Consider the following 57,671-nt stretch of genomic DNA (forward strand, 5'->3'; position numbering starts at 1 on the left):
AAATATAGAACCTATAAAACAAAAAACAGTAGCAACTTAATAGCTACTACTGTTTAATTTATGTATTTTTAATCACTGAAAATCTGTATCTATTTATCAGGACTAGTCAAAGGTTTTCTTAAATCGTAGTCAAACGAACGGTATTGGTCATACCTTTTTCGAATACTGGCATTGCATTTAGATTGATGACATAATCGCCGTAATTCACAAATCCGTTTTCCAACGCAATTTTATTTACTTCAATTACAGTTTCATCTGTGCTTCTATTTCCAGCATCATAATACATCGCTTTTACACCCCAAAGTAAGTTTAAACGACGTACGATGTTTTTATTGGGCGTATAAACCAAAATATGAGCAATAGGTCGATACGATGAAATTTGAAAGGCTGTATAACCTGAATAAGTCAAAGTTGATATTGCTTTTGCTCCTGTTAACTTTACCATTTCGGCAGCATTGTAACAAACAATTTTCGTAACGAAACGATCGTTTTTATTGTTTGGTTTTAACTTTGGAACATTGATTAAATCTGAATCTTCTACACGTTGAAGAATTTTGGTCATCGTCTCAATTACTTGAACCGGATATTTCCCAACAGAAGTTTCACCACTCAACATTACAGCATCGACACCATCAAAAACGGCATTGGCAACGTCATTCACTTCAGCTCTCGTCGGAGTTAAGCTAGAGATCATGCTTTCCATCATTTGAGTAGCCACAATCACAGGGATTCTCGCCAATTTCGCTTTTGCCACAATCATTTTCTGACTTTGCGGAACCACCTCCATTGGCAATTCAACACCTAAATCTCCACGAGCAACCATTAAACCATCTACTGAAGCAATGATTTCATCTATGTTATCAAGTGCTTCTGGCTTTTCAATTTTGGCAATGATTGGAATTTTATGGTCAGAATTTTCTTTGATCAATTTTTTCAAGTCTTCTACATCTTGTGCAGTTCGTACAAATGACAAAGCAATCCAATCTACTCCTTGACTGATGGCAAATTTCGCATCTTCAATGTCTTTTGGCGTTAAAGCTGGAAGAGAAATTTTGGTATTGGGTAGATTAACTCCCTTTTTTGACGAAAGTGGTCCACCTTGAATGACTTCTGCTTTAACTTCATCAATTTTATTGGTACTGATAACTTTCAAAATTAACTTCCCATCATCGATCAAGATATTTTCACCTACTTGAACGTCCTTCGGAAATAATTTATAGGTCATGAATACCTTTTCTTTGGTCCCTTTTAAGTTTTCATTGGTAAACGACAAAATATCTCCAGGTTCCAAAAATACCGTTTCTTCCATTTCTCCGATTCGAAGTTTAGGTCCTTGCAAATCGGCTAAAACAGCAGTGTTATATCCGTATTCTTCATTTAATCGATGAATTTGTTTGATTTTTTCCTCCACAATGGCATAATCCGCATGGGAAAAATTCACTCGGAAAACATCAACTCCACGATCCATCATCAAACGTAGCGTTTCTTCGGGTTCTGTAGATGGTCCCAAAGTTGCAACGATTTTGGTTTTCTTTAAATATTTAGGATTATAATATAACATGTACTTCGTATTTTAAAATATTAATCGATTGATTGTTTTGATATGATCTATTTCAAGCGGAACAATTTTCTGAATATAAGCTCCTTCTTGCATCGGCAATTGCACATCATCTAAATCCATCACTTTCAACAAATAATTGTATTGTTTAAATTGTGGAATGATGGGAGGCGCTACATCAAATAATCCTGACAAAGTTCGTTCATTTTCAGAAGAATTCAAGGAATATGCAGCATTCTTAATGATATAATAAAGTATTCCCGATTGGCAATCTTCCCACTCAAATGTAGGATAATAGGAAACCTCACCTTCAATTTTCACATCCAAATCCTGGCAACGACTAAATTGAGTTTCGTAGACACGATTGAGATGAAAGACAAATTGAGCTGGATCTGAAAAATTAGAAGCAATACCAAAAAGCTGAAAATCTAAGAAATCAGCTTCGTCCATCATTAAGGTTTTCATGATCATTGAAATAGGTTTTCCATCTTTTTTTGCAGAAAATAATAGGCTCTTTTGGAGGCATTTTCTTCTGCTTTTTTCTTGGAAGTTCCGCGACCTTTCGCAACCACTTTTTCATTTAAACGCACGACTGACACAAAAACGATTAGGTCTTCTGCATTATCCTCCTCAAAGGTATTGAAGGTTATTTTATTTTTTGTTTTTTGGGCCCATTCCAAAATTAAACTTTTATAACTAGAAATTGTTTTTTCTAATTTTTGAATATCAATATGATTATCAATAATTCGTTTAAAAATGAAATTTGCCGAAAAATCAAATCCCTTATCCAAATAAATGGCACCAATTAAGGCTTCAACCAAATCTCCGTTGATGTCTTCTCCTAAATTGGGATTACCACCAGGGTGCAAACGTTTGGCAAGTTTTAATTCTTTTCCAATTTCGTTTAATTGACTTCTTGAAACCATTTTGGATCTCATTTTGGTCAAATATCCTTCTTGTTTATCGGGAGCTTGCTCATAAATAAATACGGCAATAATCAATCCTAAAACTGCATCTCCTAAAAATTCGAGACGTTCAAAATTGACATCTTTCCCGTTTTCATCTTTGACTTGGGCAGATCTATGTACAAATGCTTCTTTGTAAATCTCAATATTGGAAGGTGTAAAGCCCAAAATATGAGACAAAAAAACCATCAATTCATCTTCATCAGCTGAATGATTGGGTTTGACGTCTTTGGAAAATCTTCCTTTAATTTTTTCCCAAAAAAGCATAAGGAAATATTAGATTTTTTTGAACACAACACAAGCATTGTGACCTCCAAATCCAAAAGTATTACTCATCGCAACACGAATTTCCTTTTCAACCGGTTTATTAAATGTGAAATTCAATCGGCGATCTAAATTTTCATCATCTGTAAAGTGATTGATTGTTGGAGGAACAAGATTGTGCATTATTGCACCTACAACCGAAACTGATTCAACCGCACCCGCAGCTCCCAAAAGGTGACCTGTCATGGATTTGGTAGAATTGATCTGAATATTGTAGGCGTGATCACCAAAAAGTTTTTGTACAGCTTTGGATTCTGCAATGTCTCCAAGTGGCGTTGAAGTACCATGCATATTGATATGGTCAACTTCTTCCAAGGAAACTTTTGCATCTTTCAAGGCATTTTTCATCACATTGTAAGCACCCAAACCTTCAGGATGTGGGGCAGTTAAATGATGAGCGTCCGCCGACAAACCACCGCCGACCAATTCCGCATAAATTTTGGCACCTCTTGCTTTTGCGTGTTCGTATTCTTCAAGGATAATGGAAGCACCACCTTCTCCCATAACAAATCCATCACGATCTTTGTCAAAAGGGCGTGATGCTGTTTTAGGATCGTCATTTCTGACCGATAATGCATGCATGGCATTGAATCCACCAATACTTGAAGCCGTAACTGCAGCTTCTGAACCACCTGATACGATCACATCAGCTTTTCCTAATTGGATAAGCATCAAAGAATCAATCAAGGCATTGGTCGAAGAAGCACAAGCTGAAACCGTGGTATAATTTGGTCCCATAAAACCAAATTCCATCGATATATGACCTGGCGTGATATCGGCAATCATTTTGGGTATAAAGAAAGGATTGAAACGAGGAATACCATTCCCAGTTGCAAACCCTGAAACTTCTTCTTCAAAAGTTTTGATCCCACCGATACCAGAACCCCAAATAACCCCAACACGTTCTTTGTTGACGTTGGATTCTAAAATACCGCTATGGGCAACAGCTTCGCGAGCTGCAACGATACCAAGCTGACCGCATCTGTCTAATTTTCTAGCTTCTTTACGATCAAAGTGATCTTCGGCATTAAAGTTTTTGACTTCGCAAGCAAATTGCGTCTTGAACTGGCTGGCATCAAACAGGGTTATTGGTGCAGCTCCACTAACGCCATTAATCAATGCATTCCAATAGTCTTGGAAGTTATTACCAATGGGTGTGAGCGCACCTATACCTGTTACTACAACTCTTTTTAATTCCATAAAAGGAAAATGAATGAGAGAATTACTTATTTAAATCTTCAATGTATTGAACAGCTTGTCCTACTGTTGAAATTTTTTCAGCTTGATCGTCTGGGATTTGAATGTCGAATTCTTTTTCAAACTCCATAATCAACTCTACTGTATCCAAAGAATCAGCACCTAAATCGTTTGTAAAGCTTGCTTCTAAGGTTACTTCACTTTCATCAACGCCTAATTTATCTACGATGATTGCTTTTACTCTTGATGTAATGTCAGACATAATTATTGTTTTAATTGTTTTTTTGATTTGGCAAAAATAAAAAACTTTAACCAATGTTCCACATAAAATGTAATGCAAACATAGTTATCGTTCAAACCTTACAAATATATAGAAATATTTGAATGAATCTAAAATGATAAAAATCAAACGATTCAACGCTAAATTGTTTTAAATTTGCCACTTTACCTAGTATTAATAATTCACGCAACAACAACACAAATGGATGCAAAACTTGCAAATTATGGAATTTCAGCGGATAACGTAAAATGGAATTTATCTCCAGAAGAGCTTATCCAAATTGCATTAGATAAAAAACAAGTTGAAAAAGCTTCTTCAGGAGCAATCAACGTATTAACAGGAAAATTTACCGGAAGATCTCCACAAGACCGTTTCATTGTAAAAGATGAAATTACTGAAAATACAGTATGGTGGGATGGGAAAACAAACTTGCCTTTTGATTCTGACAAATTTGATGCTTTATACGATAAAGTAACCAAGCATTTAAGTGGAAAAGAATTATTTGTCCGTGATGTTTTTGCATGTGCAGACGACCGTTACAAATTAAAAATTAGAGCCATCAACGAAATGCCATGGGCTAATTTATTTGTATACAATATGTTTATCAATCCAACCGCTTCAGAATTGGAAAGCTTCGGTGATCCAGAATGGTTGATTGTTTCAGCTCCAAGCTTCGAAGCAGATCCAGAAGTTGATGGAACAAGACAAGGAAACTTTGCAATCTTGAACTTTTCTCGTAAAATCGCTTTGATTGGAGGAACAGGATATACTGGGGAAATGAAAAAAGGTATTTTCTCTGCCTTGAACTTCATTTTGCCTACTTATAAAAATACATTGCCAATGCACTGTTCTGCCAATATGGGAGAAGATGGTGATACAGCAATGTTCTTTGGTTTGTCTGGAACCGGTAAAACAACTTTGTCTGCTGACAAAAACCGTAAATTAATCGGTGATGATGAGCACGGATGGACCGATGACAACACAATCTTCAACTTTGAAGGTGGATGTTACGCAAAAGTCATCAACCTTTCTGCTGAAGGTGAGCCAGAAATCTTTGGAGCAATCAAAGAAGGTTCATTGTTGGAAAACTGTGTTTTTAAACCAGGAACTAATGAAGTTGATTTCGAAGACAAATCCATTACTGAAAATACGCGTGTAAGTTATCCAATTGATTATATTGAAAATATTGCGGTTCCTTCTTTAGGGAAAAACCCAAAAAATATTTTCTTTTTGTCATTTGATGCTTTTGGGGTTTTCCCTCCAATTGCGAAATTGAATCCAAATCAAGCAGCTTACTTATTCATTTCTGGATATACATCAAAGGTAGCAGGAACAGAGGCTGGTGTAACAGAACCACAAACGACATTCTCCACTTGTTTTGGAGCTCCTTTCATGCCATTGCACCCAACAAAATATGCTTCTTTGTTAAGCGATAAAGTTGCGAAAACAGGTGTAAACGTTTGGTTGTTGAACACAGGATGGAATGGACAAGGAAAACGTATGAGCTTAAAAGACACACGCGCGGTGATCAATGCAGCTTTACGTGGAGATTTGGACAATGTAGAATTCAAACAAGATCCTTATTTCGGATTTGAAATTCCTCAAACTTGCCCAGGTGTTTCTTCTGACGAAATCTTGAAAGTAGAATCTTCTTGGACAGATATGGCTGCTTATGATGAGAAAGCGAAATCTTTGGCAAGCAAATTCAAAGAAAACTTCAAGAAATTTGAATCATTCGCTGACGCTGATTTGTTAAGCGGAGGACCTTTGGTTTAAGATTCTTTAAAATTATATACTAAAAAAACCTTCTCAATGAGAAGGTTTTTTTATGAGTTGAATTGAAATTTATCCTTTAATTCCTGCTTTGTGTGCAAAGTTTTCAGCAAATTCAATGATATAATCCGACACTTCATCTTCACTTGTTGCACGCAAATACGAATTCGCCATCGAAATAAAAATCTGGTGATAGAATCGTTTCATATCATCCATCGGCATTTCTTTGGTCCATAAATCAATACGCAATGCTTCTTTTTCTTTATCGTCCCATACAGAAATCATAGCCGCTTTGGTTTCTTGGTTATCAATCCCGCCATCTTGCGCATTCCAAGACATTTTCTCTGGCACATGATTTTCATCTAATTCTATATCAACGGTAATTTGGGTCTTTCTCATTTTGTCTTTTTTATTGGAATAATTAATCTTCGTATTGTTTTACTTCGTCTTTAGACGCTTGTTTTGTTGGCGTATAATCTCCATCTTTCGCTTTTGGTTTGTATTTGGATTCTTTGAAGATGGTTTGAGTATCGGTTTGGATGAATTGTTCCAACGTCAAATCCGAATTTCTATCCAAATATTCACGACAAATCTGCCAACCTACAAATGCACCAATTCTTCCTGGAGAATCGGCTTCAATTTCGTTTAAGAATTTCGAAAAGGGTCCTGGATTTAAAAATCGTTCTTTCAAGGCACGATCTGTTTCAAACAACATATTTTGTTCGACGAAATAATTCCAGATATTCCCTTCATTGGCAATTGCCCAATTCAATTCATCTTCGGTATACCCAATTTTCAAATAGTCTGGAGTTTTCGGAATCAAAGCATCGGCCAAAATCAAACTTTTCCCCTCATTGACCATCAAATCAACGAAAGATTGTTGACGCGGATTGAAAGGAATGATTTCGCGACCAATTGCCTGAACAGTTCCAGCTGCAACATGATTGGGTGTCATATTTTTCGCCATGTACGGATATACTCTTTCTCGCCCATACAAAGCTGACTTACTTCCCAAAAATCCATCCAATGCAATGAACATCATGCCTTCTTTACGTCCGTACAAAATTGGTTCGTAAATATTTTGCAATCCCGACGAATAAACATAAATCTGCGGAATGATTTCATTGGGGAAATAGTATTTGTAATGTGCAAACAAGGATTTCAATTCTTCTTGATAATTGGGTTTCGCAAACACTTTATTAACCGAATCAAAAACGGTTAATTCCAACGTATCTCTTCTCATTTTTTCCCAAACAACTCCTTCGGTCGTATTGTCAAAGAAAAAAGGATATTTTGTCTGAATTTCGAGTAAAGGTTTGTTCAGATCAAAGAAATCTTTGCTGATGTCGGTAAACTTCAATTCGACTTTTTCTTCGGGTAATTTCACGTCCCAACGGTCCTTTTTACCACAAGAAATCATCCAAAAAGAAAAGACTAAAATTAAAAGAGGTATGTTTTTCATGTTGTTAGATTCTATTTTGTTTTGGTTCACACTAAGCTTTCAATTGATTATCTTTGAAGTTTAATTTGAATCCCCAAATTTAATCATATAATGCAGACCGAAAAAATCATCCATCATATTGTTAACTGGTTAACGAATTATTTAGAAACTTCCCATCAAAAAGGATTTGTAATCGGAATTTCTGGAGGAATTGATTCAGCGGTTACATCGACACTTTGCGCCATGACGGGATATCCTGTTTTGTGTTTGGAAATGCCCATTCATCAAGCAGAAAATCAAGTTTCACGCGCTCAAAACCATATCAAGTGGTTAAAAGAAAATTTTCCGAAAACCCAAGATAAACGAGTGGATTTAACGCCGGTTTATGATCAATTTGTGGAAAGTGTTGAAAAATCAGAAAACGAATATTCCTATCATCTTTCCCTTGCCAATACGCGCGCACGTTTGCGCATGACGAGCTTGTATTATTATGCGGGAATCAACAGTTACATTGTGGCTGGAACAGGAAACAAAGTGGAAGATTTCGGAGTGGGATTTTTTACCAAATACGGTGATGGCGGAGTTGACATAAGTCCGATTGCTGATTTGATGAAATCGGAAGTTTATGAAATTGCGGAATTTTTAGGTATCAATCAAGACATTCAAACTGCCGCGCCTACCGACGGACTTTTTGGCGATAACCGAACCGATGAAGATCAAATCGGAGCGAGTTATGATGAATTGGAAATAGCCATGAAAGCTTTTGAACAAGGAAAATCTACAGATGATTTTCAAGGAAGAGAAAAAGAAGTCTTTGAAATTTTCGTCAAACGTCATAAAGCCAATTTGCACAAAATGGTTCCAATTCCCGTTTGTGAAATTCCGAAGGAGTGGAAATCATAAAGATCATATATCAAAAATAATTTCCTATCTTCAGGTCAAATAATTTGACTTCATGAAAACCTATTTGCTTCTTTTTTCATTTTTGCTCTTATTAAATTGCCGAAATGTAGAATCCAATTCAATCGAATCTTCATCCAATACAACTGAATCAACCTCTAATTCCGCCGTAGAAAATCAAAAAGATTCTCTAAAAATTCAAACATATAAATTTGAAGAAATCAATAATTCGGGAATCTTAATTTTCCCTTTGGAAATGGCTGAGTCGGACAATAAAAGAAAAACAGATTATAAAGATGTTGGGAATTTCGGTCATTGGAATATGGTTTTTTACAACACGCATACAAAGAACTATCATCTTTTGAGTGAGCAAAAAATGATTATCGAAAGATATTTCACTCCAGAGTTAGACAAATCGAAGAAAGAAGAACAATTGCCTTTTCTATTTTTTGAAATAAAAGTTGACGACTACAATCAAGACAAACTATTGGACCTTAAAGACCCAACTTATTTGTTCGTGACCGATTTAGAAGGGAAAAATTTGAAACAAATTTCTCCTAAAAATATGGATTTGACAAAATGGAATTACATCTCAAGCTCAAAACAATTCTTGATCAGTTCCAAAGTTGATTCCGATAAAAATAAAAAATTTGATCACTACGATGAAATCAGAACATATTTAGTTCCAATTGATTCTCTAGAAAGTCCAAAAGAAATTTTCAGTGAAGAATTCAAAACAGAATTAAAAGAATTGTTCAAAAGAGACTGGAAAAAGATTAAATAATCCTTAATGATTATGTCCCTCTACTCCTACTTCTAAATTTTCAGATGCAGGTGAAATAAATGGAATATCTAAATTAAGTCCACGGAGGATAAATAGAATTCCCAAAATCACCATGACATAAGGAAGAATTTTGAGAATTTTCTCCCTCGTTTGAACGCTGATTGCATTACCCATCAAAACGGTCGTATACATCAACGGAATCGTCCCTAACCCAAATAAAAACATAAACAATGTACCACCTTGAATGCTTCCCATCGCCAATGAACCCGTAAGCGCTGCGTAAACCGCACCACAAGGAAGCAATCCATTCAACAATCCGGTAATAAATAAAGATGAATACTTTTTTTGGCGAAGGTATTTTCCCAATCCCATTTTGATTTGGTACATCAATTTAGAAAAAGGTTTGAACCCCAATTGATCAGATCCTAAATTTTTGGGTAAAATCGCCATCGCGATCATCAAGATTCCAATGGCAATACTTAAAGGTTGTTGAATCCCCGCAAAGGATGCTCCCAAACCAAAAATACCTAAAATTCCACCCATCAAAGTATAGGTTGTAACTCGCCCGAATTGATAGGTTAAGTTACGGGTAGTAAAATCGATGGGATTGGAAGGATTAAGTCCCAAAGACAAAGCAATAGGTCCGCACATTCCCACACAATGTAGGCTGGATGTTAAACCAAGTGTTAAAGCGATTATGATGAAGGAGAATTCCAATTCACCGTTTTTTTGATTAAATAGTTTTGACCATTTTGAACCCAACGAAGGTCTACTTCATATTGACCATTTTCCAACTGTTCGGCATGAATTAATTGTTCCATACGGGAATTCAATTTCAATTCTTTTGTTACATCAAATTCACTGTTGTTGGAACGTAAAAAACGAATATGTCCTGAAGTGGGTTGTTCTTTGAATCGAATCATATAACCATTGGCTTGTTGAACAATTTCGGGTTGATTGCTCATCGCATTGGCTCTCTTGGCTGCATCTATATCATCTTGGTAAACGACTGTTTTTTCGTAATAATTATCGTCCACCATTTCTCCCATATTTCCAGAGAAAAATACCAGAGATGAAATGAAAATCATGAAACACCCCAATGCTACCATAATTCCGTGCCCCCATGTAAATTTAAACTTACTCATACTTCATTTATTATTTTAGAATTAATGTGGAGCAGAAAAACTTGTGGTATAATCGTCTAATTCTTTTCCATTTTCGTCAACTGCGATAAACACAACACGCTCTTTGTAGGTTTTGATATCCTCCAAAGGAATTGTTACCATTACAGATCCTTGGGCAACTTTTCCTCTTTCCAAGAACATTGGTGTTGTGCCATCTAAAACTCGAACTTTTCCAGAATCATGAGATTTGATTCCGAAGTGGACTTTCAAATCCTCATTGGTTTTGTTATAAAGCGTGAACTGATACAAATTGGAAATATTGGTTCCTTCTATTTTATAGTTTCGACCTGGAACATGTAAGAATTTCACTTCGACATCATTTCGACTGAACAAGAAAATGTTGATGGCAGCAATCATTCCAATTAAGGCAATCGTATAGGCAATCATACGACCTGTAATTTTGAATTTCGCTCCCGTTTCAATTTCTTCTTCTGAAGCGTAACGAATTAATCCTCTTGGAAGATTGATTTTGTCCATGACTTCGTCACAAGCATCGATACATGCTGTACAATTCACACATTCCAATTGCGTTCCGTTTCTGATGTCGATTCCCGTAGGACAAACAACGACACATTGTTTACAATCGATACAATCTCCTTTACCTTCGGCAATTCTGTCTTCTCCTTTTTTGAATTTGGCACGACCAGCAGAACGCTCTCCACGTTTGAAATCGTACGCTACAATGATCGTCTTTTTATCGATCAACACTCCTTGCAAACGACCATACGGACAAACCAAAGTACATGCTTGCTCACGGAACCATGAAAAGACAAAATAGAAAATTCCTGTAAATGCCAACAACCAAAAGAACGTACTCAAATGTTGACCTGGACCATCTTGAATTAATTTCAATAATTCATCTGAACCAATGATATAGGCTAAAAAGATATTGGCAACTAAAAACGAAACCAACAAGAATAGCGACCATTTCAACAAACGTTTTCTAATCTTTTCTTCGTCCCAAGCTTGTTTCGCTAATTTGATTTGTTTCGGACGGTCTCCATCGATCCAGAATTCAATTCGGCGAAAAACATTTTCCATGAAAATGGTTTGCGGACAAATCCATCCACAAAAAATTCGACCATACACCACCGTAAACAATACAATGGAAACGATACTGGTAATCATACCAATCGCTAAAAGAAAGAAATCTGAAGTGAAAAATGGAAATCCGAAAATGATGAATTGACCTTTCGGGATGTTGAACAAGAAAAGTGGATTTCCGTTTGGTAATTTGATGAAAGGAGATAAAACTAAAATGGCTAACAAAATCCAACTAACGTACATACGATAGGTGGTAAATCTCCCGGATGGTTTTTTAGGGAAAACCCATTGGCGTTTTCCCTTTTTATCCATCGTTCCGATTGTATTTCGGAATGCTTCTTCTTCTAAAGAAATTTGTTCTAAGTCTTTATCTTTTATTTGAGATTGATCTCCCATAATCTTCCGTCTCTATTTTCTCAACGGATAGATAACCGTTAAGACGATTACTTAATACTGTCTGTCTTTGCCGCTGGAGCTGCTTCAGCCGCAGCACCACCTCTAGACCATTCAGCAATTAATTCTCCTTGAGGTGCAGCACCACCCTCGCTTTCTGTAATAGGTGCTAATTCTTGGTTCATATAATATACATAGGAAGCTACCTTTTCAATTGATAAACCGGTTAATTCACCACGTTGACCAAATGCACGCATCTGAGCATTTTTAGGACTACCATTGTATACGATATCGTAAATATTGTAGAACAAGCTATCTTGGGTTTTGTTGATCCAATAATCATCTGTTAGGTTTGGACCAATACCTCCTGCACCATTGGCAGTGTGACAAGTAGCACATAATTGTTCAAATGTTTTTTTACCTTCTTCAATAGCTTGAGGATCGGTATATTTATTGACAGCACCTTCCATGCTAATGTCGTTTTCTGCAATCCATATATCTACTAATTCTTGCTGTCTAGCATTATCAACTTCGTATTCCTCGTAAGGTTTTGCGAAATCGGTAAATCCATACGCCAATAAATAAACCACACAATATACAATTCCACCATAGAATAAGGCCAACCACCATTGAGGAAGAGCGTTGTCAAGCTCCTTAATTCCATCAAAACCGTGGTCCAAAATGATTGCCTGTTCTTCTTCATCGGATTGTCTTTCACTACTACTTCTCAACAAACGAGAAAAATAATTTTGCTTAGACATTACCACATATTGTTCTTGTTGAACTGGTGATAATTTTTTGAATTTTTGGCTTTCTACAACTTTGTTGATTGCATTTACGATCAATAACATGATCAATGCAATGATTAGAATACCGATTGCTACCCAATCTGAAAAAGTTTCTTTGAAATGATTCCAGGAATCTTGGATAAATCCTACAAATCCAGGATTTCTATCAAAACCAACAGGTGTAACCATCATAATCATTCCGATAATGGAGATCATTACAAGTGGAATAAAAACTCTCCCCGGTGTACGTTGTTTCATTTGAACTAAGTTTTATTTATTGTCAAAAATTAGTAACCTAATTTCCTTTGATTATTTTTCGTTGTCATCTAATGGAAGATTGGCGTCTTCCTGATAATATTCTTTCGGACGTTTCCAAATGAAGAATACTAATGCAGTAAAGAAAATAACAAACAATAATAAGGATGTTGATTGCAATAACTGCGCGTAATCATAATTGGTAAATGCGTCCTTGAAATATTTAAGCATGATTAATTATTTATACTCGTTGTCTGGGTATTCTCTGTAGAAATATCTGTTCCTAATCTTTGCAAATAAGCAATCAAAGCAACAATCTCTCTATCTCTTAACGGAACGAATTCCTCTCCTTTCTCAGTTTGCTCTTTCGCGTATTTGTTTTTCAAATCGGCAGCTTCTGCAAAAATTCTTTCTTCAATCGCAATCGCTTGCTTATCCATTGAAGTTTGAATACTATCTAAATCATCTTCTGTATATGGAACCCCTAATTTCACTAAAGCTTCCATTTTATTTTTCGTAATAGATCGATCCAATTCATTGTCAATTAACCAAGGGTAACGAGGCATGATTGAACCTGGTGATGTATCACGTGGATCCCACATGTGCTTGTAATGCCAAGAATCTGGGTTCTTACCACCTTGTCTATGTAAATCTGGTCCCGAACGTTGAGAACCCCATAAGAATGGATGGTGGTATACATATTCTCCTGGTTTTGAATATTCTCCATAACGTTTTACTTCATCACGGAATGGACGAATCATCTGCGTATGACATGCGTTACATCCTTCACGGATATACAAGTCGCGACCTTCTAATTCCAATGCTGTATACGGTGTAACTGAAGCAATCGTAGGAACGTTAGATTTTACAACAATTGTTGGTACAATTTCCACTAAACCTCCAATAGCTACTGCAACAAATGATAATACAGTTAACAAAGTAGGCATTCTTTCTATCCAAGTATGAACTCCTTCTCCTTTTTTACGAGCTGAACTAATTTTTGCTAATGCTGGAGCTTCCGCAGCTTCATTGGCAACAAATGATCCTGAACGTACTGTTTTCCAAACGTTCACTACCATTAATACAGCACCAATCAAGTACAAAGTACCTCCAAATGCTCTCATTGGATATAACCAATCTTTTAAGATGGTTACAGTTTGTAAGAAGTTACCATATTTCAAAGTTCCATCTTCATTGAATTCTTGCCACATTAAACCTTGAGTCCATCCAGCAACATACATCGGGATAACCCAGAATAACATACCCAAAGTACCAATCCAGAAGTGAGTGTTCGCTAATTTATTAGAAGCCAATTTCGTGTTAAACAATCTAGGCGTTAACCAATAAATCATACCGAAAATGATGAAACCATTCCAACCTAAAGTACCTACGTGAACGTGAGCCGGAACCCAGTCAGTAAAGTGACCAATTTTATTCAAAGTTTTGGTTGCCAACAAAGGACCTTCAAAGGTTGCCATACCATAACAAGTAATTGCAACCACCATGAATTTCAATACTGGCTCTTCTCTTACTTTATCCCAAGCACCTCTTAAGGTCAACAAACCATTTAACATACCTCCCCAAGATGGAGCAATCAACATAATAGAAAATCCTGTTCCTACTGCTTGAACCCAAGCTGGAAGTGAGGTATACAATAAGTGGTGAGGACCAGCCCAGATATAGATAAAGATCAAAGACCAGAAGTGAATAATCGATAATTTGTATGAGAATACAGGACGATTGGCTGCTTTAGGAACGAAATAATACATCAAACCTAAGATTGGCGTTGTCAATACGAATGCTACCGCATTGTGACCATACCACCATTGAACCAAGGCATCTTGAACTCCAGCATAGATAGAGTAACTCTTAGGATTTAACAAATTCCAGTGAACCGGTAATTCTAAGTTGTTAAAAATATGCAACATCGCTACTGCCACCCATGTTCCTAAAAAGAACCAAATGGCAACATACAAGTGACGTACACGACGTTTAGCTATCGTCATAAACATGTTGATACCAAAAATAATCCATGATACTGCGATCAAGATATCCAATGGCCACTCATGTTCTGCGTATTCTTTAGAAGTGTTAATACCCAATAAAAATGTAACCAAAGACAATAAGATGAACAACTGCCAGCTCCAGAAGTGAACCCAGCTTAAGGTATCGCTACCCATTCTGGTTTTCAACAATCTTTGCATACAGTAGTAAGCACCTAAAAAGAATCCGTTACCTACAAAGGCAAAAATCGCAAATGTTGTGTGAATCATTCTCAAACGACCAAATCCCATTTTACCATTGGTTGCAGATAAACCTTCAATTCCAGCACCAAATAAAGGTGTTACGTCACCATCATCTGATCCAAAGATGTAATCTGGTAATTCTGGAAAAAACTTTAAGGTCGCTACCAAAACACCAAAAAAGAAGGCTAATACCGCCCAAAAAATGGTAGCATAAAGGAAATACTTTACGATCTTATTATCGTACTTAAAAGTTTGCATTTGCATTACGTATCGATTTTGTCTTTAACTTTTTTATCGTCCATGAGCATTCGAACTGCAGGCGACTCGTCTTCGTCAAATTGACCTTTCTTGGCTCCCAATAAAAACAATATTAGGAACACAGCAGCCAATGAAACGCTCGCGATCACCATTAAAATCACAATCCCCATAACGTCTACAAATGTACAATTGGAATCCTAAAATTGTCATGATTTTGGTCACAGCATTTCTTTACAAGTCTAATTTATAATCATTCTAAACTCGAGAAGGTCATTTTTGAGAAGATTCGTGTACTTAAGGTAGCAAAAACAACGACAGTTATGGAACTTATTGGCATGATGATCGTCGCCACCAATGGTTCTAAATTACCAGTAATAGCAAATGCTAATCCGATGATATTGTATAAAAAACTGATGGTAAATGCTGCCCAAATTAAATGAATAGAAATCTTGGAAAAACGTAAAAAATCTGGAAAAGATTGAAAACTTTTTGCATCCAATATTGCATCACAAGATGGAGAAAAATTATTAATGTCTTCAGACAACACAACTCCAACATCACTTTGTTTGATTGCTCCAGCATCATTTAAGCCGTCACCAAACATCAAAACTTTTCTATTATCCTTTTGGGATTCTTGGATGAATCGTAATTTATCTTCCGGACTTTGATTGAATTTCATTTCGGTAGAAGCAGGAAATAAAGTTTTCAAATTGCTTCGTTCTGAATCGTTATCACCCGATAAAATCGAAATTTTATACGCATTCAATCGCTCAATCATCTGTTTCAATCCAGAACGATATTGGTTTTTGAATTCAAATTTCCCTAAAATTCGACCATCAAGTTCAATAAAAACTTGGGTTTGATTGAGTTCCTCTAAATTTTGAATTCCTAGAAAACTTTTGGAACCAATTTTCACTAGTTTTCCATCAACAATTCCCATTTGTCCTTTTCCTGGAATTTCCTGATAGTCTATAACTTCTAAATTTGAATCACCTAAAATTCGACCATACAAAATTCGGCTCAAAGGATGATTGGAATTCTTCAAAACAGATTTGACCGCTCTTCTCTCCCACTCGTTTAATTCCTCTCCAACAAATAAAACCTTCGTACTCTGACTTTCGGTAATCGTTCCAGTTTTGTCAAATACAATTTCATCAATTTTAGCCATCGTTTCTATTGTGGCAGTACTACGAATGTATAATTTCTTTTCGCCAAAAATTCGCATCACATTTCCCAAAATAAAAGGAGATGACAATCCCAAAGCACATGGACAAGTAATAATCAAAATAGCTGTTACCACTTGCATGATTTGACTTGGATCTTTGAAATACCAATAAATTGCCGAAAGAATACTAATAATCAACACCACAATCACAAAATATTGGGAAATGCTATTGGTCAATTTATTGAGTCCCGATTCTTCTTTTTGAAAAGCTTCATTGTTCCACAATTGTGTCAAATAACTCTGGTTAACTTCTTTGATGACTTCTAGTTCTATTGCCTGCCCCGACTGTTTCCCACCAGCGAAAATCTTATCACCAGACTGTTTCTGAATTAATTTAGATTCACCAGTCACAAAACTATTGTCGATCATAGCTTCGCCTTTCATCAAAATTCCATCGGCTGGAATGATTTCTTCATTTCTGATGAGAATTCGGTCGCCAACCTTAACATCGGACAACAAAATTGGCTCTTCATTTCCGTTGTTGAGACGAATAACAGCAATCGGATAAAAAGATTTATAATCTCGATCAAAAGCAAGAGCTTTATAAGTTCTTTGCTGAAACCAGCGACCAATCAACATGAAAAACGCCAAACCTGCAATGGAATCAAAGAATCCAGGACTCAAATCAAAAACAATATCGTAAATACTACGTAAAAACAACACCCAAAATCCAATTGCTATGGGTAAATCTATGTTGATATGTTTGTTTTTCAACCCTTGCCAAGCCGATTTGAAAAATTCGGTGGCCGAAAAGAACATTACGGGAAGGGAAAGTAAAAACATCCCCCAACGGAAAAAGTCTTTATTGGAATCCAACCAATTTTCAGAATCACCCGTATATTCTGGAAATGCCAACAACATGATGTTACCAAAACAAAATCCCGCTACAACCAATTTGTACAACAACATACGATCATGTTTGTTGTCTTTTTTGTCCAAAGTTTGAAGATTGATAGAAGGTTTGTAACCCAATTGAGTCATCAATTTAGCTACTTCACTCAATTTCATTTCATCGGATTTATACGAAATCTGAACATTCTTTTGAGTGAAATTAACAGTAGAATATCGGATGTTAGGGTTGACATCTTGCAAACTTTCCAATAACCAAACACAAGAGGTACAGTGAATCACTGGAACATGAAAAGAAACCACAGTTGTTCCATCATCGGAAAAGTCCACAACTTTTTCAAAAATTTCTGGCGTGTCAAGGAAATCAAAATGCAGATTGGATTTGGCATCTGGACGAACTCCCGCATCGGAATTCATGGCATAGTAATTATCCAAACCTTTTAGGTTCAAAATTTCGTAAACCGTCTTACAGCCTACACAACAGAATTCTTTCTCGTCGAACTTTATATTCTCCGTTTCAATTCTTTGACCACAATGAAAACAATTCTCCGACATAGTATTTGCAAAATTACTTTCTATTTTAAGTGATTATGTGTAATTTTGACGTGATTTAAGTCATTATAACATGTCAGACATTTTAGAAAACGTTGACAACATTTGTTCGTTGTTTGAAAACCCAGAAATTTTAAAACATTTTTCCAAAGAGGAATTAAGCGAATTAAGCCATGAAAAGAAAGTCGTAACCTACAAAAAAGGCGATCTTATCATAGAAGAAGGCGCAACTCCAAAAGGGATTTACTACATAGACAAAGGTACAGCGAAAATGTTTAAGTTGGGATTCAACGGGAAAGAACAAATCTTACGTTTCATCAAAACCGGTGATATTTTAGGATATCGTTCTATCTTATCCAAACAACCTTACGGAGCTTCTGCCACAGCAATGGAAGACACAGAAGCCTGTTTTATTCCTGAGAAATTTTTCTTGAAAGTATTGGAACATCATCCAAAATTGGCTTTTGACATCTTACGAAGAATTTCAGAAGATTTAGGAGAGTCGGCACAAACGATTACGTTCTTAGCACAAAAAACAGTTCGCGAACGTTTGGCAGAAGTTTTATTGCTTTTGGAAAAGAAATTGGGAACCGACAAAGATGGTTTCATCAAAATTTCTTTGACCAGAGAAGAAATGGCCAACTTAATTGGAACGGCTACTGAATCTGCAATTCGTTTGATTTCTGAATTCAAAACCGATCATTTAATCGAAGTAGAAGGAAGAAAAATCAAGATTTTAGACCATCAGAAATTAGTGAAATTGGGACATGTGAATTAATCCCAAATCTTATTATAAAAACAAAAATCGCTTTGGAATGAATTCAAAGCGATTTTTTTATGTTGTCGAATCCTGATCTTAATTCTATATTTATCTAAATTAGTTTAAATTAATTCATACCTAAATATTAAAATAAATGAGAAAAGTATTTATTATTTGCACCTTCTTACTTTACCTTCAATCTTGCATACAAATTCAAGGATTGAAAATGACTACAATAAATTGTCAGATCGACAAAAAGATTTAATCCAACCCTTAAATTCTTTTGAAAATTTAGAAAACAACAAAATTTACGAGTTAAATACCAATCAACTAAAAGATGAATTAAAAAATTATCCCAAAGCAATTGTATACGTTTTCACTAATGGCTGCGCAACAAAGTATTGTTTACCCATGAATGTTTATAAAAACTATGCTGAAACGAATGGTTACAAATTGTTTTTGGTAATGAACGGATATATGAAATTAAATGAAACACTTGATCAAATGGCAGAAACTCCCTATTTTTCTATTGATAATGAATATTATGGTGTATCAAATCGCACCAAATATTCCAATTATTTTGAAAATGAATTAATGAATTTAACGAAAGAAACAAAACATAAAGTGTATCCTGGCAATCTTTTCTTTTTTGAAAACGGGGAATTTCAAAATGTTTCTATGGAATTACCTAAGAATCTAGTTTCTAATTAATAATTTCTTTGTGTTCTTTTGTGTAAAACTTAGTGTCTATTGTGGTGAAAAATACAAATTGAATATAACAACCACAAAGCTCACAAAGAAAGCACAAAGCACCCAAAAATCAATCAACTTTCCTCTTCGAAATATTCAAACAAGAAATCATTGTAAGGAAAACGTTTGACGTGCAATTTTTTCACTTCTTCGTAAACCAACTTACGCAATTCTTCCATATTTTGCTTTTCCGTTGCCGAAATGAAAATCGATGGATGTTCACTTTTCGCCATCCAGGTTTTTTTCCATTCGTCCAAAGAAATATTTTCCGGTTTCACTTCCGTTAAATCATCTTCGTCTTTTTTGACGTAGGAATATTTATCAATTTTATTGAAAACCAAAACTGTTGGTTTGTGATTACTTTCAATTTCCTGTAAAATCTGATTCACCGAATGAATATGATCTTCAAAACTCGGATGCGAAATATCCACCACATGCACCAACAAATCGGCTTCTCGAACCTCATCCAAAGTTGATTTAAAGGATTCGACCAATTGTGTTGGCAATTTGCGAATGAACCCTACGGTATCGGTTAACAAGAAAGGTAAATTTCCAATGACCACTTTTCGTACAGTTGTGTCCAAAGTCGCAAATAATTTGTCTTCTGCAAACACATCCGATTTACTCAAAACGTTCATTAAGGTAGATTTCCCAACGTTGGTATATCCGACCAAAGCGACACGAATCAAAGCTCCACGATTTTTACGTTGGGTTGCCATTTGTTTGTCAATCGACTTCAATTTATCTTTCAATAAAGTGATTCGATCACGAATGATACGACGGTCAGTTTCAATCTCCGTTTCCCCAGGACCACGCATCCCAATACCTCCACGTTGACGCTCCAAGTGAGTCCACATACGCGTTAATCGTGGCAATAAATATTGGTATTGCGCCAATTCCACTTGGGTTCTCGCATAGGAAGTCTGTGCTCGTTGCGCGAAAATATCCAAGATCAATTGCGTTCTATCAATAATTTTTCGGTTGACAACTTTCTCAATGTTTTTCAATTGGGAAGGCGTTAATTCATCGTCAAAGATTAAAGTGTCAATTTCATTTTCCTCTGCATACAGAGCGATTTCTTCTAATTTCCCTGAACCCACGAAAAATTTCGAATCGGGTTTATCCATACGTTGGGTAAACCTTTCAGCAACTTCCGCACCTGCTGTATAAGCAAGAAATTGAAGTTCGTCCATGTATTCTTCCAATTTTTCTTCGGGTTGCTCACGGGTAATTAAACCAATCAACACCACTTTTTCGTATTGTGCTTCTTTTTTTTCTAACATATCTTAAGACAAAGATAATTTAAACAAGGTTTTATTCAAGTTGGAATCATGGAAAATATCAATCCGATTTCCCATTTCATCATTAAAATTCTTGTTTTAATTTTAACAAAAATGAAACCAAAAAATTCTATCGAACAAATTTCTTCGTCATAATCTTTCCGTTATTTAACTTCATCACCATCAAATAAACTCCTTTTTCCAACGAATTGATCTTGATTCTGCCCGATTTATCGAAATCATTTTTAGTCAAAATCTTTTCTGCAACGGAATTGATGATTTCCATCGTTAAAATTTGGGTGGACTCATTTGAGGATTCATAGATGATTTCGGACTTCTCAATTCGAATAAATGGGAAATCTTTGGTTGAATTCTTTACACTCGAATGAGCATTTTTGGCTATTTCCACTACGAATTCCAATCCCAATTTGGCAAATTTTGCTGCATGCGAAGCATCGTTCCCCATGTTCTCAAAAGTATCATCTTCGGAATGATACCAAGGATTCATTTCATCTCCATCGGCTTCAAATGGGAACACCGCTTTGTATCCGAATTGTCCCCAAGCCGCATGATCACTACAATCATAACCACATTCTGTCAATCCAAAAGTCAACAAATCTTTTTCTGAACTATGATAATGCGCCAATAATTCAAATAAGAAAACATTCAATTCAGAACTCGTAAAACCAGGATCATGGGTAAGGTAAATATCAAGATCGGACCCTTTGTAAGTAACCATATCCAAATTCATCATACCCAAAACATTTACCCCTTGTTTAGAATAAGTTTCAGCAATATCCTTCGCTCCTAATAATCCAACTTCCTCAGCTGCAAAAGCCATGATTTGAACCGTTTTTTGAGGTTTGAAATTGTTTTTCAAAAGAACCCGATAAATTTCTGTTAAGGTCGCAATTCCAGAACCATTGTCATCGGCTCCAGGAGCAAAATCTGCTGCGAAACTATCGCCCGAATCCAAATGTCCACCTAGAATTACAATTTCATCTGGTTTTGTTTGACCAGGAATGGTGATGATGATGGATTTTTGCGGAGAGAAATCGTGTTCAAAAAATTCGATTTTGATATCCGATCGTTTTGACGCCAAAGCCATTTTTTCCCAACGATTTTTCAAATCGATGGATGCTTGAATTCCTTCTGGACGTGTATGAAATCGAGTTCCATAATTTTCCAATGTTTTGATCATTTGACCAATGCTTTCTGGATTGACATCTTTAAGAATTTTCTGGACATAATCATGTTCCGTAACGGTAAATTCCAAAATTTCCTGTTCAAATTTCGGATTGTAGAACATACTTTGAATAGCTGTTCTTTTATCGGAATGCAATGTATAAACTCCTTTTTTCGGATTCAATGAATCTAAGGTTGCGATAACCTGACGATCAAAAAATACAACTGAACGACCATTTTCCGTTTTCTGAATTTGAACTTTTCTAGGATGAATGTCTCGTAATGCATTGGCTAAATGATGTGATGTTGTTGCGTAAGTCCAATTTTCTTTTTGAGCGAATAATGGAGTAGAAAGGACCAAAAAGAACCAAATGAAAGGAAAAAATTTCTTCATGAATACTGTTGATAATTGTAAAAACTTTCAAAATTAGTTTAAAATGACAAAAAGGAATTGATTTGGATGTTGAATTTTTCTCTATTTTAGAGCCATAATTATAAAAACACAAAAGATGAAAAAAGCATTAACCCTTTTAAGCTTTGCTGCATTCATGGCTTTTTCGCAAGCTCAAGTAACAACTCCTCCTGCAAGTGTACCAGCGGAATATGAAGTAAAAGTAGGTTTGACTGAATTTGACCTTGAATACAATCGTCCGAATGTGAATGATCGTAAGATTTTTGGAGATTTGGTTCCTTATGGGAAAATCTGGAGAACGGGTGCCAATAAAAATTCAACTATTGAATTCTCTGATGATATTGTTATTGATGGACAAACGGTAAAAGCAGGTAAATACGCGATTTTTACCAAACCAGAAAAAGATTCTTGGGAAATCTATTTCTATACCGATACAGAAAATTGGGGATTGCCTGAAAAATGGGATGATTCAAAAGTTGCGATGAGAACCAAAGCAAAAGTTCATAAATTACCTATGAGCGTCGAAACTTTCTCCATTTCCATTGATGAAATCAAAAATGACAATGCCAAATTGAATTTCATATGGAGTGATGTCTATGTTGAAGTGAAAATGGAAGTTCCAACCGATAAAAAAGTTTTGGCTTCGATTGATGCAACGATGAAAAATTCTCCAAAACCAGAAGATTATATTGCTGCAGCTAATTATTATGCCAATACAGGAAAAGATATTCAGCAAGCAAAAAAATGGTTCGATGAAGGAATGAAAGGTCAAAAAGAACCGAAATTCTGGCAATTGCGTCAACAATCTTTGGTATATGCCAAAGCTGGAGATATCAAAGGAGCGATTAGTTTAGCGCAACAATCTTTGGATTTGGCTAAAAAAGCAGGAAATGCTGATTATGTAAAAATGAATGAAGAATCCATCAAAGAATGGTCTAAAAAATAATTTCAGTATAATTTTTTAAATGAGGGTGGCCGAAACAATCGAAGTCACCCTTTTTGTTATTTTCGGATTGATTCTACAAATGCTTTCACCTCATTCACACCCTTTTCTTTCAAATGTTTCACAAAAGCCGATCCTATAATCGCACCTTTCGAATACTGAATTGCTTTTTGATAGGTTTCAGAATTGCTGATTCCAAATCCAATGATGGTCGGAGTTTTTAATTGCATTTTTTGAATTCGTGCAAAATATTGTTCCGTTTCTGTTTCGAATTGATTTTTTGCTCCCGTTACACTTGCCGAACTTACCATATAAATAAATCCAGTAGAAAGTTCATCGATTTCTCGAATACGCTCTTCACTGGTTTGAGGAGTAATTAAAAAGGTATTGCGTAAATTATATTTCTCGAATATTGCCTGATAATCCTCTTTGTACACATCAATGGGTAAATCGGGAATGATCAAACCATCTATTCCAATTTCAGCACATTTTTGACAGAAACGTTCGACACCATATTGTAAAATCGGATTGAAATAGCCCATTATCAAAAGTGGAATGGAAACCGTTTTACGCACATCCTTCAATTGTTCGAACAAGATTTCTGTTGTCATTCCATTATTTAACGCTTCGGTCGAACTTGCTTGAATGGTTGGTCCGTCCGCCAAAGGATCACTAAATGGCAAACCAATTTCCACCATATCGACTCCTGAATTTTCAAGTTGTTCAAGTATTTTTACTGTATCATTTAAATTAGGGTAACCCGCTGTAAAATAGATGGACAGTATTTTTTTATCTTCTTCTAATTTTTGATTGATTCGATTCATTTTCATTTACGATTTACAATATTCGATGTACGATTTTAAATCATCGATATTGGATATAATTAATTTTTTGGGTTATTTTTTCTTGCGGTTTTTAAGGAGGAAACTACAATAGCAGTTAATTCATCTGCTTCTTTTATTAAAACTTCTAATTGGGAATTTTCATTTTTATTGATTTTTTCTATTTCTGATAATAGTTCCAAAAAATATTTACTTTCATCAACTTCTTCTTCTACAATTTTCAACTTATTGATGAAATCCTTAGAAGATTTTGCTCTTTGGGCAGCTCTATAATTTGCCCCAACTGAACTTGAGGAACGAATCAATTGTGAAACAAAGGCATTATATTCCCTTGAATTTGGAAGTTTGCTACAAGCAAACCAACAATCCAATGCAAATTTTTTGGTTCGATTTAACATTAATGTTTTCATAAGTTTTTTTAGGTTTTTATTAATTAGTATCACTTAATACAATCAAAGTTGATTTAAAATCTTCGTATATTGAACTTTTAATATCCCAATCTCTTACTTCGCGCCTCGTAAATCGTTTATCGTACCTCGTATATCGTACTTCGTACATCTTATATATGAAAATAATTAATATACGTCGCTAAATCCTTGTCTCCTCTACCCGATAAATTAACAACCACAACATCTTCAGCGTTTAATTGGATTTTTTTCAGAGCAGCAAAAGCGTGCGCACTTTCAATCGCAGGAATAATTCCTTCCAATTGAATCAATTCCATACCCGCTTGCATAGCTTCATCGTCTGTAACCGATTCAAATTCGGCTCTTTTAGATTCACATAAATGCGCGTGCATAGGTCCAATTCCCGGATAATCCAATCCGGCAGAAATCGAATAAGGTTCTGTTATTTGACCGTCTTCTGTTTGCATCAACAAAGTCTTACTTCCGTGAATAATCCCCACTTTGCCCAAAACCGACGTTGCCGCAGTTTCGCCCGAATGAATTCCTTTCCCAGCAGCTTCTACCGCTACCAATTTCACTTCTTTTTCATCCAAAAAATGATAAAAAGCGCCTGCAGCATTACTTCCGCCGCCAACACAAGCAATCACCAAATCCGGATTTTTTCTTCCCTCCTTTTCCAATAATTGGTTTTGAATTTCGTCTGAAATGACCGATTGAAATTTCGCTACCAAATCGGGATATGGATGTGGTCCGACCACCGAACCAATGATGTAATACGTATTTTCCGGATTGTTGATCCAATCTCTGATCGCTTCATTGGTCGCATCTTTCAAGGTTTTACTTCCTGAAATTGCAGGAACGACTGTTGCTCCCAACATTTTCATTCGTGCGACATTGGGCGCTTGCCTTTCAATGTCAATTTCGCCCATATAAACAATGCATTCCAAACCCATCAATGCACAAGCCGTTGCAGTTGCAGCTCCGTGTTGACCCGCGCCCGTTTCGGCAATGATTCGTTTTTTACCCAATTTCTTGGCCAATAAAATTTGTCCCAAGGTATTATTGATTTTATGCGCTCCCGTATGGCATAAATCTTCACGTTTCAAATAAATTTTGGCTCCGTATTTTTCGGATAATCGTTTCGCGAAATAAAGCGGCGTTGGTCTGCCCACATAGTTTTGCAATAAATCTTGAAATTCAGTTTGAAATTCGGGAGATTGCATAATCTTTAAATAGGAATTTCGCAATTCTTCCACATTCGGATATAACATTTCGGGAATGAAAGCACCCCCAAATTGCCCGTAATATCCTTTTTCGTCCACTTGATAACTCATTGTAGTTCTTTTAATTTCTGTGAAAATTCTTTCACCAATTTGATATTTTTAATTCCAGGTTCGATTTCAAATCGACTATTGATATCAATAATTCTGATTTGTGGAACTCTTTGTTTCATTTCTATAATTTTCGGAAGATCATCAATCGAAATTCCTCCACTTAACACAATGTCCTTTTGAAGCGGATAATCTTGCAAAATTTCCCAATTGAATTTGGTTCCATTCCCACCATAATTTTTTCCTTTTGTGTCAAAAACAATCGCATCAACACAATGATAATTCAATAATTCTCCCATATCAAAATCTTCACCCACCGAAAATACTTTCCAAATCTTCAATTCTGGAAAAAAATCTTTTAATTCAGAACAATAAACATCGGATTCGTTCCCGTGAATTTGAACCACATTTAAATTGTGCTTCATTACTGCCTGAATGATTTCAGAAAAAGTTTCGTCGACAAAAACCCCAACTTTTTGAATTTCTTTTGGCAATGGAATAGGCTCCGAATTAAAAAAGCGAGCCGATTTGGAATAAAATATCATCCCAATAAAATCAGGCGATAAAGAAATTAATTCTTGGAGATTCGTTTCATCTCGCATTCCGCAAACTTTCAATTCTAATCGTGTATTTTTCAAAACGCTCATTTTAGGAAATTTGACTTAAGAAAAATTAGCCATCAAAACTTGAGCGTTTCGCTCGAAATCATCGGTTTTCATAAAAGATTCGCCAATTAGAAAACCTTGAAATCCTGCATTTCGCAACAATTGAATGGTAGTTCCATCTTGAATTCCGCTTTCGGATACTTTTACAAAATCATTGGGAATGAATTCAGCCAAATCCAAACTCGTTTGAATGCTAGTCGTAAAATCTTTCAAATTCCGATTGTTCACACCGATCATATCCAAAGTCGGCATCAAAGATTTATTCAATTCGTCCAAACTATGCACTTCCAATAAAACTTCTAATCCCAAACTTTTCGCAAATTTCGACAAAGCTTTTATTTCCGCCGTCGACAAAACCGCAGCAATCAATAAAATGACATCAGCACCATTTGACTTTGCTTCCAAAATTTGGAATTCATCAATGATAAAATCTTTGCGCAACAAAGGAATTTCCACCGCCGAACGAGCCAATAAAAAATCATCCAAAGATCCTCCAAAGTATTTCCCATCGGTCAAAACCGAAATTCCGGAAACTTTAAAATCCTGATAAGTTTTTACCGCATCCCAAACATTTAATTGCGTATTTAAATGAGGTTTGGAAGGCGATCTTCGCTTGAATTCCGCAATAACACCCGTTCCATTTTGAATGGATTCTTTCAAAGAATAGGTTTTTTGCTGAAATAAAAGAGAAGATTCCAATTGTTTAATGGGCAAAACCTGCTTTTTACATTCAACCTCTTTTCGTTTATCCTGTATGATTTTATCTAAAACATTCATTTTCATTAATTTATATTACGCTTGCATTTCGATTTTCTGACTGATTACTACTAATTTATTCAAGGAATTTTTCGCTTTTCCAACCAATAGGTTTTCAAGTGCTAAATCAAATGCCTCTTTCAATGAAATTTTCTTAACCATCGAAATTGCCACGGCAGCATTGGCGCAAACCACGTGATTTTGAGCTTCGGTTCCTTTTCCTGAAATAATTTGATCAAATATTTTCGCAGCTTCTTCCAAAGTTTTCCCACCAAAAATTTCCGCATCGGAAACATAGTTCACATCGAAATCCATTGGCGTAATGATTCCTTCTTTTTCACTTGATAAAAATTTACAATCGCTTGTCAAAGAAATTTCATCGTGACCCGAAAAAGAATGTAAAATGGTATAATCAACATCGCCTTTCTGAAACAAATACCCATACATACGCATCAATTCCAAGTCAAAAACGCCTGCCATTTGGTATTTGGGAAATGCTGGATTGATCATAGGTCCCAACATATTGAAAAAGGTTTTCAAACCTAAATCCTTGCGAATTGGTGCGACATTTTTCATCGCCGGATGAAAAAGCGGTGCGTGTAAAAAACAAATTCCTGCTTCGTGGATACTTTGTTTTAGCACATCAATTTCATCGGTAAACTTCACGCCCAATTGTTCCAAAACATTGCTACTTCCACTCACCGAAGAAACGCCGTAATTCCCGTGTTTGGTCACTGGAATTCCGCAACTCGCTACAACAAAAGAAGCCAAAGTCGAAATGTTGAATGTATCTTTTCCATCGCCACCTGTTCCACATAAATCAATGGTGTTGTCTATATCTAAATCTACTTTTTTACATAAAGATTGTAAGGCATTTCGAAACCCTTCCAATTCGTCAATACTGATGTGTCGCATCATAAAAACGGCCATCAACACAGCAATCGAGGATGGATTAAATTCTCCACGGGAAATGGCTACCAAGAGTTGGTACGCCTCCTCTTTGCTGAGTTGCTCATAGTGTGTTAGTCTATTAATTAATGCTCTCATTGTTTTCAATTTTTGCTACCCTTGACACAATTTCTTAACGAATTGGATTTGGTTTCTAGTTTAAATGGTTTTAATTGTTTATCCAGTTTTCAATAATCTTTTTTCCTTGTGGCGTCAAAATACTTTCTGGGTGAAATTGAACGCCTCTAACATCATAAGTTTTATGTCGTAAAGACATAATTTGCCCATTTTCATCGACCGAAGTAATTTCTAATTCATCGGGAAAATTTTCGTTGGAAACTACCCAAGAATGATAGCGCCCGATTTCCAAATGCGAAGGCACATTTTTGAATAAAATTTCATCTGATTTTTTAACGATTGCATAAGTCGAAACGCCGTGGTAAACCTTTTCTAAATTTTCCAATTTTCCTCCGAAAGCTTCGCCGATAGCTTGTTGACCTAAACAAACGCCAAATATGCTTTTTGTTGGAGCGAATCTCTTAATGATCTCCATCAATTTTCCCGCTTCCGATGGAACTCCCGGTCCAGGAGAAAGAAGGATTTTTTCGTAAGCATCCACTTCGTCCATCGAAATTTTATCGTTTCGTTTGACATCCACTTCACAACCCAATTCTTCTAAATAATGAACCAAATTGTACACAAATGAGTCGTAATTGTCTATGACTAGTATTTTTTTCATTTCTATTTTTCTTTTTATTACACAAAGAACCACTAAGAATTCTATGGACAACTTTCTAAATTAATTCAGCCAATTCCAAGGCTTTGTTCAACGCACCTAATTTATTGTACACTTCCTGTAATTCATTTTCAGGAATACTCTCCGAAACCACTCCTGCACCCGCTTGATAATGCAATTCGTAATCTTTGCTTAAAAACGAACGAATGATTATCGCGTGGTTGAAATTTCCTTCGAAATCCATAAATCCAATGGCTCCACCATAAAATTCACGGTTGATGTTTTCGTAAGAATTCAACAATTGCATTGCTTTGTATTTGGGTGCGCCCGTCAAAGTTCCTGCTGGAAACGTATCGGCCACCACTTGTAAAGATTCCTTTCCAGATCTGATTTTCCCCGTTACTTTGCTCACCAAATGAATGACGTGTGAGAAATATTGGACTTCACGAAAAGTCTCAACTTTCACTTGCTCCGCATTTCGGCTAAGATCATTTCGTGCCAAATCGACCAACATCACGTGTTCCGATTTTTCTTTTGCATCATTGCTCAAACGTTTGGCTTGTTGCAAATCTTCTTCGTCATTTCCTGTACGTCGAACCGTTCCCGCGATCGGATGAATCTCTGCCATTCCGTCTTTGATCACTAATTGTGCTTCGGGCGAACTTCCAAAAATTTTAAAATTCCCATAATCGAAATAAAATAAATAGGGCGATGGATTGATGCTTCGCAACGTACGGTAAACATTGAATTCATCGCCCGAAAATTTCTGCACGAAACGCTTGGAAGGGACGATTTGAAATACATCGCCACGCTGACAATGTTCCTTGCATTTATGAACCAAATCAATATATCCTTGGTCCGAAATGTTGGTAGTGGGAATACCCCCTCGCTGAAAATTATATTCGGCGAAAGATTTTATTTTCAATAGGGCAAGAATTTCATCGATCGAATCTTCTCCTGTTAAACTCTGCGAAATCAAATGTGCCTCATTGTTGAAATGGTTGATGGCAATGATGTTCTGATAAACTGCATAATACACATCGGGAATGCCTAAATTTCCTTCTTTTTTATCGATCGAAATATCTTCAAAATAACGAACCGAATCGTAATTCATATACCCAAAAAGTCCATTTTGAATGAATTTTTCAGTATTAGAAGAGGCTTCAAAACAATCGGCAAATTCTCTTAATTTTTCCACCAAATTGTCTGCAGATTCCAAATTTTTCAGTTCGAAATTTCCATCGGGAAAGCGGGTTTGAATTTGGTTGTTTTCCAATTTAAAACTAGCAATTGGTTGGAAACAAATGTAGCTGAACGCATTTTCATTAGCGTGATAATCACTACTTTCCAACAAAATACTATGCGGATATTTATCGCGTAATCGTAGATAAATGGACACAGGCGTCAAGGTATCTGCGAGGATTTTTTTTGAGTGAGTATGCAGTTTAAATTTCATTTTTACAAATTATTAGAAACAAAAAAGCCCGTCGTGAAGACGGGCTTGGTATTATGGTACAACAAGTTTTGCTTCACTACTTTCGAAGTTGCGAAGTCCACCACCAGTTGTTATTTAATGCTAAATTTTTCATAATTGATTTTTCAAATGTAGAAATTGATTTTGAATTGGCAAATTTTTTTTTTGATTCACTAATTTATTTTTCATTTCAATCATCTCCCCAAATCCTCGATTTCTCCTTTTTCAATCTTAGTTTCGTATGGGAAAAATCCATTCAAAATGATGGCAATAATAATCACCAATCCACATCCGAATAAATTTAACCACAAATAAGGCATCCAATCCAACCACCAACCAATTATTACAATGATTTGGGTAATGATCGCTGCCGTAAAAACCGCATTGGCTTTGATGAAACGAAAGAAAAAGGCCAATAAAAAGATACCCAACACATTTCCATAAAAAATCGATCCGATGATGTTCACCAATTGAATCAAATTGTCAAATAAATTGGCTACACAGGCAAAGAGAATCGCCAAAACGCCCCAAAGCAGCGTGAATAACTTGGAAGCTTTCACATAATGTTGATCTGATTTTTCGTTTTTCTGATTGCGTTTGTAAAGGTCCATTGTAGTCGTCGTAGCCAAGGCATTCAGTTCCGAAGAAGTTGAAGACATCGCAGCACAAAGCGCCATTGCCAATAACAAACCGATGATTCCTTTGGGTAAATGTTCCAATATAAAATGAATGAATACATAATCTTTATCGTTGGTTTCAACTGAATCATTCGCTTGTTTGATGATGGCTTTTCCTTCGGTTCTTAAATTTTGTTCTTTCTCATTTAAAGCTGAAATTTCCTTTTGCAAATCTGCTTTCCGTGTTTCATTTGCCACCGCATATTGCATCAAAACTTCCTGTTTTACTTCGAAATTTTGCTGCTGCGCTTCTACTAATTCTTCATATTGAGTTGAATAAGCAGAATTCACAACCGCTTTTTCTGCAATTGGATTGAAATTAAGCGGAGAAGAATTGAACTGATAAAACAAGAAAACCATTACACCTGTCAACAAAATAAAGAACTGCATCGGGACTTTCAGCATTCCGTTCATAATCATTCCCATTTGGCTTTCCTTGATGGATTTCCCGCTCAAATAGCGCTGAACTTGACTTTGATCGGTTCCGAAATACGACAAAGACAAAAAGGTTCCACCGATGATTCCGCTCCAAAACGTATAACGATTATCGAAATCGAAAGAAAAATCGAGAATATCCATTTTCCCAGAAGCGCCTGCAATCTGCAAAGCATTGGAGAAATTAATTCCATCGGGTAATGCATAGACCAAAATCGTGAAAGCTACACCCATTCCCAACATTATGATCGCCATTTGTTGTTTTTGGGTTACGTTGACCGCTTTGGTTCCGCCCGAAACCGTGTAAATAATCACCAAAGATCCGATGATGATGTTGAGCAAAGTCAAATCCCAGCCCAAAACGGCCGACAAAATAATGGACGGCGCAAAAATGGTAATTCCCGCAGAAAGTCCACGCTGAATTAAAAACAAAATAGCGGTAAGACTTCGGGTTTTTAAATCGAATCGAGATTCAAGGAATTCGTAAGCCGTATACACATTGAGTTTGTGATAAAGGGGTATGAACACCAAACAAATGATGACCATTGCAATCGGCAATCCGAAATAAAATTGTACGAAGCCCATTCCATCGTGAAAAGCCTGTCCGGGCGTCGACAAAAACGTAATTGCACTTGCTTGGGTTGCCATCACCGACAGTCCGACGGTAAACCAATTGGAATCATTTCCCTTCAAAAAATCCTGAACATTGCTTTGTCCTCTCGTTTTCCAAACGCCGTAAACGACGATGAAAAGCATTGAACCTGCCAATATGACCCAATCTAACCAATGCATCAGACGAAAATTTTCATTAAAATGTAAAACACCAAAATATAGGCTGCATTTGCCAGAAGCACCCAAGTGTAGGATTGGCGCCAAGATGTTTTCACTTCTTCCTTGGTTTCGTTTTCGGTCGTATGTTGATTCATAATTTTAATTTTAATTAATCCTTGAAAAGGTTTAGGTTTATTTATTTTCCTAATGAAAGAATGTTCGCCATCAATCGATACGCTCCCGAAACGCCTTCTGGCAATTCACGGAAGAAACTGATTCCGGTATAGACATAATAGCCTTTTCCATATTTCGCTACCAAAAGACTTCCTTTCAGTTGTTTTTCGCCTTTGTCATTCATTCCCAAAATTGGCGTAAACTCTTTGGACCATTTGTCTGGAAAATACAATCCGCGCTCTTGAACCCAACCTTCAAAATCTTGTTGGATGATTTTATTAGGAACATTTAACACAGGATGATTCGGATCCAAAAATTTCACTTCGGAATTTTCTTCCGTCACACGATCACGCGACAATTGCAATTCATAAGGCGCAACATCCTTGGTCAACACATCACGTGACGTATTGTACTGCACCACCAAATTCCCACCGTTTTCGACGTAATCAAATAAGATTTTGTTTTTATAGGTCAATTCATTTACGACATTGAAAGCACGAATTCCCAACACAATCGCATCGTATTTCTGAATATTTTCAGCTGTTATGGCTTGTGGCGAAAGGATGTCCACTTCGTATCCGATTTGTTTCAAACTTTCCGGAACCGCATCTCCTGCCCCAACAATGTATCCAATTTTTTCTCCTTTTTTCTGAATGTCAATGTGCACAATTTTACTTCCACCTGAAGCCAAAACTTTCTGTTCGGGAATATGTTCGTAATTGATTTCGATTACTTCTTGGTCATAAATTCCAATTCCAACCTTTAATTGAGGAATTAATTCAGCTTCCGATTGATGTTTCGGTGGAAATACGTCAAACCAAAACGTTTGGGTTTCGCCTAATTTCATCAAATTAACAGTTTGTGACTGAGGTTGAATTTTCCAATCCGATGGTGCTTTTAAGGTTAATTCTCCTGAAAGATTATTGGCAAAAGACTTCACTTTTACCGAAACTTTCTTGGGTTTTGATTCTGAAAACACCAAAACTTTTTCATCCATTTTCACCGAAGCTTTCGGCAAAATCACGAACGGTTTATAGGTTTCACCTTTTTCAGGATCGTTGTATTTGTACACAACCGGTTTGGAATAAGTGAATTTTTGTCCTGCAATGGTCAATGTAAAATCTACCGAATAGGAAGCTGGATTTTCAGGTAATCCTATTAATTTCGAATCGGCTACTTTATACATTCCCAATGTTCCTTTTTCCTCCAACCAATATGGTGTCGTCGGTTTCAAAAATACACTTCCGACCAATTTTTTAGACTGATAAATTGGTTTGTTAAAATCTAATTTTTGATGGATTACTTCGCCGTGAATGGCTGTTAATTCAATTGGAAAATTCCCACGATTAATAGCTTCAATGTTCACCTCAACATCACCGCCAACTGTTGTGAAAACCGTTTTCGAAGCGGCTTCCAAAAACAATCCAGCTGACTGATAAATGATTTCTTTGATTTCTTCTGATTTAATTTCGCGCCAATGTTTGTCCTCTAATTTTTGAATCAATTGATAGGCTTTCACCAATTCGGAAACAGATTTCGACGGATCTTTGAAATCAAATTCGTCTTGAACTTTTTGCAAAATCGCCCCAATTTCCTTTCCTCCTTTCACTCGATTCCAAGAAGTATCAATTCCTTCAAATAAATTTTCTTTGGGCTGATCTCCTTTGATGATTTCCAAATATTCCATTGCAGACCCACGTTTCGGCGAAGCTCCAAATCCTTGAGAACTATGCTGACTACGACTTTTCGCCGCAATTTCACTGTTACTTATACCCAAAGTTTGGTAATAAGAACCAATGTCCAAAGCAAATAAATTGCGTTTGTCGGCTTTGTCAAATGCTTCTTGCGAACCGTAAAAAAACCAAGATTGGTTCCAAAAAAGTCTTTTCGGCTGCCAGGTTGAATACTGATTCAATTGCTCTGGAAAAACGTTGGATTTCCCTGCTAAATCAAAGGCTTCAACACTCAAAAGTGCCGATGCGGTATGATGTCCGTGCGTAGTTCCGGGTGAGCGATGATCAAATCGGTTGATGATGACATCGGGTTGAAACTTTCGGATGACATACACCAAATCGCGCATCACTTCTTCCTTGTCCCAAATTTCAAAGGTTTCGTCGGGATGTTTGGAATAGCCAAAATCATTGGCACGCGAAAAATATTGGATTCCACCATCGATGGATCGCGCTTTGATCAATTCTTGGGTACGAATCACACCTAAAAGCTCTCGCAATTCCGGTCCGATGAGATTTTGTCCGCCATCGCCGCGTGTCAAAGAAATATAAGCCGTTCGTGCGTGAACATCGTTCGCCAAATAGGAAATCAAATGCGTGTTTTCATCGTCTGGATGCGCAGCCACATACAAAACCGAACCCAAAAAATTGAGTTTTTGGATTTGGTGGTAAATTTCTGCCGAAGTATAAGTTTTGGGTTTTTGAGCGTTGGAAATTCCGAAAAGGAATATAAATAGTACGACAATAAATCTCTTTCCCATTGTGCTTTTTTGAATTAAAAGCCTAAATATAGGAAAAGAATTGGAGAATGATTCTTAAAGAATTCGCTTGATTTTGTACAATTCCGCATCTAAATTTTGCCAAACATTTTGAGACCAAATTCGAACATACTCAAAACCAGAATTTCGAAGGATTTTCTCTTTGTGCAAATCTTCTAAATAGCCCAATTCGCTTTCATAAATTGATTTACTCATACATTCAATCGCAATCGGATTATTCTTTCTTTTGACTAAAATATCAATAGAATAACCACCAAATCGGTAGTTTTTGTACAATTCTTCTTCTGGAAATTCGGTTCGCATTCGTTTGAATAATTCGTCCACAAAAATACTTTCCGTTGTTTCATATTGAATTTCTGAACGATTGGCGATTTGATCAAGCGTCTCTAAAACTTCCCTTCTCGCCTCTTCATTCCCTTCGTGTACCGCTTTTGCATACGCTAAATACGCATAGAAAACGGCTCTTCGATTGTTGCTTCCTTCTAGCTTTAATGCTTCTTTGTAAGTCGAATAAAATTCAGTTGGAATCGAATTGCAAACATAAATTTTCTCTTTGGCGCGCGTCACGATGACATTCAATAATTTATACCCTTTGGAATGGTTAATCGGACCGAAACTTTGAATGAATTTTCCGTCTCGTTTTTTACCATAAGTTGTAGAAAGTATGATGATATCACGTTCATCACCTTGAATGTTTTCCAAATTTTTAATGAAAAAACCAGCTGCTTCCAAACCTCTCATTTTCTCCGAAAAGGTTTCGTTTTCTGGTTCATTTTCACGTTGAATGATTTTGCGTTTGATGAAATTTCGTTGGGTAATGTTGAAAGTTGCAATTCCGACTGACGGGTAAGTCCCATCGGATTTGGGTTCAATGGATTCTAAAATTTCCAAGATTTTATCGGCCTCTTCTTCGTTGATATGATCGTGAAAAGTTCCTCCGGCTTCAAAAAACTCAATTGGTTTCACATCAGAAAGAGAAGGCAAAGGCTTCAAACGCGCTTGGTAAAAGGCATGGTTGGAAAAATCGATCAAATACGGATGGCGGGAACGGTAATGAAAATCCAAATGGTTTTTGTCAAACTGATATTCCACCGCATAATCCAAAAGCGATTCTATGTTCAACATCGCATTTTTTGCAGTAACCGCTTCTGATTCTTCTTCCGCATCATCTTCATCTTCCAGCGAACCATCAAAAACGCGACTGAAATAATTGGAAGGCGGCATTTGATGCTCATCACCCGCAATAATCACATTTTTTCCTTTGAGCATCGCCGGCAAATTGTCTTCCAATTTCAACTGACTCGCTTCGTCAAAAACTACATTGTCAAAATAGAAGTTTCGGCCTTGAAAAAGATTACTCGCCGCGTCAGGTGTCGTCAAAATTATTGGAAAGAAACTAGTAAACAGATCCAAATCTTTCATTGAAATTTGGCGCAAAGAAAGCCGATTATGCTTTTCGCTTCTGCGTTTGTTGTACAAATTGGCAACCGTTAAATCTTTGTTTTCTGTTTCGAATTTTTTAACTGCATTACGTTGCTCGATGTCCCAATAATTTTGGATAAAATTCTTTTGAGACGAACTGAAATAAATAATTTTTTTTAAAAATGAAGCGTATTCATCTTCATTGAAATCAATCTTTTCAGTGGTTTTCCGTTTCAATACTTCTTGAAAATAAGCCGAAAGTAAACTCGCTTTCCAATTGGAAATGGGTTTTAAATTTTCAATTAATTTTTGATTTAAATCGGATTGATTAGATAAAAATTGATACCAATTGTATTCGATTTGAAACGGATCTTCTGGATTGGATTTATACGAATGAAATTGTTTGAAAACTGAATTCATTCGCGACTCAAATTCTTGAAAACTCATTCCGAAATCACTATTATTTAACCATTTATCCAATTGAATAGAATTCTTTAATGATCGAACCGAATTCGCAATTTTATCAGAAGTAGCATTGGAAAATTTCGCTTCGAAATGATTCAGCAAATCTAAATTCTGAAAATCTTCATTCAATTTATCGGAAAATCTTTGTTTGGCAATTTCCAACTGAGTTCGATAATTTCGGATTTCATCTTGATTTTGATGCAAATCGGACGAAATGGAAATCGGAGTAAAATTAGAATGCAAACTAAATTCTTTCATTTTCGCACCGATGATTTGCAAAGATTTTCGGGTTTCTTTTGCTTTGTTCTTGGAAGATGAAAACAATGCCAAAATCTTGAACCAAAACGAATCGGTTTGATCTTGGTAAACCTCTGAATCAGCCGAAAGCGTTGAAGTCAAGACTTCGGATTGATTAATGAGTTGGTTGATTTCTTCCAATTGTTGAAGAAATTCTTCTCTTCTTTTGGATTGATAAAATACCTCAAATTCGGATTTCAATTGTTGAATTTCGTTCCAACTTCTTTCGTACATCTGAAAAGATTCATCCACTTTCAAACGTGTTTCAAACAAAGAATTTCGAATCAACGTTTGCGGATGAAACAAGGCATTTTCTTCTAAGGGTTGAAACTTTCCGTACAATTCCTCTCCATTTTCCAAAAGATTTTGAATTCCTTTCCATTCCGAATCAGAAAATTCAAATCGAATGTTTTGAATTTCCATTGGAGTGGCATCTTCAGTATTTTTTAAAATCTGACCGATTATTTCCGTCCAATTATGTTCCGAAATCAAATCTTCATTCAATATTTGATGAATGGAATTGATAGTTTGCTTTGAAGCTTGAATATTGCTCAATTGCTCCTGAATCACCGATTCCGGATAAGGATCAATCGCTTTTTTAAAACCGACCTCATCGATGGTTTTTCGCACTGCATCGACGACCAATTTACGATCGGCCACGCTGTCCTTGATCATCACCGAATATTTCCCATAGCCTTGTTTGTGCAACGCATTGTGCAAAACTTCCAAAGCGGTTTGTTTTTCGCAAACCACAATGGTTTTCTGTTTATTTTCCAAGGAATTGATCAAAAGAGCCGTCAAAGTTTGGCTTTTTCCCGTTCCTGGCGGGCCTTGAATTAGAATTTTGGATTGAGATTTCAAGGATTCCAAAATGCCTTGTTGTGAAGGATCTGCTTCAATTGCCGTGATGGATTGAAAATTTTTGTGATCGGGTTGAACGATTGACTTGAATTCCTTTTTTAAGGTTTCGTAATCGTTGATGATGTTTTGTTTTTGAACTTCAAACAAGGAAAAAATTCCTGCTTTTTCAATGATTCCATCACCTTTGTTTTTCAACAACTGATCGTAAGCCGCTTTGGTTTTAATGGCGGGAATCGGTTCATAATTGTTGAGTAAAAAATCGAGGTTTTGTTCGATTTTCAATTTGGACAAAATATTTTGGCAAATCGAAAGCAATTCGGGTTTGTCAATTTTCCCATCTTCCAACATTCTTTCGGGAATCGGATCGAGAATCACGCCTGAATCGGATTGGAGATGGTTGATCAAAACTTCGTTCAAATAAATGGGATCGTCTTCGGTTCGACTGATTTCCCAAGTATTCATTTCGGGAGAAGGTTTGATTTTCACAGACCAAATCAGAATTGGCGAAGCAGAAATTTGGCCATCACTTACATCTTTTCGGAACAGAATTGGGAAACCAAACCCCAAGGAATTCACTCCTTTTTCGGATTCAATGACTTCGTTTTGAAAAATTAGATTTTCTAAACTACGTCCTAATTTGAAAAGAAGTTCGTCTTTTTTCGATTGAAAATTTGTTTCCTCAACTTCTTCTTCCTCATCATATTTGTTCAGATAAATACTATCCCGCGAATTGGAAACTTCTTTGGCCGAATCAGATTTATCGTGAATAGAAAATTTAAAATTGACATTTCGTAAGGTCAACAAATCCAAAATAAAACGTTCCGGGAGACTATCAAAAATGGCAGAAAGTCGCGCCAAATCGAACTTATATCTGGAATTACCTGGAATTGCATTGAGGTGAATTCCGCGTCTATTTCCGACCTTTAATTTGGTTTGAAGGGCATTGAATATTTCAGGAGTAAGTTGATTCATTTTTTAGAAGTGATTCGTAAAAATAGGAAACTTCTCGATTAGTTCCCATTCCACTCCTTATAGAATTGCTCCAAAAAGTTTTCTAAAAACTGATGACGTTCTTCGGCTAGTTTCTTGGCAGAATCGGTATTCAACAAATCTTTTAATTTCAATAATTTATCATAAAAATGCTGAATAGACGTTTCGTCTGGATTTTCAGGATTGTATATTTCGCGTTGTTTACTTCCGCCATAAGCGAAACATCTCGCGATTCCGATTGCTCCAATGGCATCCATACGGTCGGCGTCTTGGACGATCTTGGCTTCCAAAGATTCGGCTTTGTTTCCTTTTGAGAATGAAACTTGGGAAACAATTTCCAATACTTTTTGGATGATTTCTGAATCGACTTCTTCCAATAATAAAAATCCTGAAATTAGTTCAATGGAACGGTCCACGCCATCGTGGAGTTTATAATCTCCTAAATCGTGTAACCAAGCGGCTAATTCCACTAAAAAAACATCGGCATTTTCTTCTTCGGCAATTTGTTTCGCCAATTTCACTACTCGTTCAATATGGTAATAATCGTGGCCGGTTCCCTCTCCAGCAAACTGTTTTAAAATAAAAGCTTGGGTATTTTTAAGTATCAATTCTTTGTTCATGGAACGAAGATATGTTTTGCGAATGAATTTAAAAATAAAAACCCGGACCAAAAGCCCGGGTTTTAACGAATATTTATCGTTTAATCCATTTTGTACTCATTTGCTGTTTATCAGCTTTTACGTAAACTAAATAAACACCTGGAGGTAAATTGGATAATTGGAAATTTCGGTCTTTTTTGTTTTGTGAATCACTGTGTTCGAAAACTTTTCTACCCGTCATATCCAAAACAGTCAAATGAAAATTCTGGGTTGATTTCTGGGTTTGAATGTTTAACATTCCAGTAGAAGGATTGGGATAGATTTGAATGGATAAATCATCTAAATCACTTACTGCTGCAGTAGGTTCTTGTTGAATAAATCCTTCTCTTGTATTTCCATTTTTATAGCCATTGCTTAAAATTTTAGTTTCATCAAATGGAACGTTTAAATGGTAGGAAGTCACAAAAGCTGAATCGGTAGCCGCGCCAAAATTCATCGTATGTGAATTTAAGGATAGATCCATCATTCCGTCGTTGTTGATATCACCGATAACGGCACCATTCAAATAGGTAAATCCTCTTGGACGAAGCGGAAATCCATCGATTTCGCCAGAACCGTCCACCGAATAGGCATGCAAGAATCCATATCCTTCTGAATCGGTGATATTGCTTCCAAAAATTAATTCCATCACACCATCATCATTGATGTCGGCAATGGTTATGACTCCTTCGTTTCCACCCACTTTATTAATCGGGAAATTTTCTTGGTTGGTGGCATCTGGATTAAATCCATAAATGGTAGGAAGTGGCACTCCATCTTGGGTATTGGGATGTCCAGCAAAAATTTCATATTCACCATCTCCATCAACGTCAGCAACTGTAGGCGGTGCGTATGTCCAACTCGGAGCAGCTTTTGGCCAACCTGTTCGATAATTCCCATCGTGCTCACGTACATAATAAGCAGAATTATCTCCATGATTAGCACCTACAATTTCCAAATCACCATCTCCATCTAAATCCACTAAAATTGGGGACTGATAGGAATAGGCTACTCCTGTATTAGCAACAGGAAACCCTGGAAGAAGCGAACCGTCTGGACGAATTGCATGTAAACCCGTGTTGTATCCGGCTACAATGATTTCTTTGGTACCGTCATTGTCAATATCCGCTACTGAAGGCGTAAAACAAGAAACCGAAAGGATATCATAAGGCCAATTCTCATTGAAATAAGTTCCATCGACCTTATACACATGAATCAAGGCAGAAGTTGCGCTTACACGTTGCGCTGTGATAATTTCATAGGTTCCATCATCATCTAGATCGGATACGGTTGGGGCATTTCCTGCCAAAGTGGTACCAAAGGATTTTGGCCAACCATCCATTGTTTCGCCAGAATTATCCAAGACTGTAATTCCATTTTGTAGCGTTGAAAAACCGTAATTGATGACAATTTCCAGATTTCCATCATTGTCTAAATCCGCAACAGCAGGCGGATAAAGCACTGGCCCAGGCATTGTTTTCTCGAATAGCAATGAGCCATCTCCTTTGATGGCTACAAATTTGGTGTTTAAACCAATTAAAAGTTCATCTACCCCATCGCCATCAAGATCGGCCAAAGTTAATCCTCTGGTATTTTTCGAATATTGAAAAGCGGGTGCACCATACCACAAAAAGGGTTCAGGATCGATTTCTGTTGGTGCTTTAAAAGTGTTTTCTGGAACTTCAAAAGTTTCAACAAATAAATTTCCTTGCGAATCCAAACCCGCTCGTTTCATTTGGGTTTGTGAAAAACTGGTGGTTAGGGTTAGAAAAAGAAAGAAAATAAATAGTTTTTTCATAACCTGTAATTTTGATTTTATTCAAATATAATCAATTTTGGGTTTAATTTACGGAGAATTAGCCGAAGTTTAATCTACTTTCAACTCGGCAATGGCTTGCATACCACGATCTTTCTTTTTGGTGAATTTAAAATTTCCTCCAATCGATTTAATTCGTTGACTAATGCTATACAAACCTTGATTCCCACTATCGATTTCACCATCAAATCCGATCCCATCATCGGTTACTTCAATGTGTAACCCATTCTCGTTTCGACTAAATAGAATCTGTGCGTTTTGTGCTTGTGAATGCTTGATAATGTTGTTAATCAATTCTTGAATTACACGAAATAGCATTAATTGTAGTTGCGGATTAAGTTCGTTTGCTTTGCTATTATCGTCTTGGACGGAAACTTGTACCAATTTGGTTTCGTTAATTTCTTTGGCAAAATGAATGGTAGCTTTGATAATACCGTCTTTTTCCAAAACGGTTGGCAATAAATTGTGCGCGATATGTCGAACGTCGGCGTGGGTATTGTCCAAAATGGATTTTATTTTCGCCAAATGATCCTGTTGCTTTTCTGGTGGCAAATGTGGCAAAGACTCTAAACTCATTTTGGCAGCGCCAATCATCGCCGCAACTCCATCGTGCAGTTCGTGCGAAATACGGTTTCTTTCTCGTTCCTCACCTTGAATGAAGGAGTTCAAAATGGCGTTTTCCTTTTCTTTCTGTAATTGGGCAAGCCTGATTGTATGGTTTTTACGATTGAAATAATAGGTTCCGCCCAAAATCGTTACCAAAAGGATTCCTCCCAAAATTGCAATCAACAAATTGGTATTTTGCTTTTGAATTTTCAATTCTTGTTCGGCAATTTGCTTTTCTTTCTTTTCGGTTTCGTATTTGGTGTTCAATTCATTGATTTCCCTTGAAATGTCTTTGCTTGCAATTGAGTCATTTAATGAAATGTATCTGTTAAGATGTTTAGAAGCAATACTATGATTTCCATTTTCCAAATGGAGATTTCCTGCAATACGGGAAGATCGCATCAAAGTGGTAAAATCATCCGCTTCTTCGGCATACTGGATAGATTCTTCGGCAAATTTGAGTGCTTCTTTATTTCTTCCCAATTTATTTAAAACTTCTGCCATTTGAGAAAAACTAGTCGCCAAATAAATAGGATTTCCTAATTCTTTCGCAGCATTAACTGATTTTTCTGCCAATTCCAGAGAAGTTTTCGGATTTTTTTCAATTCGCGACAAGCAATTGTAAGCTTGAGATTCGGCTACCAAATCTGGATTTGATTGCGAATGCTTCAATGCTTTTTCGGCCCAAATTTTGACTTGCGCTGTATCTTTTGTGTAATAATTCGTCAATGCCAAATTACTCGCAACAGTTGCAATAAATTTTGTGTCTTTTAATTCGTCCAAAATGGAATAGGATTTTTTTAGGTATTCCAATTGTTTGTTGTCGTTTCCCGATTCACCCAAAAGAGTAGCAATGTTGGAATACAAATATCCCAAACGCAAGGAAGGTGGATCTTCTTCCAAAATTCTGGCAGCTTTGACATAATAATCAATCGCTTTTTTCAAATCAGCTTTGTAATACGAACAATTTCCGAGAATGTTGTACACATCCAAATCACTTCGAAATTTCGGCTCAGGATGAGGATTTTCCAGGGCCAATTTGGCATAGGATTCTGCCTTGTCAAAATCGGATTGTTTAACGTACCAATAAGCGATGGAAAAATACAAATGATCCAAATAGGGAACTTTTTCTTTTTTGGCTTTTTGCACCAAATCTTTTACCAATTGTTCGCAATTTTCAGATTTTTCTGGGTTGCAATTTTTCAGTTCTTCCGTGTGCTTTACGTAAAAAGAACTCATTTCAGGATCCATTCGGCTTTGCCCAAAAAGATTTGTAAATAAAAGAGTAAAAAAAATAATAAGTAGTAGTTTTCTCATGCGATATGATGGTTTTATATTTTCACCAATCCCTCCATTATCGCTTTTCTTACCATTCCAGCAATATTTCTCGCTTCCAATTTCAGCATAATGTTTCCTCGGTGAGTTTCGATTGTTTTTTCCGATAGAAAGAGTTGTTCCGCTATTTCTTTTGTTGTTTTTTCTTCGACAATTAATTGCAAAATTTCCAATTCCCTTTCAGTTAATTCCACTTTTTGATTGGAGGTTTGAGTTTCAAAAAAGGCTTGTTGGGTTTTTGAACTATAGTATCTTTCATTGTTTATCACTGCTTTCAAGGCTTTTTCGATTTCATCTCGGCCATCAATTTTCAATAGATATCCGTCAAACCCTGCACTCACAGAAGATTTAATCGTTGTAGCATCTGAGTGACTCGTTAGTGCAATAACTTTAATGGTTGGTTGAATCTCTTTAATTTCCTTGATCAATTCTCTTCCATCGATTTTCCCAAAGTGAATGTCCAACAAAATGACATCAAAAGAATGTTCATTAAGTGCGGCTTTCACTTCATGATGATCTATCGCGGGTTTAATTAAGTTGACAAAATCCAGCGTAGATAATAAAGTTTCCAAACCATCTAAAACTAAAAAATGGTCGTCAGCGATTAGTATGTTCATAGTGTATTCTAGTTGGACTAAAATACATCAAATTCAACTAAATTAAAAGATTAAAGATTTATGTAATATTCTGTGGGTGTAATGGTAGTTAATTTCACTTGGATTTCACCTTGTGGCATTTGGGTTGATTCTTCTAAATAGATCCAATTCCCTGGTAAATCAACTGGAAAAAAAATGGGTAATTTCGCATCAGAATCCAATTGATTAAATAAATAGATAGGTGCAAAATTTATTTTTTCATTGGGAGCTAAATAAAATTCCGACGTATCATTTACCATTTCATAAGTAACCGAATATCCATCTCCTTTGAATTTTGGAAATCCTAGATCTTCTTGGTTGTACCAATTTGATTTTCCATTTGCCACATAATGTTCAGGCAATAATTTGGACTTTTCAAATTCAGCTTTCATTTCCAAACGACCTGTTTTTCCAAATTCATCTGTATAATCGACGATATAAGTTCCATCTGGTTTGGCTAAAATCCAATTGAACATTTCCCCTGTAATTCCATAAGACTCTGCAGTAAATAACCAATACTGAAGTTTTTCGTTGTAATAAACCCAAACTTCCCCTTTATGCCCAATTTCATCTTCTGGAACTGTTGTATTGGTATACTCCCAAATCCAAGCTTGGTCAAATTTGATTTCCTTTTTTTTGACAGTATTTGATTGAGCTTGGCAATTTGTAAATACAAAAATAACAAGCAATAACGTTAAGTTCTTCATATGATTAGGTTTACATAAAATCTTCTAATTTAGCGCCGACGGCTACTAGCACAGGATTTTCAATCTCTATTTTTCCTTTCATGGGAATCCATTTTTCTGGAGATTCTGCGTCCATTGCACCTCCCATTTTCACATCTAATTCTAGAACTGCCTTTTCATCTGACATCTTGGTAATTTTCACATCACCTTCCATTGCCAAATAGCCAATCAACCCAGATTGGGTCATTAAGGTAAATCCGATATTGGCAGTATTTCCCTCACGGTTTTTGATGACGCCTTCGATAGGTTTGGCGCTGCTCAAATCATCCCCAGAAATCGCAATCATGATGGAAAGATAATCTTCCTGACTCAATTTTTCATCTTCCAAAATTGATACTCCGATCGCTTCTTTGGATACATTGATGATTCCTTTTGGATTTTTAAATTCCGGAATTCCCTCCAATTGGGTATAATCAAAGCCGAAATGGACTTTGGATTCATGCAGTTTCGTCAAATTGGAGGTATCCATTTTTGGCATCCCAGCAGTTTCCAAGGCTTTTTCGACCACCGAGGTTGAGAGTTCATTTTTCTTTTCTTCAATTTTCCCACAACCTATAATTGAAAGTGAAAGGAAGAGAGTTAAGGTGTTTTGAATTGTTTTTTTCATAGATTAAAAATTTGGTAAAGTTTGATAACCTGTTGGATTAAAATTATAGGAGCCTTCGCTCAGTTTCGTTGCTTTTATTTCTAAATCTGAAGCGCTAATTTCTGTGATAAGGTAAGTTGATTGATGTATGTTGAGATAACCTAGCGCAAAGGCACCCGTAGAATCAAAAATATCAGATGACAAACAAACATCTGCAACAGGAGCTAACCAAATTGTCATCATGTTCCCTTCCATATCTATTCCTTTGTATGAGATTTCGGGCAATAAAGAAAAAATGGATTTACGTGTTTCTTTTTGTTTCTCAAAATTAGATTCAAAATATTCTAAATTCATTTTTCGACCCTTTGCGTTAAAAACATTGACACCAATAGGCATACTCATTTGAATTTTTCCTACTTCTGGATGGTCGATGTAATTGATAAATTGATCATTTTTAAAAATACTATTCACAATGGCATTCATTTTATCTGGACTGTTTGCAAATAATTTCTGATAGGCATCATTGGGCATAAATGCTTCCTGTTTTTGGAAATTATGAAAATAATATGCTGAACCGTTGAAGTCTTTGGCATTTATGGAAAATTCAATTCGCTTGGTTGAATTGGGACAACCACAATTTTTTATTTCCTTATAATGTGAAAGCGTAAAATTGGCAATTGGTTGAGGAGTATTGGATCCTCCAAATTCAGCATGGATTTGATTGATATTCTTTTTTTCTTCTAAGTTGTGAAAACAAAGATTCAATACCAAAATCGCATTTTTTGGTGCTTGGGTTAACCAATTCGTCTTAGACAGAACAACATCTGCTTCTTCATCACTAATGCCCAAGGTTGTCTGTTCACAACCTTTACCTTGTTCGCAAACAAGTACAATACGATCATTTTGTGCGTTCAAAAAAGGAACAACTACAAAACAACAAAAAAGAAAAAATAAAGTTTTCATACATCTGATTTGATGCTTACAAAACTCTAAGGAATTGAGTTTAATTTTATAAGGGAAATTGTGGAATTTTCAAATAAGGGAAAACCCTTAGACAGAAAACTTTAGACACTAGAACAATTGCATTGGAAATATTTGTATATTTGCACCCTTAAAAATGTAAATTTAACCGGGACGAGTTCCCAAAATACATAATCAAAATGGCAACAAAAATTAGATTGCAAAGACACGGTAGAAAAGCAAAAGCTTTCTTTCACATCGTGATCGCTGATTCAAGAGCTCCACGTGATGGACGTTTTATTGAAAAAATCGGTACGTACAACCCAATTACTAACCCTGCAACTATCGAATTAAACTTAGATAGAGCGGTACATTGGTTACAAGTTGGTGCTGAGCCTACTAACACGGCAAAAAACATCTTGTCTTACAAGGGTGCTTTGATGAAAAAACACTTGTTAGGAGGTGTTGCAAAAGGTGCTTTCACTCAAGAAGAAGCTGAAAAGAAATTTGAGGCTTGGTTAGAGGAAAGAGCAAACGCTGTTCAAGCGAAAAAAGACGGTTTAGCAAAATCAAAAGAGGATGCTAAAGCTGCTGCTTTGGAAGCTGAAAAAGCAAAATCTGATGCTCGTTTAGCTGCTGCGGCTGCTGAAGAAGCTTCTGCTGAAGAAGAAGTTGAAGCTGCTGCTGATGAAGCAACAGAAGAAACTGCTGCTCCTGAAGTTTCAGAAGAAGAAAAAACAGAAGAATAATTCGGAATTCACTATGCAAAAAGAAGATTGCTACTACGTAGGTAAAATTACCAAACCACATGGTTTTAAAGGCAATCTGATTGTGCATCTGGAAACAGATGAACCCGAAATATATGAAAATATGGAATCAGTATTCGTTGAAACCAACGGAATGCTGGTTCCATTTTTTTTCGAATTTACCCAAGTTCATGGCGCCAATAAATTATTGGTGAAATTTGAAGATACAACACCTGAAGAAGCCGAAAAACTCATCAACAGAGATTTGTATCTACCTTTGGAAACGCTTCCAGAACTTGACGGAACCGATTTTTACTACCATGAAATCATCGGTTTCACGCTTTACGATCAAACTAATACAGAAGTGGGCTTGATCAAAAATGTCAATGATGCGACTGCCCAAGCATTGTTTGAAATTGAAATCGATGGCAAAGAAATTCTCGTGCCAATCGTAGACGAATGGATTTTGGAAGTCGATCGTGAAAACAAAGCCATCCTTGTTAAAATCCCAGAAGGACTGATTGACCTTTATTTGGGTTAATCTTTGTCAACTCCACCACCGTACATTTCCATCATTTTATCAAATGCTTCTTTTTGAGTTTTATCAAAATCGGCTTGATTGATGATTTTTCCCTTTGTTGGAATGATAATTTTCGTTTTGTCGTCCATTACTTTCAAACTGATGAACTTATAAAGATTACCTTCTTTTCCTCCATCTCCATAATAAAGAGTTTCGTTCAATTCTAAGATTAAACCTGGCAATCCCCAATACTTATCGGGTCCTGTTTTAAACGTCAATTTTGGCGCATACCAAGCTTCAATTTCATGGTCTTTTAACTTTGCGGTTGCTTTATAAGCTGTAAACTCCCCGATTTGCTTGGTTTCCTTGGTAATTTTCCAATCGATTTGAGGCAATTCATCATGTATCAAATAAGGTTTTGAATTCAATTGGGTTTCTTCTACAAAACGTTTTTCAAGTGTGTTTTTATACAAAATCCCTAAGGCTCTGTTTTCAATAGAAGCGGTCATTCCAGTTTTGGCATCATCATCCTTTTGACTATTTCGAATACGTGGAATATATTCGTATTGAGACTCATCTGCTGAAATTTTCAGAGAATGCAAACTTGGAATGATTTCCAATTCAATATCCTCCTTTTGGGCAGGTTCATAGAAAGGGAAAATTTCATAGACTACTTCAATTTTTTCTTGCGAAAACAAAAAGCTAGCAAAAAAGATGACGATTAGTTGGATTGAAAATCTCAGTCTCATGCGATAATATTTAGGTTTAACAATCGCGAATATATCGATTTATATTCAAATTAGTTCCCATGAAATTTCAAAAGATGACCTTCTTTATTCTATCGAATTAACCGAAAAAATCTAAGCGAAAAATCGTAAATTTGCATTCCTATTCAGAATTCAAATGGAAGAAGAAAAAAGACCTCTCAATTTTATTGAGCAAATTGTTGAAGATGATTTAGCCAATGGCTATTCAAAAGAAGATTTACGTTTTCGTTTCCCACCAGAACCCAATGGTTATTTGCACATTGGCCATGCAAAGGCGATCTGTATTAATTTTGGTTTAGGTGAGCGTTATGGAGCACCTGTTAACTTACGTTTTGACGACACCAATCCCGCCAAAGAAGAACAAGAATTTGTGGATTCGATTCGTGAAGATGTAAAATGGTTGGGCTTTCAATGGGCAGAAGAACGTTTTGCGTCTGATTATTTTGAAACCCTTTACAATTGGGCGATTCAGATGATCAAAGACGGTAAAGCTTATGTAGACGATCAACCTTCTGAAGTCATCAACGAACAACGTAAAACGCCATTTGAACCAGGAATTGAATCTCCTTGTAGACTTCGTTCTGTGGAGGAGAATTTGGAATTGTTTGAGAAAATGAAAAACGGAGAATTTCCAGAAGGTTCGCATGTTTTGCGTGCCAAAGTGGATATGACTTCTCCCAATATGAATATGCGTGACCCTGTGATGTATCGCGTTTTGCACAAAGAACATCATAGAACAGGAAATAAATGGAAAATCTATCCGATGTACGATTGGGCACACGGAGAGTCTGATTATATCGAAGGAATTTCTCATTCCTTGTGTTCATTGGAGTTTGAAAACCATAGACCTTTGTACGAATGGTATTTGAACCAAGTTGAACTTCCAAACCAAGAAATCAAACCAAAACAAAGAGAATTTGCGCGCGGAAATGTGAGCTATATGATCACGTCGAAACGTAAATTGAAATTATTGGTGGACGAAGGAATTGTTACCGGATGGGACGATCCGCGCATGCCGACCATTTCAGGACATAGACGTCGTGGATATACACCAGAGTCGATTCGTATGTTTTGGGACAAAGCAGGTGTAGCAAAACGTGATAATTTAATCGATGTTTCTTTGTTGGAATTTGCCATCAGAGATCATTTGAACAAAATTGCTCCTCGTGTTTTTGCGGTAATTGATCCTGTGAAATTGGTAATTGAAAATTATCCGGAAGGGCAAATTGAAACCTTAACAGTTGAAAACAATCCGGAAGATGAAAATGCAGGTGAAAGAGAAGTTCCATTTACGAGAGAATTGTACATAGAACGTGAGGATTTCATGGAGGAAGCTCCTAAAAAATTCTTCCGTTTATCCATTGGAAATGAAGTTCGTTTGAAAGGTGCTTACATCGTGAAAGCTACACGAGTTGAAAAAGATGCAGATGGAAACATCACAACGATTTTTGCAGAATATGATGCAGATTCAAAATCAGGATCAGGAACAGAAGCTTCTCAACGTAAAGTAAAAGGAACCTTACATTGGGTTTCGGCTACCGAAAATTTACCAATTGAAGTGCGTTTGTACGATCGTTTGTTCACGGTTGAATCTCCAGACAATGAAGGCGATGGTGATTTCTTACAGTTTGTCAATCCAGACTCCATGAAAGTGGTTCAAGGTTTTGCGGAACCATCGTTGAAGAATGCAAAAGTGGAAGATAAATTCCAATTTCAACGTATTGGGTATTTCACGAAAGACAAAGACTCTACAGATGAGAAAATTGTTTTCAATAGAACGGTAGGACTTCGCGATACTTGGGCGAAAGAGCAAAAGAAATAATATTTTCGAAAGAAGATTGAGCAAAAAATGTTCAGGCATAAAGGAAAAAATCGTACGCTAATTCACAACCTTAGAATTGCTACGCTTCTTTCCTTTGTAGCTGGAATGGTGAACGTTGCTGGATTTTTAGCCGTTCAACAATTAACCACCAATGTAACGGGGCATTTTGCATTTTTTGTTGAGGAAATTTATACCCTGAATGTTTGGAGAGGTTTAGTTTATTTCCTTTTTGTTTTTTTCTTCTTTTTAGGCTCTTTCACTTCTGGAGCCATATTGGAATACCATAATCGTAAAAACAATCCCTTTATATTTGTCGCTCCCATTTTAATTGAAGTTAGTCTTCTTTTGATCGTAGCAATAGGCGGAAATTACTTGTTAGACCACGCACCCAATGTCATCGCCTATATTTTACTATTTGCAATGGGGCTCCAAAATTCATTGGTAACTTTGATTTCAAATTCAGTCGTAAGAACAACTCATTTAACTGGATTATTCACCGATTTAGGCATCGAAATTTCTCAGTTATTTTTTCATAAATCTGAAAAGCGTAAGAAATTATTATCCTCGATTGAATTGAGAGTTTCGATTATTGGGTGTTTCTTTCTTGGAGGAATTTTGTCTGCACTTTTATATTCTGAATTAGGCTTACACATCTTATTAATTCCTTGCGTAGTATTATTAATCGGATTGGTTTATGATTCAATACGATTAAAAATTCAACTATTGAAACGAGGCAATCGTCATAAAAGAAATTCAAATTAAAAAACAAATCCCCAAACTTTCATATTAAATAAAAATTCGGGGATTTTCACTATTCTGTGAGGCAGAATTAATCTATTGTTTCAAGCAAAGCTTGGAGTTCTTCTAGAGTTCCAGGAGCGACGGTCAAATCGAAATGGTCATTTCCATTGATCGTAATATCTTGCGATGCGAAAAACAATTGATCCTCAATCAAGGAAATCGCAATCAATTTTCCAGTTGCATTTTTAGGCACGCTTTCCAAAAGCGTTTTCAATTGGTCACCTTCAATCGTATAAATTTCAGTAATCATGGTAAAGTCGTCCATCACAAAAAATACGCGCGTATCAAAATAATCGGGTGCATTGGTAACTTTGACCGTGATTTGGGTAGATTCGGTCATGTTTAGACGGCTACCGATATGGTTCCATCCTAATGCTATATTGGCGTGATGAAATTCTCCTGTTGGACCTGAAGTTGGGTCGTACACAATGGGAACTTGAATTTCGGAGCTATTGCTAGCGTATCCAGGCAAAGTCGGAATTCCAACAAATTGAAATGCATTCATGTCGTTTACATATCCTGTCGCTTTGGTTTTATACGGTACAAAAGCTTGAACGTTCTCAACACTCATCAAATTTCCATTTGCATCTCTTACAAGAACACTGAAAGCTCCTCCAGACACCAAAGGAAACTCTTCTTGATAGGTTTGAAAATAATTTCTTACAAAATCACCTCGTTTATAAATTTCCGTTACATAAACCGTATATGGGGGTACAGGAGTTTCTCCTCCTCCGCCAGATCCCCCATCTCCATTTCCACCACCAATCGGAACTATACTATTGGGTGGAAAAATCAATCGGATTCCTCCTGGTGTTTGAAATGTAGTATCTGTTTCGTCTGTTGGTAAGTCAAATTGGATGGTATCATTTTGAAGCAATTCTAGCTGTAGATCTTCCAAAGAAGTATACACCATTGATTCGTCAAAATTTTCTTGAAATAATCCATCATCATTGGAACATTGAATGATGAATAAGAAGACCAAAATTGAAGTAAAGAATAAAGTAATTTTGTTGGTAATATGCATAATTAGATTAATTAGTTTTCTATAAGATGAGTATTTTACTTTTGGTTGCGTCTCGATTTATTTTTTAACATAACAAAAGCAATCAGTAACGTGGTCATTTACAAGGCCAGTAGCTTGCATATGCGCATACACAACGGTACTACCAACGAATTTAAACCCGCGTTTCTTAAGGTCTTTGCTGATGGCATCTGATAGTTCTGTTTTGGCAGGAACGTCTTGTAAAGATTTTCGTTTTCCGTCGATGGGTTCATGGTTTACAAAACCCCATATATAGTCAGTAAATGATCCGAATTCCTCTTGAATCCTCATAAACGCTTGTGCATTGGTAATCGTAGCTCTAACTTTTAATTGGTTGCGAATGACGCCTTCATTTTGCATCAATTCTTGAACTTTTTCTTCTCCATATTGAGCAATTTTATGGTAGTCAAAATTGTCTAATGCTTTGCGGAAATTCTCTCTTTTTCTTAAAACAGTAATCCAGCTAAGTCCCGCTTGAAAGGTTTCTAATATTAAGAATTCAAATTGTTGTGCATCATTTCTAACGGGTCTTCCCCATTCTTGGTCATGGTAGTCGATATAGATTTGTTCTTTTCCTACCCAACCACATCTTCGTTTATCCATTGGTTCGTTTTGGGTTAAAGATAAAAAAAGCCGTTGATGTCTCAACGGCTATGGTCTTATAGGAAAAGTGCTTTTTAGTAAACTTCTCTTGTTGAGAAATGGAAAGCAGCTTCGATTTCTGCGTTTTCGTCGCTATCTGATCCGTGGATTGCGTTAGCAGCAATAGATTCAGCATATTTCTGACGGATTGTTCCTTCAGCAGCTTCTTGTGGATTGGTTGCTCCAATCAAGTTTCTGAATTCCTCGATTGCATTGTCTTTTTCTAAAACTGCAGCAACGATAGGACCAGAAATCATGAAGTCAACTAATTCTCCAAAGAAAGGACGCTCTTTGTGAACTGCATAGAACAATTCTGCATCTCTTCTTGACAATTGAGTCAATTTCATTGCTTTGATTTTGAAACCTGCATTGGTGATATCTGCTAAAATATTTCCGATGTGTCCGTTTTGAACTGCATCGGGTTTAATCATTGTTAAGGTAATCTTTCCTGACATTTTTTTCTATTTTGAGCGGCAAAAATACTGCGTTTCCAAGAAAGTAAAAAGTATATTGAAAATCTCTGGTGGATTTTTTTGGAAATTTAACGCTTCCTAAACATCTCTTAACAGAATTTGAGTAGTAAATTATTGATTATAATAGATATAGTTGGATTTTAGGAATTTGAATATCTCATTTATAAAATACTCATCAACCTTTATTTCTATAAATCAAAGGCGCATAAGGAGATTGATTGAATTCTTCTTCCTTTTCAAATTTTTCTACCGATTTAAATTTCCCATTGACTTCTTTTAAAACTTCAACAAACACCGATTTTTTGCTTGGACTTTGAAAAAGATTGTGAATGACAATTTGATAGAATTCATTGTCAATTGTCCCTTCTGTAACCAAGGTTCTGTTTGACTTTCGTTCGTTTTCTATTAAGGTTTTAAAAGGTTCAGACTTTTCCAATTCATACAACGTCAGGTATTTGCCCAAGAAGATATCCTTTTGGTCGTTGACTTCGTAAACTTTTATGTCTTTGTTTTTATACAAACGAACTTCGTAACGCGGACTTTTATTCTCTGAATTTAAGGTAAACAAAACAATTTCTTCTACCGGAAATGTAGAATTAGGTTTGGATTCTCTGGTTTTGGCAACTCGATATTCAAATGGCAATTGAAAGACAATGTTTACAGCTTCTCCATCCTTTAATTTTGCGGGTTGAATTGGCGGAAGTTCCATGGCGATTTGCTCAAATGCCATTACGACTGCATCTCCTAAAATGGGATTTCCTCCTTCCAATGCACGGATATCTATGATGACTCCTTCTTTGGACACAACAAATTGTATCAAAGTTTCAGCAGTTTCAAATCCACTTTGTCTCATAACTTCATCAAAACCATTTAAGGATTTGAATAATTTCAAACTCAATTGAGACGAAATACAATTGTTCATCAACTTTCTATCGGTTGGATCATGTTTTTCACATCCAGAAAAGATGGGCATAGAATGAACTTTCTGAGACGAATAGAGTTGTTGCTCTTGCGCACTAACCGCAGAAAGGAAAAAAAGAAATAATAAAAAAACGAAATTGAATTTCATAGGAATCGAAAAAACAAATGTATCGAAATATTCATTCCATCATGAGATTTATTCCACTCATCATTGGAATTTAACAAGTTGATTCTGGGGAATATTTCCTTTTAAACAATCCTGGAAGAAATGTAAACGAATTTAATTTCTTATGAGAACCTTGCAATACAAATCACTTACTTGAAGTTCCTCAAAACTCACAGTTTCCCTTAATTTTTCTTGATCGTTCTCTACGGAAAAGATGTCGAAGGAATTTTGATCTGCGGCAGAATAATAAATTCTGATGTGCTGACGACCGAATCGCTTTTCGGACATTAATTGTCTTTCTCCCCATGGCTTAAGTTTTGATTGATAGGACTCTGGAGAAAATACTTCTTGCAAAGAGTTGAATTCTTTTAATTTAACTTCTTTATTATGGGTTGTATCATAGGCTATATAAGCATTTGGCTTATCTCGTAACTCTCTAATTTCTATGGTTGATCCCTCATCTTTTAGTGTGAATAGCGTAAGTTCTTTCCACTTCATTCTATTCAAACCACCTCCAGTAGATTTGAAGGTGACAGGTAAATCAAATTGCAAATTCACAGGTGTTCCATCATCCTCCAATAAAGCGGGATGTATGTGAGGAAGTTTTGAAGCAAATTTCACCAATGCTATTTCGGAGGCTTTACCCAATCTTCGGTTTGCTTCTGAAGTAGTCGAATCTTGAAGCGCCTCCACTTCAATAATTTTCCCTTCCTTATTTACCACAAAACGAACTTTTGCATAGGCAGTACTAAAACCATCATCAGCAAATTTGTCACTAAAATTTGAAAGATAATCCCCCAATTGTTCATTCAATTTCTGCGACATACATTGGGTTAATTTTGCTTTATCGCTAGGGTCTACATTTTCGCAACCTGGAAAAATAGCCATTTGGCCTACTTGTCTAGCTGTGAATTTTTCCAAAAGAATTATTTCTGGTTGTTCTTGAGCAAGAAGAATAATTGGGAAAATAAGAGCTAAAAAGTAAATTTTTAATTTCATGCTTATCATTTCACTAAAATAGAATTTATTATTTAAAATGAATCAACTTCAACGAAGCCACTTGTGATACCATGTTGACCCATATACAAAACAGCATTTTTCGGTTTACTATAATTGTAAAATTGTGTCAACCCATTGAATATTATATTTAAGCCTGAAATTTCTTTTTCTTGGTATGAAATAACTTGATTACCTTCTAAATCATATAATCCAAACTTCCCATCTTTTTTGGAAAGAATATATCGACCATATTTAAATGTATAGTCAGCGAATGGTTTAACGTCAAATAAAAATTCTTTTTTTACCACATTAAAAAGTCCTTCACTTCGATTTTTTTGGTTATCGCGCTGTATAATATGTACAAAATCACCTTTATCAGCTTTGAGGATTTCACTGAATTCAACTGGCAATAAAATGGAATAATCTTTACCGTACAAACCATATTTCCCATTTTTTTTTACTATAAAATACTGATTATTTTCGGTTATTGTATGGTCAACAGGCATCATTTGACCAGATCCTCTGTATTTCAATTCTTTTTCTCTTGCTGCAATTTGGGTATCCAATCTATCAAACTCCACTGGGATTAAGATATTCCCATTGAAATCAATCAGACCATCTTTCCGATTTTTTGTAGCACGAATTAGAGGTTCTCGGTCTAATGTAGTTCCAACTTGATAGGTGATAAAATTCAAATTATCGTATTCAAAAGGTATAATGATATTTCCCTCTAAATCGATCATCCCTTTCTTACCTCCTTTATATGTTAGAATTCGATTTTTAGAGTAGAATGCATAATCCTCATATTCAAAGTTTGATAATTGCTTCAAATCTTTATCGAAATAAGCAATTTTCGAATTCTTTGTGAAAAAATAAATTCCATTAATTTCCTCAATTTTTTCATACTCTTTTTTCAAAGCTACGCCTATCGTATCATACAAGGCAAAGTTTTCAGGTTTATAATTTCCAGCTATGAATCGCTGAAAGCGATCAATTGACACATAACCGTATTCAATAGGAATTAGTAATTTCTTGGTTTCTAAATTGACAACTCCTTGTTTGTATTTTCCCTCGATTTTAGATTCTACAACACCAAATTTTCCTAATTTTCTGATGACATTCCCGAAAGGATTTTCATCTGTGAATGTTTTAGCTTTAACTACTGGTGGATTATAGGGAGAATTTGAAACAGATTCTATGGGATTTTCTGGTTTGGAAATTTCATTTCCTTGTATATTCAAATATTTATCACCTGTTTCAGTTTTCGCCACAAAATAGTTAACATTCTCAAATTTGTCTGTTAATCGTTTGCCATACGAAATATAATGATACTTCATTGGTATTATTTCTTTTCCAGTATTGGAAATCGCGCCCGCTTTGTCATGAATTTGGACAATGTAATAATCAGGGTAAAAATTAACTCCCAAAACGGGATCTTTCTGAAGTCCCCAAATACGATCATATTTAGCTTCCGATATTTCTTTCCCTTTGTGATCTAAAATTCCAAGTTTACCCTTTTTCACATATATCGCATAAATCAATAAGGGATTTTTATTAACTGTATCAAATGCAGATACAGCTTCGTAGTCTCTCGACTTCAGTAATTTCTCGTAGTTGGATTGTGACAACTCACCATTTGAATTGATTTCAAATGGTTTTTGAGCTATAGTATAACTGAATAAAAAAAGGAGTAAAAAGTTAAGGATAAATAATTTCATGATTTAATCTATAGTTTATTTAGAAGAAATTTCATCTTCTGACAATTCAATTGTTAAAGGCAATGAGTAGGTAAATGTAGCACAATAATTCCCCTCATATTTGGCGGGACGAACTACAACTTCCTCTGAAATTTCCTTTAATTTTTGGACTAATTTATTTTCAAAAGCTGTATTTAATCGATTGAAAAATCTAAATTTCAATATCCCATTTGATTCAATTAAAATAGATAATTTATTCTTATAATAAACTGAACTTTCTGAAATTTCACCAACAACTTTTTTATCCAATTTTTCAGCAATTAATTGGCTTAATTTTCTCCCAAAACAGGAATTCAATGAATTATTTTCTTCTTTGAATGATTCACAACCAGGAAATATGGGTGAGGTTTTAGGATGTGGTCCGGTAGAATATTTTGATCGTTTGGGTTCTACGCAAGGTTGTTCTTGAGCGAATCCTGTTTGAACACATAGAATAAGTAGTAATAAACCGATAAAATTTTTCATTACATGAACGTTCTTATTTATTTAATGGTATACCTAAAAGGCAAATTAAAGGAAAAATTGATGATTTCGCCGTTATAGGTTGCAGGTTGAAAAATATAGTTTTTATTTATTTTCACAATTGC

General features: G+C 36.0%; 55 protein-coding genes (1 of these 55 running past the window's edge). 10 read left to right on the plus strand and 45 right to left on the minus strand.

Annotated features, from left to right (window positions below; all coding sequences use genetic code 11):
* Nucleotides 1-118 precede the first annotated feature (118 nt).
* From pyk to ABID46_RS10440, 5 genes are read right to left on the minus strand one after another with little or no spacing between them, the layout of a single operon-like run.
* The gene (gene pyk / locus ABID46_RS10420; RefSeq protein WP_354509813.1) at nucleotides 119-1,561 is read right to left on the minus strand and encodes a pyruvate kinase; all 1,443 of its coding nucleotides are present in this window, start codon (nucleotides 1,559-1,561) and stop codon (nucleotides 119-121) included.
* Between the two features lie 12 nt (nucleotides 1,562-1,573).
* Complete coding sequence (locus tag ABID46_RS10425) at nucleotides 1,574-2,029, minus strand: IPExxxVDY family protein (protein ID WP_354509815.1); 456 nt, start codon at nucleotides 2,027-2,029, stop codon at nucleotides 1,574-1,576.
* Nucleotides 2,026-2,790 carry a ribonuclease III gene (gene rnc, locus ABID46_RS10430; RefSeq protein ID WP_354509817.1) on the minus strand — a complete coding sequence of 255 codons (765 nt, stop codon included), beginning with the start codon at nucleotides 2,788-2,790 and terminating at the stop codon, nucleotides 2,026-2,028. The genes ABID46_RS10425 and rnc overlap by 4 nt, the downstream gene beginning before the upstream one ends.
* Before the next feature lie 9 nt (nucleotides 2,791-2,799).
* A complete protein-coding gene (fabF, locus tag ABID46_RS10435) occupies nucleotides 2,800-4,047 on the minus strand; it encodes a beta-ketoacyl-ACP synthase II (protein ID WP_354509819.1) in 1,248 nt (415 codons plus the stop codon).
* Nucleotides 4,048-4,069: 22 nt separating this feature from the next.
* Nucleotides 4,070-4,306 (minus strand): acyl carrier protein, encoded by a 237-nt coding sequence (locus ABID46_RS10440; RefSeq protein ID WP_182042247.1) that lies wholly within the window; start codon nucleotides 4,304-4,306, stop codon nucleotides 4,070-4,072.
* A gap of 219 nt (nucleotides 4,307-4,525) precedes the next feature.
* Here ABID46_RS10440 and pckA point away from each other — a divergent pair, with 219 nt between their 5' ends.
* A complete protein-coding gene (gene pckA / locus ABID46_RS10445; RefSeq protein ID WP_354509821.1) occupies nucleotides 4,526-6,100 on the plus strand; it encodes a phosphoenolpyruvate carboxykinase (ATP) in 1,575 nt (524 codons plus the stop codon).
* Between the two features lie 69 nt (nucleotides 6,101-6,169).
* On the opposite strand, the gene gldC is transcribed toward pckA, so the two are convergent.
* Nucleotides 6,170-6,496, minus strand: a complete 327-nt coding sequence (gene gldC / locus ABID46_RS10450; protein ID WP_354509823.1) for a gliding motility protein GldC — start codon at nucleotides 6,494-6,496, stop codon at nucleotides 6,170-6,172.
* Nucleotides 6,497-6,518: 22 nt separating this feature from the next.
* Nucleotides 6,519-7,559 (minus strand): gliding motility lipoprotein GldB, encoded by a 1,041-nt coding sequence (gene gldB, locus ABID46_RS10455; protein ID WP_354509825.1) that lies wholly within the window; start codon nucleotides 7,557-7,559, stop codon nucleotides 6,519-6,521.
* 90 nt (nucleotides 7,560-7,649) lie between these two features.
* On the opposite strand from gldB, the gene nadE reads away from it, so the two are divergent.
* Complete coding sequence (nadE, locus tag ABID46_RS10460) at nucleotides 7,650-8,441, plus strand: NAD(+) synthase (protein WP_354509827.1); 792 nt, start codon at nucleotides 7,650-7,652, stop codon at nucleotides 8,439-8,441.
* A 52-nt stretch (nucleotides 8,442-8,493) separates the two neighbouring features.
* Nucleotides 8,494-9,222 carry a hypothetical protein gene (locus ABID46_RS10465; protein WP_354509829.1) on the plus strand — a complete coding sequence of 243 codons (729 nt, stop codon included), beginning with the start codon at nucleotides 8,494-8,496 and terminating at the stop codon, nucleotides 9,220-9,222.
* A 3-nt stretch (nucleotides 9,223-9,225) separates the two neighbouring features.
* On the opposite strand, the gene ABID46_RS10470 is transcribed toward ABID46_RS10465, so the two are convergent.
* From ABID46_RS10470 to ABID46_RS10505, 8 genes are all read right to left on the minus strand, one after another.
* Nucleotides 9,226-9,939: a sulfite exporter TauE/SafE family protein gene (locus ABID46_RS10470; protein ID WP_354509831.1), complete on the minus strand. Its 714-nt coding sequence runs from the start codon at nucleotides 9,937-9,939 to the stop codon at nucleotides 9,226-9,228.
* Nucleotides 9,918-10,367 (minus strand): FixH family protein, encoded by a 450-nt coding sequence (locus tag ABID46_RS10475; protein WP_354509833.1) that lies wholly within the window; start codon nucleotides 10,365-10,367, stop codon nucleotides 9,918-9,920. Before ABID46_RS10475 ends, ABID46_RS10470 begins: the two co-directional genes overlap by 22 nt.
* Before the next feature lie 21 nt (nucleotides 10,368-10,388).
* Nucleotides 10,389-11,846, minus strand: coding sequence for a cytochrome c oxidase accessory protein CcoG (ccoG, locus tag ABID46_RS10480; protein WP_354509835.1), 1,458 nt, complete (start codon nucleotides 11,844-11,846; stop codon nucleotides 10,389-10,391).
* 47 nt (nucleotides 11,847-11,893) lie between these two features.
* Nucleotides 11,894-12,889 carry a cbb3-type cytochrome c oxidase N-terminal domain-containing protein gene (locus ABID46_RS10485; RefSeq protein ID WP_354509837.1) on the minus strand — a complete coding sequence of 332 codons (996 nt, stop codon included), beginning with the start codon at nucleotides 12,887-12,889 and terminating at the stop codon, nucleotides 11,894-11,896.
* Between the two features lie 51 nt (nucleotides 12,890-12,940).
* Complete coding sequence (locus tag ABID46_RS10490; RefSeq protein WP_354509839.1) at nucleotides 12,941-13,117, minus strand: cbb3-type cytochrome c oxidase subunit 3; 177 nt, start codon at nucleotides 13,115-13,117, stop codon at nucleotides 12,941-12,943.
* 2 nt (nucleotides 13,118-13,119) lie between these two features.
* The gene (gene ccoO / locus ABID46_RS10495) at nucleotides 13,120-15,396 is read right to left on the minus strand and encodes a cytochrome-c oxidase, cbb3-type subunit II (protein ID WP_354509841.1); all 2,277 of its coding nucleotides are present in this window, start codon (nucleotides 15,394-15,396) and stop codon (nucleotides 13,120-13,122) included.
* The gene (gene ccoS / locus ABID46_RS10500) at nucleotides 15,396-15,560 is read right to left on the minus strand and encodes a cbb3-type cytochrome oxidase assembly protein CcoS (protein ID WP_354509843.1); all 165 of its coding nucleotides are present in this window, start codon (nucleotides 15,558-15,560) and stop codon (nucleotides 15,396-15,398) included. The genes ccoO and ccoS overlap by 1 nt, the downstream gene beginning before the upstream one ends.
* Before the next feature lie 80 nt (nucleotides 15,561-15,640).
* Entirely contained in the window at nucleotides 15,641-18,019 is a 2,379-nt protein-coding gene (locus ABID46_RS10505) for a heavy metal translocating P-type ATPase (protein WP_354509845.1), read from the minus strand.
* A 70-nt stretch (nucleotides 18,020-18,089) separates the two neighbouring features.
* On the opposite strand from ABID46_RS10505, the gene ABID46_RS10510 reads away from it, so the two are divergent.
* Together ABID46_RS10510 and ABID46_RS10515 are read left to right on the plus strand one after the other, a co-directional pair.
* Entirely contained in the window at nucleotides 18,090-18,794 is a 705-nt protein-coding gene (locus ABID46_RS10510) for a Crp/Fnr family transcriptional regulator (protein WP_354509847.1), read from the plus strand.
* Between the two features lie 222 nt (nucleotides 18,795-19,016).
* Entirely contained in the window at nucleotides 19,017-19,487 is a 471-nt protein-coding gene (locus tag ABID46_RS10515) for a hypothetical protein (RefSeq protein WP_354509849.1), read from the plus strand.
* Between the two features lie 113 nt (nucleotides 19,488-19,600).
* Here the strand turns inward: ABID46_RS10515 and hflX are convergent, their stop codons facing one another.
* Nucleotides 19,601-20,809, minus strand: a complete 1,209-nt coding sequence (hflX, locus tag ABID46_RS10520) for a GTPase HflX (protein ID WP_354509851.1) — start codon at nucleotides 20,807-20,809, stop codon at nucleotides 19,601-19,603.
* Nucleotides 20,810-20,936: 127 nt separating this feature from the next.
* Nucleotides 20,937-22,385, minus strand: a complete 1,449-nt coding sequence (locus ABID46_RS10525) for a M20/M25/M40 family metallo-hydrolase (protein WP_354509853.1) — start codon at nucleotides 22,383-22,385, stop codon at nucleotides 20,937-20,939.
* Nucleotides 22,386-22,500: 115 nt separating this feature from the next.
* Between ABID46_RS10525 and ABID46_RS10530 the strand changes: the two genes are divergently transcribed.
* The gene (locus ABID46_RS10530) at nucleotides 22,501-23,349 is read left to right on the plus strand and encodes a DUF2911 domain-containing protein (protein ID WP_354509855.1); all 849 of its coding nucleotides are present in this window, start codon (nucleotides 22,501-22,503) and stop codon (nucleotides 23,347-23,349) included.
* 56 nt (nucleotides 23,350-23,405) lie between these two features.
* Here ABID46_RS10530 and trpA read toward each other — a convergent pair whose 3' ends face one another.
* The 19 genes from trpA to ABID46_RS10625 all read right to left on the minus strand — a co-directional run bounded on the left by trpA (nucleotide 23,406) and on the right by ABID46_RS10625 (nucleotide 46,431).
* On the minus strand, nucleotides 23,406-24,170 hold the full coding sequence (trpA, locus tag ABID46_RS10535; protein ID WP_354509926.1) for a tryptophan synthase subunit alpha: 765 nt from the start codon (nucleotides 24,168-24,170) through the stop codon (nucleotides 23,406-23,408).
* A 59-nt stretch (nucleotides 24,171-24,229) separates the two neighbouring features.
* Nucleotides 24,230-24,598 (minus strand): four helix bundle protein, encoded by a 369-nt coding sequence (locus ABID46_RS10540; protein ID WP_354509857.1) that lies wholly within the window; start codon nucleotides 24,596-24,598, stop codon nucleotides 24,230-24,232.
* Between the two features lie 149 nt (nucleotides 24,599-24,747).
* A complete protein-coding gene (gene trpB, locus ABID46_RS10545) occupies nucleotides 24,748-25,929 on the minus strand; it encodes a tryptophan synthase subunit beta (RefSeq protein ID WP_354509859.1) in 1,182 nt (393 codons plus the stop codon).
* Entirely contained in the window at nucleotides 25,926-26,573 is a 648-nt protein-coding gene (locus tag ABID46_RS10550; RefSeq protein ID WP_354509861.1) for a phosphoribosylanthranilate isomerase, read from the minus strand. Before ABID46_RS10550 ends, trpB begins: the two co-directional genes overlap by 4 nt.
* Before the next feature lie 15 nt (nucleotides 26,574-26,588).
* Nucleotides 26,589-27,368, minus strand: a complete 780-nt coding sequence (gene trpC, locus ABID46_RS10555) for an indole-3-glycerol phosphate synthase TrpC (RefSeq protein WP_354509862.1) — start codon at nucleotides 27,366-27,368, stop codon at nucleotides 26,589-26,591.
* A gap of 15 nt (nucleotides 27,369-27,383) precedes the next feature.
* A complete protein-coding gene (trpD, locus tag ABID46_RS10560; RefSeq protein ID WP_354509864.1) occupies nucleotides 27,384-28,394 on the minus strand; it encodes an anthranilate phosphoribosyltransferase in 1,011 nt (336 codons plus the stop codon).
* Nucleotides 28,395-28,464: 70 nt separating this feature from the next.
* Nucleotides 28,465-29,034: an anthranilate synthase component II gene (locus ABID46_RS10565; RefSeq protein ID WP_354509866.1), complete on the minus strand. Its 570-nt coding sequence runs from the start codon at nucleotides 29,032-29,034 to the stop codon at nucleotides 28,465-28,467.
* 55 nt (nucleotides 29,035-29,089) lie between these two features.
* Complete coding sequence (locus tag ABID46_RS10570) at nucleotides 29,090-30,487, minus strand: anthranilate synthase component I family protein (protein ID WP_354509868.1); 1,398 nt, start codon at nucleotides 30,485-30,487, stop codon at nucleotides 29,090-29,092.
* Nucleotides 30,488-30,699: 212 nt separating this feature from the next.
* Entirely contained in the window at nucleotides 30,700-32,409 is a 1,710-nt protein-coding gene (locus ABID46_RS10575; RefSeq protein WP_354509870.1) for a sodium:solute symporter family protein, read from the minus strand.
* Complete coding sequence (locus tag ABID46_RS10580) at nucleotides 32,409-32,543, minus strand: hypothetical protein (RefSeq protein WP_354509872.1); 135 nt, start codon at nucleotides 32,541-32,543, stop codon at nucleotides 32,409-32,411. The genes ABID46_RS10575 and ABID46_RS10580 overlap by 1 nt, the downstream gene beginning before the upstream one ends.
* Nucleotides 32,544-32,584: 41 nt before the next feature.
* A complete protein-coding gene (locus ABID46_RS10585) occupies nucleotides 32,585-35,053 on the minus strand; it encodes a PIG-L family deacetylase (RefSeq protein ID WP_354509874.1) in 2,469 nt (822 codons plus the stop codon).
* A 54-nt stretch (nucleotides 35,054-35,107) separates the two neighbouring features.
* Nucleotides 35,108-39,088, minus strand: coding sequence for an AAA domain-containing protein (locus ABID46_RS10590; protein WP_354509876.1), 3,981 nt, complete (start codon nucleotides 39,086-39,088; stop codon nucleotides 35,108-35,110).
* 38 nt (nucleotides 39,089-39,126) lie between these two features.
* Entirely contained in the window at nucleotides 39,127-39,726 is a 600-nt protein-coding gene (locus ABID46_RS10595; RefSeq protein WP_354509878.1) for an HD domain-containing protein, read from the minus strand.
* Nucleotides 39,727-39,799: 73 nt separating this feature from the next.
* Nucleotides 39,800-41,542 (minus strand): T9SS type A sorting domain-containing protein, encoded by a 1,743-nt coding sequence (locus ABID46_RS10600; RefSeq protein ID WP_354509880.1) that lies wholly within the window; start codon nucleotides 41,540-41,542, stop codon nucleotides 39,800-39,802.
* 69 nt (nucleotides 41,543-41,611) lie between these two features.
* A complete protein-coding gene (locus ABID46_RS10605; RefSeq protein WP_354509882.1) occupies nucleotides 41,612-43,405 on the minus strand; it encodes a tetratricopeptide repeat-containing sensor histidine kinase in 1,794 nt (597 codons plus the stop codon).
* 92 nt (nucleotides 43,406-43,497) lie between these two features.
* Nucleotides 43,498-44,118 (minus strand): response regulator, encoded by a 621-nt coding sequence (locus ABID46_RS10610; RefSeq protein WP_354509884.1) that lies wholly within the window; start codon nucleotides 44,116-44,118, stop codon nucleotides 43,498-43,500.
* A 50-nt stretch (nucleotides 44,119-44,168) separates the two neighbouring features.
* Nucleotides 44,169-44,843, minus strand: coding sequence for a hypothetical protein (locus tag ABID46_RS10615; protein ID WP_354509886.1), 675 nt, complete (start codon nucleotides 44,841-44,843; stop codon nucleotides 44,169-44,171).
* Nucleotides 44,844-44,853: 10 nt separating this feature from the next.
* On the minus strand, nucleotides 44,854-45,489 hold the full coding sequence (locus ABID46_RS10620) for a hypothetical protein (protein WP_354509888.1): 636 nt from the start codon (nucleotides 45,487-45,489) through the stop codon (nucleotides 44,854-44,856).
* Nucleotides 45,490-45,492: 3 nt separating this feature from the next.
* Nucleotides 45,493-46,431 (minus strand): hypothetical protein, encoded by a 939-nt coding sequence (locus tag ABID46_RS10625; RefSeq protein WP_354509890.1) that lies wholly within the window; start codon nucleotides 46,429-46,431, stop codon nucleotides 45,493-45,495.
* 197 nt (nucleotides 46,432-46,628) lie between these two features.
* Here ABID46_RS10625 and ABID46_RS10630 point away from each other — a divergent pair, with 197 nt between their 5' ends.
* Nucleotides 46,629-47,177: a 30S ribosomal protein S16 gene (locus ABID46_RS10630; RefSeq protein ID WP_354509892.1), complete on the plus strand. Its 549-nt coding sequence runs from the start codon at nucleotides 46,629-46,631 to the stop codon at nucleotides 47,175-47,177.
* Nucleotides 47,178-47,190: 13 nt separating this feature from the next.
* A complete protein-coding gene (gene rimM, locus ABID46_RS10635) occupies nucleotides 47,191-47,715 on the plus strand; it encodes a ribosome maturation factor RimM (protein WP_354509894.1) in 525 nt (174 codons plus the stop codon).
* On the opposite strand, the gene ABID46_RS10640 is transcribed toward rimM, so the two are convergent.
* Nucleotides 47,712-48,443, minus strand: coding sequence for a GLPGLI family protein (locus ABID46_RS10640; RefSeq protein ID WP_354509896.1), 732 nt, complete (start codon nucleotides 48,441-48,443; stop codon nucleotides 47,712-47,714). The two genes, rimM and ABID46_RS10640, sit on opposite strands and share 4 nt — an antisense overlap.
* Nucleotides 48,444-48,597: 154 nt before the next feature.
* On the opposite strand from ABID46_RS10640, the gene ABID46_RS10645 reads away from it, so the two are divergent.
* Nucleotides 48,598-50,283 carry a glutamine--tRNA ligase/YqeY domain fusion protein gene (locus ABID46_RS10645; protein ID WP_354509898.1) on the plus strand — a complete coding sequence of 562 codons (1,686 nt, stop codon included), beginning with the start codon at nucleotides 48,598-48,600 and terminating at the stop codon, nucleotides 50,281-50,283.
* A 27-nt stretch (nucleotides 50,284-50,310) separates the two neighbouring features.
* A complete protein-coding gene (locus ABID46_RS10650; RefSeq protein WP_354509900.1) occupies nucleotides 50,311-51,045 on the plus strand; it encodes a YoaK family protein in 735 nt (244 codons plus the stop codon).
* A 67-nt stretch (nucleotides 51,046-51,112) separates the two neighbouring features.
* On the opposite strand, the gene ABID46_RS10655 is transcribed toward ABID46_RS10650, so the two are convergent.
* The 8 genes from ABID46_RS10655 to ABID46_RS10690 all read right to left on the minus strand — a co-directional run.
* Nucleotides 51,113-52,108: a hypothetical protein gene (locus ABID46_RS10655; RefSeq protein WP_354509902.1), complete on the minus strand. Its 996-nt coding sequence runs from the start codon at nucleotides 52,106-52,108 to the stop codon at nucleotides 51,113-51,115.
* A gap of 57 nt (nucleotides 52,109-52,165) precedes the next feature.
* On the minus strand, nucleotides 52,166-52,729 hold the full coding sequence (locus tag ABID46_RS10660) for a DNA-3-methyladenine glycosylase I (RefSeq protein WP_354509904.1): 564 nt from the start codon (nucleotides 52,727-52,729) through the stop codon (nucleotides 52,166-52,168).
* 74 nt (nucleotides 52,730-52,803) lie between these two features.
* Nucleotides 52,804-53,223 (minus strand): nucleoside-diphosphate kinase, encoded by a 420-nt coding sequence (locus tag ABID46_RS10665; RefSeq protein WP_354509906.1) that lies wholly within the window; start codon nucleotides 53,221-53,223, stop codon nucleotides 52,804-52,806.
* Nucleotides 53,224-53,416: 193 nt separating this feature from the next.
* Nucleotides 53,417-54,214 (minus strand): energy transducer TonB, encoded by a 798-nt coding sequence (locus ABID46_RS10670; protein WP_354509908.1) that lies wholly within the window; start codon nucleotides 54,212-54,214, stop codon nucleotides 53,417-53,419.
* Nucleotides 54,215-54,442: 228 nt separating this feature from the next.
* A complete protein-coding gene (locus ABID46_RS10675) occupies nucleotides 54,443-55,327 on the minus strand; it encodes an energy transducer TonB family protein (RefSeq protein ID WP_354509910.1) in 885 nt (294 codons plus the stop codon).
* A gap of 32 nt (nucleotides 55,328-55,359) precedes the next feature.
* Nucleotides 55,360-57,045, minus strand: coding sequence for a WG repeat-containing protein (locus tag ABID46_RS10680; RefSeq protein ID WP_354509912.1), 1,686 nt, complete (start codon nucleotides 57,043-57,045; stop codon nucleotides 55,360-55,362).
* Between the two features lie 15 nt (nucleotides 57,046-57,060).
* Entirely contained in the window at nucleotides 57,061-57,549 is a 489-nt protein-coding gene (locus ABID46_RS10685; protein ID WP_354509914.1) for a hypothetical protein, read from the minus strand.
* Between the two features lie 17 nt (nucleotides 57,550-57,566).
* A protein-coding gene (locus tag ABID46_RS10690) for an energy transducer TonB (protein ID WP_354509916.1) crosses the window boundary here: on the minus strand, nucleotides 57,567-57,671 show its 3' end. Its footprint extends 330 nt past the window's final position; the window shows 105 of its 435 coding nt (coding positions 331-435); its start codon lies beyond the right edge, outside the window — the gene reads right to left on this strand; it ends in the stop codon at nucleotides 57,567-57,569.

The sequence above is a fragment of the Moheibacter stercoris genome (genome assembly GCF_040545805.1).
GTDB classification, from domain to species: Bacteria; Bacteroidota; Bacteroidia; order Flavobacteriales; family Weeksellaceae; genus Moheibacter; species Moheibacter stercoris.

Coding starts and splice junctions, on each gene's coding strand:
- pyk (WP_354509813.1), bottom strand. CDS start 1,561: ATGTTATATTATAATCCTAAATATTTAAAGAAAACCAAAATCGTTGCA.
- ABID46_RS10425 (WP_354509815.1), bottom strand. CDS start 2,029: ATGATCATGAAAACCTTAATGATGGACGAAGCTGATTTCTTAGATTTT.
- rnc (WP_354509817.1), bottom strand. CDS start 2,790: ATGCTTTTTTGGGAAAAAATTAAAGGAAGATTTTCCAAAGACGTCAAA.
- fabF (WP_354509819.1), bottom strand. CDS start 4,047: ATGGAATTAAAAAGAGTTGTAGTAACAGGTATAGGTGCGCTCACACCC.
- ABID46_RS10440 (WP_182042247.1), bottom strand. CDS start 4,306: ATGTCTGACATTACATCAAGAGTAAAAGCAATCATCGTAGATAAATTA.
- pckA (WP_354509821.1), top strand. CDS start 4,526: ATGGATGCAAAACTTGCAAATTATGGAATTTCAGCGGATAACGTAAAA.
- gldC (WP_354509823.1), bottom strand. CDS start 6,496: ATGAGAAAGACCCAAATTACCGTTGATATAGAATTAGATGAAAATCAT.
- gldB (WP_354509825.1), bottom strand. CDS start 7,559: ATGAAAAACATACCTCTTTTAATTTTAGTCTTTTCTTTTTGGATGATT.
- nadE (WP_354509827.1), top strand. CDS start 7,650: ATGCAGACCGAAAAAATCATCCATCATATTGTTAACTGGTTAACGAAT.
- ABID46_RS10465 (WP_354509829.1), top strand. CDS start 8,494: ATGAAAACCTATTTGCTTCTTTTTTCATTTTTGCTCTTATTAAATTGC.
- ABID46_RS10475 (WP_354509833.1), bottom strand. CDS start 10,367: ATGAGTAAGTTTAAATTTACATGGGGGCACGGAATTATGGTAGCATTG.
- ccoG (WP_354509835.1), bottom strand. CDS start 11,846: ATGGGAGATCAATCTCAAATAAAAGATAAAGACTTAGAACAAATTTCT.
- ABID46_RS10485 (WP_354509837.1), bottom strand. CDS start 12,889: ATGAAACAACGTACACCGGGGAGAGTTTTTATTCCACTTGTAATGATC.
- ABID46_RS10490 (WP_354509839.1), bottom strand. CDS start 13,117: ATGCTTAAATATTTCAAGGACGCATTTACCAATTATGATTACGCGCAG.
- ccoO (WP_354509841.1), bottom strand. CDS start 15,396: ATGCAAATGCAAACTTTTAAGTACGATAATAAGATCGTAAAGTATTTC.
- ccoS (WP_354509843.1), bottom strand. CDS start 15,560: ATGGGGATTGTGATTTTAATGGTGATCGCGAGCGTTTCATTGGCTGCT.
- ABID46_RS10505 (WP_354509845.1), bottom strand. CDS start 18,019: ATGTCGGAGAATTGTTTTCATTGTGGTCAAAGAATTGAAACGGAGAAT.
- ABID46_RS10510 (WP_354509847.1), top strand. CDS start 18,090: ATGTCAGACATTTTAGAAAACGTTGACAACATTTGTTCGTTGTTTGAA.
- hflX (WP_354509851.1), bottom strand. CDS start 20,809: ATGTTAGAAAAAAAAGAAGCACAATACGAAAAAGTGGTGTTGATTGGT.
- ABID46_RS10525 (WP_354509853.1), bottom strand. CDS start 22,385: ATGAAGAAATTTTTTCCTTTCATTTGGTTCTTTTTGGTCCTTTCTACT.
- ABID46_RS10530 (WP_354509855.1), top strand. CDS start 22,501: ATGAAAAAAGCATTAACCCTTTTAAGCTTTGCTGCATTCATGGCTTTT.
- trpA (WP_354509926.1), bottom strand. CDS start 24,170: ATGAATCGAATCAATCAAAAATTAGAAGAAGATAAAAAAATACTGTCC.
- ABID46_RS10540 (WP_354509857.1), bottom strand. CDS start 24,598: ATGAAAACATTAATGTTAAATCGAACCAAAAAATTTGCATTGGATTGT.
- trpB (WP_354509859.1), bottom strand. CDS start 25,929: ATGAGTTATCAAGTGGACGAAAAAGGATATTACGGGCAATTTGGGGGT.
- ABID46_RS10550 (WP_354509861.1), bottom strand. CDS start 26,573: ATGAGCGTTTTGAAAAATACACGATTAGAATTGAAAGTTTGCGGAATG.
- trpC (WP_354509862.1), bottom strand. CDS start 27,368: ATGAATGTTTTAGATAAAATCATACAGGATAAACGAAAAGAGGTTGAA.
- trpD (WP_354509864.1), bottom strand. CDS start 28,394: ATGAGAGCATTAATTAATAGACTAACACACTATGAGCAACTCAGCAAA.
- ABID46_RS10565 (WP_354509866.1), bottom strand. CDS start 29,034: ATGAAAAAAATACTAGTCATAGACAATTACGACTCATTTGTGTACAAT.
- ABID46_RS10570 (WP_354509868.1), bottom strand. CDS start 30,487: ATGAAATTTAAACTGCATACTCACTCAAAAAAAATCCTCGCAGATACC.
- ABID46_RS10575 (WP_354509870.1), bottom strand. CDS start 32,409: ATGCATTGGTTAGATTGGGTCATATTGGCAGGTTCAATGCTTTTCATC.
- ABID46_RS10580 (WP_354509872.1), bottom strand. CDS start 32,543: ATGAATCAACATACGACCGAAAACGAAACCAAGGAAGAAGTGAAAACA.
- ABID46_RS10585 (WP_354509874.1), bottom strand. CDS start 35,053: ATGGGAAAGAGATTTATTGTCGTACTATTTATATTCCTTTTCGGAATT.
- ABID46_RS10590 (WP_354509876.1), bottom strand. CDS start 39,088: ATGAATCAACTTACTCCTGAAATATTCAATGCCCTTCAAACCAAATTA.
- ABID46_RS10595 (WP_354509878.1), bottom strand. CDS start 39,726: ATGAACAAAGAATTGATACTTAAAAATACCCAAGCTTTTATTTTAAAA.
- ABID46_RS10600 (WP_354509880.1), bottom strand. CDS start 41,542: ATGAAAAAACTATTTATTTTCTTTCTTTTTCTAACCCTAACCACCAGT.
- ABID46_RS10605 (WP_354509882.1), bottom strand. CDS start 43,405: ATGAGTTCTTTTTACGTAAAGCACACGGAAGAACTGAAAAATTGCAAC.
- ABID46_RS10610 (WP_354509884.1), bottom strand. CDS start 44,118: ATGAACATACTAATCGCTGACGACCATTTTTTAGTTTTAGATGGTTTG.
- ABID46_RS10615 (WP_354509886.1), bottom strand. CDS start 44,843: ATGAAGAACTTAACGTTATTGCTTGTTATTTTTGTATTTACAAATTGC.
- ABID46_RS10620 (WP_354509888.1), bottom strand. CDS start 45,489: ATGAAAAAAACAATTCAAAACACCTTAACTCTCTTCCTTTCACTTTCA.
- ABID46_RS10625 (WP_354509890.1), bottom strand. CDS start 46,431: ATGAAAACTTTATTTTTTCTTTTTTGTTGTTTTGTAGTTGTTCCTTTT.
- ABID46_RS10630 (WP_354509892.1), top strand. CDS start 46,629: ATGGCAACAAAAATTAGATTGCAAAGACACGGTAGAAAAGCAAAAGCT.
- rimM (WP_354509894.1), top strand. CDS start 47,191: ATGCAAAAAGAAGATTGCTACTACGTAGGTAAAATTACCAAACCACAT.
- ABID46_RS10640 (WP_354509896.1), bottom strand. CDS start 48,443: ATGAGACTGAGATTTTCAATCCAACTAATCGTCATCTTTTTTGCTAGC.
- ABID46_RS10645 (WP_354509898.1), top strand. CDS start 48,598: ATGGAAGAAGAAAAAAGACCTCTCAATTTTATTGAGCAAATTGTTGAA.
- ABID46_RS10650 (WP_354509900.1), top strand. CDS start 50,311: ATGTTCAGGCATAAAGGAAAAAATCGTACGCTAATTCACAACCTTAGA.
- ABID46_RS10655 (WP_354509902.1), bottom strand. CDS start 52,108: ATGCATATTACCAACAAAATTACTTTATTCTTTACTTCAATTTTGGTC.
- ABID46_RS10660 (WP_354509904.1), bottom strand. CDS start 52,729: ATGGATAAACGAAGATGTGGTTGGGTAGGAAAAGAACAAATCTATATC.
- ABID46_RS10665 (WP_354509906.1), bottom strand. CDS start 53,223: ATGTCAGGAAAGATTACCTTAACAATGATTAAACCCGATGCAGTTCAA.
- ABID46_RS10670 (WP_354509908.1), bottom strand. CDS start 54,214: ATGCCCATCTTTTCTGGATGTGAAAAACATGATCCAACCGATAGAAAG.
- ABID46_RS10675 (WP_354509910.1), bottom strand. CDS start 55,327: ATGAAATTAAAAATTTACTTTTTAGCTCTTATTTTCCCAATTATTCTT.
- ABID46_RS10680 (WP_354509912.1), bottom strand. CDS start 57,045: ATGAAATTATTTATCCTTAACTTTTTACTCCTTTTTTTATTCAGTTAT.
- ABID46_RS10685 (WP_354509914.1), bottom strand. CDS start 57,549: ATGAAAAATTTTATCGGTTTATTACTACTTATTCTATGTGTTCAAACA.